At 69.7% G+C, this 57,671-nt stretch carries 38 protein-coding genes (1 of these 38 running past the window's edge); 27 read left to right on the forward strand and 11 right to left on the reverse strand.

Going from position 1 to position 57,671, the window contains the following annotated elements:
- Positions 1 to 235 precede the first annotated feature (235 nt).
- Together EAT49_RS14985 and EAT49_RS14990 are read left to right on the forward strand one after the other, a co-directional pair.
- Positions 236 to 1,240, forward strand: coding sequence for a YcjF family protein (locus tag EAT49_RS14985; RefSeq protein WP_123643294.1), 1,005 nt, complete (start codon positions 236 to 238; stop codon positions 1,238 to 1,240).
- Between the two features lie 4 nt (positions 1,241 to 1,244).
- On the forward strand, positions 1,245 to 2,858 hold the full coding sequence (locus EAT49_RS14990; RefSeq protein ID WP_123643113.1) for an FAD-dependent oxidoreductase: 1,614 nt from the start codon (positions 1,245 to 1,247) through the stop codon (positions 2,856 to 2,858).
- On the opposite strand, the gene EAT49_RS14995 is transcribed toward EAT49_RS14990, so the two are convergent.
- Entirely contained in the window at positions 2,821 to 4,032 is a 1,212-nt protein-coding gene (locus EAT49_RS14995) for an FAD-dependent oxidoreductase (RefSeq protein ID WP_123643114.1), read from the reverse strand. The genes EAT49_RS14990 and EAT49_RS14995 overlap by 38 nt on opposite strands.
- Before the next feature lie 256 nt (positions 4,033 to 4,288).
- Between EAT49_RS14995 and ileS the strand changes: the two genes are divergently transcribed.
- The 3 genes from ileS to EAT49_RS15010 all read left to right on the forward strand — a co-directional run bounded on the left by ileS (position 4,289) and on the right by EAT49_RS15010 (position 8,035).
- On the forward strand, positions 4,289 to 7,252 hold the full coding sequence (gene ileS / locus EAT49_RS15000; RefSeq protein WP_123643115.1) for an isoleucine--tRNA ligase: 2,964 nt from the start codon (positions 4,289 to 4,291) through the stop codon (positions 7,250 to 7,252).
- Between the two features lie 82 nt (positions 7,253 to 7,334).
- Positions 7,335 to 7,787 carry a hypothetical protein gene (locus tag EAT49_RS15005; protein WP_123643116.1) on the forward strand — a complete coding sequence of 151 codons (453 nt, stop codon included), beginning with the start codon at positions 7,335 to 7,337 and terminating at the stop codon, positions 7,785 to 7,787.
- A 2-nt stretch (positions 7,788 to 7,789) separates the two neighbouring features.
- A complete protein-coding gene (locus EAT49_RS15010; protein ID WP_123643295.1) occupies positions 7,790 to 8,035 on the forward strand; it encodes a DUF3253 domain-containing protein in 246 nt (81 codons plus the stop codon).
- On the opposite strand, the gene EAT49_RS15015 is transcribed toward EAT49_RS15010, so the two are convergent.
- From EAT49_RS15015 to EAT49_RS15025, 3 genes are read right to left on the reverse strand one after another with little or no spacing between them, the layout of a single operon-like run.
- A complete protein-coding gene (locus EAT49_RS15015) occupies positions 8,032 to 8,739 on the reverse strand; it encodes a CDP-alcohol phosphatidyltransferase family protein (RefSeq protein ID WP_123643117.1) in 708 nt (235 codons plus the stop codon). The two genes, EAT49_RS15010 and EAT49_RS15015, sit on opposite strands and share 4 nt — an antisense overlap.
- A 7-nt stretch (positions 8,740 to 8,746) precedes the next feature.
- Positions 8,747 to 9,691, reverse strand: coding sequence for a tyrosine recombinase XerC (locus EAT49_RS15020; RefSeq protein ID WP_123643296.1), 945 nt, complete (start codon positions 9,689 to 9,691; stop codon positions 8,747 to 8,749).
- Entirely contained in the window at positions 9,688 to 10,398 is a 711-nt protein-coding gene (locus EAT49_RS15025) for a DUF484 family protein (RefSeq protein WP_123643118.1), read from the reverse strand. Before EAT49_RS15025 ends, EAT49_RS15020 begins: the two co-directional genes overlap by 4 nt.
- Positions 10,399 to 10,737: 339 nt before the next feature.
- Here EAT49_RS15025 and EAT49_RS15030 point away from each other — a divergent pair, with 339 nt between their 5' ends.
- The 16 genes from EAT49_RS15030 (at position 10,738) to EAT49_RS15105 (ending at position 44,556) form a co-directional block, all read left to right on the forward strand.
- Entirely contained in the window at positions 10,738 to 11,193 is a 456-nt protein-coding gene (locus EAT49_RS15030; protein WP_185020773.1) for an invasion associated locus B family protein, read from the forward strand.
- Positions 11,190 to 12,698 carry a ShlB/FhaC/HecB family hemolysin secretion/activation protein gene (locus tag EAT49_RS15035; protein ID WP_123643120.1) on the forward strand — a complete coding sequence of 503 codons (1,509 nt, stop codon included), beginning with the start codon at positions 11,190 to 11,192 and terminating at the stop codon, positions 12,696 to 12,698. The genes EAT49_RS15030 and EAT49_RS15035 overlap by 4 nt, the downstream gene beginning before the upstream one ends.
- A 28-nt stretch (positions 12,699 to 12,726) precedes the next feature.
- Positions 12,727 to 13,305 (forward strand): invasion associated locus B family protein, encoded by a 579-nt coding sequence (locus EAT49_RS15040; RefSeq protein WP_185020774.1) that lies wholly within the window; start codon positions 12,727 to 12,729, stop codon positions 13,303 to 13,305.
- Between the two features lie 44 nt (positions 13,306 to 13,349).
- On the forward strand, positions 13,350 to 33,470 hold the full coding sequence (locus EAT49_RS15045) for a leukotoxin LktA family filamentous adhesin (protein WP_123643122.1): 20,121 nt from the start codon (positions 13,350 to 13,352) through the stop codon (positions 33,468 to 33,470).
- A gap of 255 nt (positions 33,471 to 33,725) precedes the next feature.
- Entirely contained in the window at positions 33,726 to 34,346 is a 621-nt protein-coding gene (locus EAT49_RS15050) for a hypothetical protein (protein ID WP_123643123.1), read from the forward strand.
- Entirely contained in the window at positions 34,343 to 34,756 is a 414-nt protein-coding gene (ybgC, locus tag EAT49_RS15055; protein WP_123643124.1) for a tol-pal system-associated acyl-CoA thioesterase, read from the forward strand. Before EAT49_RS15050 ends, ybgC begins: the two co-directional genes overlap by 4 nt.
- Positions 34,757 to 34,856: 100 nt before the next feature.
- Complete coding sequence (locus EAT49_RS15060; protein WP_123643125.1) at positions 34,857 to 35,240, forward strand: hypothetical protein; 384 nt, start codon at positions 34,857 to 34,859, stop codon at positions 35,238 to 35,240.
- 158 nt (positions 35,241 to 35,398) lie between these two features.
- Positions 35,399 to 36,064, forward strand: coding sequence for a protein TolQ (gene tolQ, locus EAT49_RS15065; RefSeq protein WP_246003869.1), 666 nt, complete (start codon positions 35,399 to 35,401; stop codon positions 36,062 to 36,064).
- A gap of 1 nt (position 36,065) precedes the next feature.
- Positions 36,066 to 36,542: an ExbD/TolR family protein gene (locus tag EAT49_RS15070; RefSeq protein WP_123643126.1), complete on the forward strand. Its 477-nt coding sequence runs from the start codon at positions 36,066 to 36,068 to the stop codon at positions 36,540 to 36,542.
- 6 nt (positions 36,543 to 36,548) lie between these two features.
- Positions 36,549 to 37,652: a cell envelope biogenesis protein TolA gene (locus tag EAT49_RS21260; protein ID WP_185020775.1), complete on the forward strand. Its 1,104-nt coding sequence runs from the start codon at positions 36,549 to 36,551 to the stop codon at positions 37,650 to 37,652.
- Between the two features lie 143 nt (positions 37,653 to 37,795).
- Entirely contained in the window at positions 37,796 to 39,166 is a 1,371-nt protein-coding gene (gene tolB, locus EAT49_RS15080) for a Tol-Pal system beta propeller repeat protein TolB (protein ID WP_123643127.1), read from the forward strand.
- 69 nt (positions 39,167 to 39,235) lie between these two features.
- Positions 39,236 to 39,745 carry a peptidoglycan-associated lipoprotein Pal gene (gene pal / locus EAT49_RS15085; protein WP_123643128.1) on the forward strand — a complete coding sequence of 170 codons (510 nt, stop codon included), beginning with the start codon at positions 39,236 to 39,238 and terminating at the stop codon, positions 39,743 to 39,745.
- Positions 39,745 to 40,566: a tol-pal system protein YbgF gene (ybgF, locus tag EAT49_RS15090; RefSeq protein ID WP_123643129.1), complete on the forward strand. Its 822-nt coding sequence runs from the start codon at positions 39,745 to 39,747 to the stop codon at positions 40,564 to 40,566. The genes pal and ybgF overlap by 1 nt, the downstream gene beginning before the upstream one ends.
- A gap of 13 nt (positions 40,567 to 40,579) precedes the next feature.
- Positions 40,580 to 41,836: a tRNA lysidine(34) synthetase TilS gene (gene tilS / locus EAT49_RS15095; RefSeq protein ID WP_246003870.1), complete on the forward strand. Its 1,257-nt coding sequence runs from the start codon at positions 40,580 to 40,582 to the stop codon at positions 41,834 to 41,836.
- A 73-nt stretch (positions 41,837 to 41,909) separates the two neighbouring features.
- The gene (gene ftsH / locus EAT49_RS15100; RefSeq protein ID WP_123643130.1) at positions 41,910 to 43,826 is read left to right on the forward strand and encodes an ATP-dependent zinc metalloprotease FtsH; all 1,917 of its coding nucleotides are present in this window, start codon (positions 41,910 to 41,912) and stop codon (positions 43,824 to 43,826) included.
- A 121-nt stretch (positions 43,827 to 43,947) separates the two neighbouring features.
- Positions 43,948 to 44,556 carry an MOSC domain-containing protein gene (locus EAT49_RS15105; RefSeq protein WP_123643131.1) on the forward strand — a complete coding sequence of 203 codons (609 nt, stop codon included), beginning with the start codon at positions 43,948 to 43,950 and terminating at the stop codon, positions 44,554 to 44,556.
- 66 nt (positions 44,557 to 44,622) lie between these two features.
- On the opposite strand, the gene EAT49_RS15110 is transcribed toward EAT49_RS15105, so the two are convergent.
- On the reverse strand, positions 44,623 to 45,426 hold the full coding sequence (locus EAT49_RS15110; RefSeq protein ID WP_185020776.1) for an EF-hand domain-containing protein: 804 nt from the start codon (positions 45,424 to 45,426) through the stop codon (positions 44,623 to 44,625).
- Between the two features lie 225 nt (positions 45,427 to 45,651).
- On the opposite strand from EAT49_RS15110, the gene EAT49_RS15115 reads away from it, so the two are divergent.
- The 3 genes from EAT49_RS15115 (at position 45,652) to folD (ending at position 48,585) form a co-directional block, all read left to right on the forward strand.
- Entirely contained in the window at positions 45,652 to 47,328 is a 1,677-nt protein-coding gene (locus EAT49_RS15115) for a formate--tetrahydrofolate ligase (RefSeq protein WP_123643133.1), read from the forward strand.
- A gap of 61 nt (positions 47,329 to 47,389) precedes the next feature.
- The gene (locus tag EAT49_RS15120; RefSeq protein WP_123643134.1) at positions 47,390 to 47,695 is read left to right on the forward strand and encodes a chorismate mutase; all 306 of its coding nucleotides are present in this window, start codon (positions 47,390 to 47,392) and stop codon (positions 47,693 to 47,695) included.
- Positions 47,692 to 48,585 carry a bifunctional methylenetetrahydrofolate dehydrogenase/methenyltetrahydrofolate cyclohydrolase FolD gene (gene folD, locus EAT49_RS15125; RefSeq protein WP_123643135.1) on the forward strand — a complete coding sequence of 298 codons (894 nt, stop codon included), beginning with the start codon at positions 47,692 to 47,694 and terminating at the stop codon, positions 48,583 to 48,585. The genes EAT49_RS15120 and folD overlap by 4 nt, the downstream gene beginning before the upstream one ends.
- A gap of 220 nt (positions 48,586 to 48,805) precedes the next feature.
- Here folD and pdeM read toward each other — a convergent pair whose 3' ends face one another.
- Positions 48,806 to 49,519, reverse strand: a complete 714-nt coding sequence (gene pdeM, locus EAT49_RS15130; RefSeq protein WP_123643136.1) for a ligase-associated DNA damage response endonuclease PdeM — start codon at positions 49,517 to 49,519, stop codon at positions 48,806 to 48,808.
- 153 nt (positions 49,520 to 49,672) lie between these two features.
- On the opposite strand from pdeM, the gene EAT49_RS15135 reads away from it, so the two are divergent.
- On the forward strand, positions 49,673 to 50,305 hold the full coding sequence (locus EAT49_RS15135; RefSeq protein WP_123643137.1) for a hypothetical protein: 633 nt from the start codon (positions 49,673 to 49,675) through the stop codon (positions 50,303 to 50,305).
- Here the strand turns inward: EAT49_RS15135 and EAT49_RS21460 are convergent.
- Complete coding sequence (locus tag EAT49_RS21460; protein WP_123643138.1) at positions 50,244 to 50,450, reverse strand: DUF6471 domain-containing protein; 207 nt, start codon at positions 50,448 to 50,450, stop codon at positions 50,244 to 50,246. The two genes, EAT49_RS15135 and EAT49_RS21460, sit on opposite strands and share 62 nt — an antisense overlap.
- Before the next feature lie 100 nt (positions 50,451 to 50,550).
- Here EAT49_RS21460 and EAT49_RS15145 point away from each other — a divergent pair, with 100 nt between their 5' ends.
- Entirely contained in the window at positions 50,551 to 51,513 is a 963-nt protein-coding gene (locus EAT49_RS15145) for an IS1595 family transposase (protein WP_123643139.1), read from the forward strand.
- A 15-nt stretch (positions 51,514 to 51,528) separates the two neighbouring features.
- Here the strand turns inward: EAT49_RS15145 and EAT49_RS21265 are convergent, their stop codons facing one another.
- From EAT49_RS21265 to EAT49_RS15165, 4 genes are all read right to left on the reverse strand, one after another.
- A complete protein-coding gene (locus EAT49_RS21265; protein WP_123643140.1) occupies positions 51,529 to 51,864 on the reverse strand; it encodes a hypothetical protein in 336 nt (111 codons plus the stop codon).
- Between the two features lie 187 nt (positions 51,865 to 52,051).
- A complete protein-coding gene (locus tag EAT49_RS15155) occupies positions 52,052 to 54,451 on the reverse strand; it encodes a ligase-associated DNA damage response DEXH box helicase (protein WP_123643141.1) in 2,400 nt (799 codons plus the stop codon).
- Between the two features lie 32 nt (positions 54,452 to 54,483).
- A complete protein-coding gene (locus EAT49_RS15160; RefSeq protein WP_123643142.1) occupies positions 54,484 to 55,284 on the reverse strand; it encodes an NAD(P)-dependent oxidoreductase in 801 nt (266 codons plus the stop codon).
- A gap of 55 nt (positions 55,285 to 55,339) precedes the next feature.
- Positions 55,340 to 56,653, reverse strand: coding sequence for a P-loop NTPase family protein (locus EAT49_RS15165; RefSeq protein WP_123643143.1), 1,314 nt, complete (start codon positions 56,651 to 56,653; stop codon positions 55,340 to 55,342).
- Between the two features lie 126 nt (positions 56,654 to 56,779).
- Between EAT49_RS15165 and EAT49_RS15170 the strand changes: the two genes are divergently transcribed.
- On the forward strand, positions 56,780 to 57,671 hold the 5' end (the start) of the coding sequence (locus EAT49_RS15170; protein ID WP_123643144.1) for a hypothetical protein. Its footprint extends 902 nt past the window's final position; 892 of the gene's 1,794 nt are visible here — the first part of the coding sequence; its start codon is at positions 56,780 to 56,782; its stop codon lies beyond the right edge, outside the window.

The raw sequence follows: 57,671 nt of genomic DNA on the forward strand, positions 1-57,671 counted from the left end.
CCCCCCCCCCCCCCCCCCCCCCCCCCCCCCCCCCCCCCCCCCCCCCCCCCCCCCCCCCCCCCCCCCCCCCCCCCCCCCCCCCCCCCCCCCCCCCCCCCCCCCCCCCCCCCCCCCCCCCCCCCCCCCCGCCCCCCCCCCCCCCCCCCCCCCCCCCCCCCCCCCCCCCCCCCCCCCCCCCCCCCCCCCCCCCCCCGGGTCGGCCCGCAGAGCGGGCCGAAACCCGAAGGAACCGCCCATGACAGCCCCCCGCCGCGGCCCGGTGCTCTTCGAGCTCGACGACGACACGCCCGGTCCCTCGCCCGCCGAGGCCGCGCCGGTCCCCGACCTCGACGCGCCCGGCCGGGACGCCGCCATGACCCAGGTCGCGGCGCTGGCCGCGCGGAAACCCTCGCCCCTCGGCCGGCTCTTCTGGTCGCTCCTCGCGGCGCTCCTGACCCTCGTGCTCTCGGTCGCGGCCTGGACCTTCATCGCAAGTCTCCTCGCCGCGGCCCCGCTCCTGGGCTGGATCGCCGGCGCGCTGATGCTGGCCTTCGCCCTCGTGCTCTGCGCCATGGCGCTGCGCGAGCTTGCCGCCTTCAACCGCCTGAAACGGCTCGACATGATCCAGGGCGAAGCCGCCCGCGCCCATGCCGAGGGCGACCTCGCGCTCGCGCGGGAGGTCACGCGCCAGCTCGACGCGCTCTATGCCGGCAGGCCCGAGACCGAATGGGGCCGCGCGCGGCTCAAGGACCATGCCCAGAGGATCATGGATGCCGACGGCCTTCTCGGCGCGGCCGAGACGGACCTTCTCGCCCCGCTCGACCGGCGCGCCGCGCGCGAGGTGGAGGCCGCGGCGCGGTCCGTCGCCACGGTGACCGCCGTGGTGCCCCTGGCGCTGGCCGACGTGGCGGCGGCGCTCGCGTCGAACCTGCGCATGATCCGCCGGATCGCCGAGGTCTACGGCGGCCGCTCCGGAGGGCTCTCGTCCTGGCGGCTCACCCGCACCGTCTTCACCCATCTCGTCGCCACCGGCGCCGTGGCGGTGGGCGACGACCTCATCCAGTCGGTGGCGGGCGGCGGTCTCCTCTCCCGTGTCTCCCGCCGCTTCGGCGAGGGCATCGTCAACGGCGCGCTCACCGCGCGGGTGGGCGTGGCGGCGATCGAGGTCTGCCGCCCCCTGCCGTTCCACGCCTCTCCCCGCCCCTCGGTCACCGCGCTGGTGCGGCGTTCGCTGACGGGTCTCTTCGGTCAGAAGGACTGAGCCCATGGAAAGCATTGCCGTCGATCTCGAAACCTGGACCCGGACGCCGCTCAGCGAGGCGCATGTCGAGATGATGCGCGCGGTCGGCGAGGAGGTCGCCTTTCCCGCGGGCCATGTCCTGCACGAGATCGGCGATCCCAACGACCTCTTCTACTTCGTCCTCGAGGGCGAGGTGGAGGCCGTCGATCCCATGACCGGCGGGAGGTTCGGCGGCGGGGCGACCCTCGGGCCGGGGCAGTTCTTCGGGGAGATCAGCTTTCTCCAGGGCGGTCGGATCGTCCTCGGCGCACGCTGCGTCCAGGACACGCGCCTGCTCTGCGTGCCGCGCGAGACCATGCTCGACCTGATGGCGCGGGTGCCCGAGATGTCGGACATCATCATCACCGTCCTCGCGGGTCGCCGCCGGCGCCTCCTGGAGCTGGGCCGCGGGAGCCTGATCCTGCTCGGCCCCGAACAGAGCCGGGAGCTGGCCCGGATCGCCGAGTTCGCCAGCCGCAACGGCCAGCCCTGGGCGGCCTACGACCTGGGCTCGCCCGAGGCGGCCGACCTGGCCCGGCGCGCGGGCGTCCCCGCCGATGCGCCGGCCGTGCTCTTCGGCGGGCGCCCGGTGGAGGATTGCAGCCCCCGCGGCATCGCGCGCCTCTTCGGCCTCGACCTGGCCATCGGCGACGCGCGGGCGGTCGACGTGCTGATCGTGGGCGGCGGCCCCGCGGGCGTGGCGGCGGCGGTCTATGCCGGGGCCGAGGGGCTGTCCGCCCTGGTGATCGAGGATCTGGCCGTGGGCGGGCAGGCCGGCACCTCGAGCCGGATCGAGAACTACATGGGCTTTCCCACCGGTATCTCCGGCGCGGCGCTCTGCTGGCGCGGCGAGGTGCAGGCGATGAAGTTCGGCACCCGCTTCGCCGTGCCGCGGCGGGCCGAGGCGATCGAGGCGCGGGGCGCGCGGTTCGCCGTCACGCTCGACGACGGCGCGGTGATCGACGCGGGCGCTGTGGTGGTGGCCACCGGCGTGCAGTACCGCCGCCTGCCGCTCGACCGGCTCGAGCAGTTCGAGGGGGCGGGCATCTACTATGCCGCGACCGAGCTCGAGACCCGGGTCTGCCGCGGCTCGGAGATCGCCATCGTCGGCGGCGGCAACTCGGCGGGGCAGGCGGCGATGTTCCTGTCGCGCACAGCGCGGCATGTGCATCTCCTGGTGCGCGGCGACAGCCTCGCGGCCTCGATGTCGGACTATCTCTCCGCCCGGCTCGCCGCCGATCCGCGCATCACCATCCACTACGGCGCCAGCATCCGCGAGCTCAAGGGCGAGGACCGGCTGACCGCGGTGCGTGTCGACGAGGACGGGCGGGACTGGTGGCTGGAGACGCCCGCCGTCTTCGTCATGGTGGGGGCCGCGCCCAACACGCGCTGGCTCTGCGGCATGGTCGCCCTCGACGACCGGGGCTTCGTGCAGACGGGAGCGGAGGCCGGCGCGCGGTCCGTCTACGAGACCTCCTGCCCCGGCATCTTCGCCGTGGGCGACGTGCGCGCGGGCTCGGTCAAGCGGGTGGCGAATGCCGTGGGCGAGGGCTCGGTGGTCATCAGCCGGGTGTGGGAGCATCTGGCACCGGTCGGCTGAGGGGCACGGCGGGGCCGGGGCCGAGCCCCGCGACCGGCGGCAGCAGCGTGCCGGACACGAGTCGGCTCAGGGCCGCGGGAATCGGCGGCACGCGGCTGAGGGGAAAGAGCACCCGGTCGCGCAGCACCGGCAGGACCCTGCTGTCCGACTGGTACTGCGGGGTGAAGAGCGCGGACATCCCCTGGTAGGCCCGGACATGCCAGCGCCGCGCCTTGGCATGGGCCACCAGCGCGTCGGGCAGGCAATGGGGATGCACCGCGAGCGCCCGCGCCAGCGCCAGCGCGTCGAGCAGCGCCATGTTCGCCCCCTGTCCCAGCTGCGGGCTCGCCCGGTGCGCGGCGTCGCCGATATGCACGAGCCGCGCGCCGTGGGGCCGGCGCAGGGTGCCGTGGCTGTAGCGCGCCATGGTCATCTGCGCGGGCTCGGCGATCTGTCCGAAGAAGGGCTCCGCCTCGGGCCAGAGCGCCCGCGTCTCCGCCAGCCAGGTTTCGAGCCCCGCCTCCCGCCAGGCGCCGTGGCCATCCGCGCGCAGGGACCAGAATATGGCGGCCTTGTCGCCGCGCTCCCCCGGCAGGCGGCCCACGGGCAGGATGCCCAGCATCCGGTCCGCCCGCCGGTAGCGCTGGGACAGGCGGTCCCGGGGCAGGGGGCTGTCCTCGGGCCAGTCCACCGTGCCCCAGATCGCGCCGTAGGGCAGGGGCCGCGACCGGAGAGGCGACAGGGGAGAGCCCGCGCCGAGGGCATCGACGATCAGCTCGGCGCGGGGGCTCTCCCCGTCCGCCAGCAGGAGCCGCCCCTCTGCGTGACCGGTGACCTCGGCCGAGGTCACGAGCGGAATGCCCCGCGCCCTGACCGTCGCCAGCAGCGCGTCGAACAGCGCCGCGCGGTGGATGCCTAGGCCCGGCTCCGCGCCGTAGGAGACGTCGAGCACCGGGCGCCCCGTCTCGCTCTCGCGGCCCAGAAGGCGCCTGAGCGGCGCGCCCGCCGCCCGCACTGCCGCGCCCGCGCCCAGCGCGTCGAGCACGGCCAGCCCCACGGGCTGGATCACGAGGCCGGAGCCCACGGGCGCGGGCGCCGCGAACTGATCGTAGAGCGTCACCCGGTGGCCCGCGTCATGGAACGCCGCCGCCGCCGCCAGCCCGCCGATCCCCGCCCCCGCGACTGCGATGTCCACGGTTCCCGCCCCTTCCGACCTCGGGGCAGAAAAGGCGATGGGCGCGTCCCGGGCAAGGGGCGGCGTGTCGCCGGTGGCTTGACCCCGCGTGGTCGGCCGGCCTATCCCGCGTCCATGTCGACGCACCGCTCCTTCGGACTTCCGCTGCGAATTACATCCCCGGCGCTCTGACGAGCCGCCGGGCCAAGCCGTTGCGACCCGCCGCAGCGCAGTCTATCCCCCACCCCGACAGAATTCCGCCGCAGGAGCCGCCCCGATGTGCGCCGACCAAGCGACCGTGCCCGACTACAAGGACACGCTGAACCTTCCCCGGACCGACTTTCCCATGCGCGCGGGCCTGCCCCAGCGCGAGCCCGCCTGGCTCTCCCGCTGGGAGGAGCTCGGCGTCTACGACCGCCTGCGCGGCAAGGCCGAGGGGCGTGAGCCCTTCACGCTCCATGACGGCCCGCCCTATGCCAACGGGAACCTCCATATCGGCCACGCGCTGAACAAGGTGCTGAAGGACATGGTGGTGCGCAGCCAGCAGATGATGGGCCGCGACGCGCGCTACATCCCCGGCTGGGACTGCCACGGCCTGCCCATCGAGTGGAAGATCGAGCAGGCCTACCGCGAGAAGGGTTTGGACAAGGACGCCGTGGACGTGGTGGAGTTCCGCCGCGAATGCCGCGATTTCGCAGCAGGCTGGATCGACGTGCAGCGCGAGGAGTTCAAGCGCCTGGGCGTCACGGGGACCTGGGAGAAGCCCTATCTGACGATGGACTACCGCGCCGAGCGGATCATCGCGGGCGAGTTCCTGAAGTTCCTGATGGCGGGGCTGGTCTACCAGGGCTCGAAGCCGGTGATGTGGTCGCCGGTGGAAAAGACCGCGCTGGCCGAGGCGGAGGTGGAATACCACGACCGCAAGACGGATGCGGTGTGGGTGCCGTTCCCGGTCCTGTCAGACAAGACGGTGGCCGGACCCGAGGCCGATGGCCCCACGATGGGCCGGATCGAGCCTCTCGGCGATCTTGACGGTGCGGCAGTGGTCATCTGGACCACCACCCCCTGGACCCTGCCGCAGAACCGGGCGATCTGCTTCGGGCCCGAGATCGCCTATGGCCTCTACGGGGTGACCGGAACGCCTGACGAATGCTGGGCAAAGGTCGGCGACCGCTACCTGATCGCGGATGCGCTGGCCGAGGAGGCGCTATCCGCGATGCGGCTGGAGGCCGGCCAATGGCAGCGCCTGCGCGACGTGACCGCGGATGAGCTCGCGGGCCTCGCCTGCGCCCATCCGCTGCGCGGCGCCGAGGGCGCCGGCGGCGAGTGGGACTATGACGTCCCCCTTCTCCCCGGCGACCATGTCACCGACGACGCGGGCACGGGCTTCGTCCATACCGCCCCCTCCCACGGCGACGACGACTACGCCATCGGCCGCAGGCACGACCTGCCGATGACGCACAACGTCCTCGACGATTCGTCCTACCGTGCGGACCTGCCGTTCTTCGCGGGCGAGCGGATCATCAGGGAGGACGGCACGCCCGGCGGCGCGAACAAGGCGGTGATCGACAAGCTGGTGGAGGTCGGCGGGCTCCTCGCGCGGCGGCGCATCACCATCTCGGACGCCCATTCCTGGCGCTCGAAGGCGCCGGTGATCCGCCTCAACCGGCCCCAGTGGTTCGCCGCCATCGACCGCGCGGTGGGCGACGGCCGCGACACCTACGGCACCACGATCCGCACCCGCGCCCTGCGCTCCATCGACGAGCTGGTGACCTGGACGCCGAAGACCGGGCGCAACCGGCTCCATTCCATGATCGAGGCGCGGCCGGACTGGGTGCTCTCGCGCCAGCGCGCCTGGGGCGTGCCGCTGACCTGTTTCGTGAAAGCGGGCGCCCGACCCGAGGACCCGGACTTCCTCCTGAGGTCGGAAAAGGTCAATCAGCGCATCCTCGAGGCCTTCGAGGCCGAGGGCGCGGACGCCTGGTACCGGCCCGGCGCCAAGGCGCGGTTCCTCGAGGGGATCGCGGACCCCGAGGCCTATGAGCAGGTGTTCGACATTCTCGACGTGTGGTTCGATTCGGGCTCGACCCATGCCTTCGTGCTGGCCGACCGGGAGGACGGATCGGCGGACGGGCTCGCCGATCTCTATCTCGAGGGGACCGACCAGCACCGGGGCTGGTTCCATTCGTCGATGCTCCAGGCCTGCGGCACCATCGGCCGCGCGCCCTACCGCGGCGTGCTGACCCACGGGTTCACGCTCGACGAGAAGGGCAACAAGATGTCCAAGTCGCTGGGCAACACCGTCGCCCCGCAACACGTCATCGACCAGTACGGCGCGGATATCCTGCGGCTCTGGGTGGCGCAGTCGGACTATACCGCCGACCTGCGCATCGGGCCGGAGATCCTGAAGGGCGTGGCCGACAGCTATCGGCGTCTCAGGAACACCATGCGGTTCCTCCTGGGCGCCGTCGCCCATTTTGACGAGGCCGAGCGGGTCGCTCCCGCCGACATGCCCGAACTCGAGCGCTGGGTGCTGCACCGGCTGGCGGAGCTGGACCGGATCGTGCGCGAGGGCTATGCGCGCTACGATTTCCAGGAGGTGATGCGGGAGGTCTTCAACTTCTGCACGGTGGAGCTCTCGGCCTTCTATTTCGACATCCGCAAGGATGCGCTCTATTGCGACGGCGACACGCCCCGCAGGCGGGCGGCGCGGACCGTGCTCGACCTCTTGTTCCACCGGCTGACCACCTGGCTTGCCCCGGTGCTTGTCTTCACGATGGAAGAGGTGTGGCTCGAGCGGTTCCCGGGCGCGGAGAGTTCCGTGCATCTCCAGGACATGCCCGAGACCCCAGAGGGCTGGCGCGACGAGGCGCTGGCGGCGAAATGGGCCGCCGTGCGCCGGGTGCGGCGCGTGGTGACGGCGGCGCTGGAGATCGAGCGGACGGCCAAGGTGATCGGCGCCTCGCTCGAGGCGGCGCCCGTGGTCCATGTGGAGGACCGGGAGGCGCTGGCGGCGCTGAAGACGGTGGCCTTCGAGGATATCTGCATCACCTCGGGCATCGTGCTGACCGCCGATCCGAGCCCCGACGAGGCGTTTCGCCTGCCGGAGGTGCCGGGCGTGGGCGTCGTCTTCGAGAAGGCCGAGGGGGAGAAGTGCCAGCGGTGCTGGAAGATCCTGCCGGACGTGGGGCAGCATGGCCACCCGGGCGTCTGCGAGCGCTGCGACGCGGCGCTGGGCTAGGCTCTCGTCCGCCCTCACAGGCGGCCTCGAGGCTTGCGCTCGGGGCCGCCGATGGACTTTGATCCGCTGAAGGAGGACCGCCATGGCCGAGATCGACAAGGAAGCCCTGCGCCGCGCGATGCTGGCGCTGGAAAAGGAAGAGCTGGACAGCGCCCGGGAGCACTACGCCGCCCATCTCGCCGATGCGCGGCTCGCCGAGAACGAGCCCCACGAGTCGGACGAGATGGCCGCCGCGCGCACCGCGGCCGACCTCGCCCATGGCTTCGACGGTCCGATCCACGACCACGAGGCCAAGATCGCCGCCCTCGACGCGCTCGACTTCCGCCCGCGCGAGGATGTGGGGCCGGGCGCCGTCGTCTGCCTCGGCGGGCGCTGGTTCGTGGTGGCCGTGGCGACGGGCAAGTTCGAGCAGGACGGCACCACCTACATGGGCCTCTCGCTCGACGCGCCGATCTACCGCGCGATGGAGGGGCTGACCGAGGGCGAGACCGTCAGCTTCGGCGGGCGGCGGATGCGGGTCGACGCGGTGCTGTGAGCCTGCCGTCCGAAGACGAGGTGGCCCGCGCGATCCTGACGCTGGCCCGTGAGAGGGGGGCGGGGCGCACGCTCTGCCCGTCGGAGGCGGCCCGTCGGCTCTCGGACGACTGGCGTCCGCTGATGGCCGAGGTCCGCCGGGTGGCGACGGGGCTTGCCGCCGAAGGACGGCTGAGCGTGACGCAGAAGGGCAGGGAGGTCTCGGCGGAGACCGCGCGCGGCCCGATCCGGCTCGGCCTGCCCGGCTAGGGCGCCCGCCGCCCGGGGATCACCTGCTGCAGCGCGCCCGCGCACAAGAGCCAGACCGAGGTCGCGATCAGCGCCCATTCCGCCCAGCCCGAAAGGGAAAAGCCGGTCACCGCCGCGATCGTGGCCGAGAGCACCCAGAGCCCCGCCGCGGGCAGGGTGACCAGGCGCCAGCGTTTCGTCCGCACGGGATGGACGAACTTCACCGGCAGGAACATCAGCACCGCAAGGACCACCACCACCGGCAGGATCACCATGGGCGGGGGCGTGAGGGCGAAGAACACGATCACCACCATGTTCCAGCAGCCCGGAAAGCCGGAGAAGGACTTGTCCTCCGTCTTCATCCGCGTGTCCGCGAAATAGACGACGCTGGCATAGGTGATCACGAGGATCGCCACCCAGCCGGTCCATCCCGGCAGGAGGTCCGTGGAAAAGAGCGCGTAGGCCGGGATGAAGACATAGGTGAGATAGTCGATGATGAGGTCCATCAGGACGCCGTCGAATTCCGGCGCGTTCCGGCCCACGTCGGTCTTGCGCGCGAGCGGCCCGTCGATGCCGTCCACCACGAAGGCCACCACGAGCCACAGGAACATCGTCTGCCACTGTTCCTGAACGGCGGCGAGCATCGCGAGCATGGCAAAGACCGCGCCGGTTGCGGTGAGCAGGTGAACCGACAGGGCGGCGGCGCGCAGGGAGCGGGGTGTCATGGACCCGTCATGGACGATTCCGCCGGGCGGTGAAACCCGCCGCGCGCGGATGGGCGGCCTCGTAGACCTCCATCAGCCGCGCCGTGTCGACCGCCGTGTAGGCCTGGGTGGTCGACAGCGACGCATGACCCAGTAGCTCCTGGATCGCCCGCAGGTCGCCGCCCGCGCCAAGCAGATGCGTGGCGAAGCTGTGGCGCAGGGCGTGGGGCGTCGCCGTGGCGGGCAGGCCCAGCTGCAGCCGCACCGCCTCCATGACGCGCTGCACCAGCCGCGGGTTGAGAGGCCCGCCCCGGACGCCGCGAAACAGCGGTCCGGCAGGCGCAAGGTCATGGGGACAAAGCCGCGCGTAGGTGGCGACGGCCTCTCGCGCGGGCGCGATCACCGGCACCAGCCGCTCCTTGCCGCCCTTGCCGCGGATCCTGAGGCCCGTCCCCAGCGGCAGCACCGCGCCGGTCAGCGACAGCGCCTCGGAAATCCGCAGCCCGCAGCCGTAGAGAAGCGTGATGACGGCCGTGTCCCGCGCCGCGACCCAGGGCTCGCGCGCCTGAAGGTCCACGGTCTCGATCAGGGTCCGCGCGGCCTCCTCGTCGAGCGGCCGCGGCAGCTTGCGCCGGAACTTCGGCGCGCGGGTGGCGAGGATCGCGGTGGGGTCGAAGCCCTCGCGCTCCGCGCCCCAGCGGGCGAAGCCCTTGACCGCCGACAGCGCCCGCGCCAGCGACCGCGCCGAGACGCCGCGCCCGCGCTCGTGGGCCATCCAGGCGCGCATGTCCGACACCGTGACCCGGCCCAGCGCGGCCACGCCCTCCGCCCCGCCCGTGTGCCGCGCGAGAAACGCAAGGAACCCGGCCACATCGGCGCGGTAGGCTGTGCAGGTCGTCTCCGCCGCGCCGTCGATGGCGCGCAGGTGGTCGATCCAGCGGACGAGCGCGTCGCGCTGGCCTGGGGAGATCAGCTCAGCCACCGCCGCATGGTCCGCTCGAAGACGCCGCCGAAGAAGGTCAGAAGGTCCGTGCCCTGCTGCGGCGTGAACTGGTGCGGGTCCTCGCAGCCCATGGCGAGCATCCCGGGCAGGCGCTTCTCGCCGAGATCGAGCCGGATGCAGGCCTCCGAGCGGATGTAATCCGCCGCCGGACCGTAGAAGCCCCGTTCCTCGGGCCGGACCTGACGCAGCACCACCTGCCGGGCGCCGGTGGCGCGGCCGTGGGTGATGTAGTCCTCGACGAAACCGCGAGGCGCCGGATGCAGCACCTCGCCGAGCTTCTTCAGCGCGGGATCGGCGGTGTCGGGCGTATCGCTTTCCAGCACGAGCACCATGGCGTCGACCCGCAGGATGTCGGCCACCTCGCCGCCCAGGACCGCCAGCAGGTCCTGGAACTTCGGCGCATCCAGGAGGCGCAGGACCGCTCGGTGAATCTGGTTCGTGCCGGCGAGGTTCTCGTAGGCCGCCGCGATGACGTTGCGGTGCGTGTCCTCGAGCCGGTCGAGCCGGGCTTCGAGGCGCTCCATCGCGATCCCGCGCAGGTCCACGATGTTCTTGCCCATGTTCTGCTCGTTCGCGGCGACGAGCGCGCGCATCACGTCGTGGTCCTCGAGCAGGATCTCGGGGTCGGAAATGATCCGCTCGCGCACACGCGCGTCGATCAGGGGCTTGCTGCTCATGCCTGTCTCTCTGTCTTTGTTTTGCGTCATGATAGCAAAGACAGGGGCGGGGCGAAGCCCGAAAAATCGAGCGCGGCCACAGCTGCGGCGCAAAGGACCCGCCGGCCGGACGCGGCCGCGGGGTCCGCCCGCCCTGGCCCGAGAGATGACCCAGGGGCAAGGTGCCGCGCGACGCAGTTTGCCTTTACGTCAGAAAAATCAGCGTGCTACAACTTTCGATAGCAAGCGTGGTTCCAGGATTCGTGCCGGTCCGCCTCCAAGAAATGAAAGGCAACGATGTCCTGTTGTGTCTTTCGCGCCAGGCAAAACATGTCGCGCGCCCTCGGGTGGGTGAGCGCCGTGGCCGTAGCGGGTCTCGCCGCGGGGCCGTCGTCGGCCTCCGTCGAGCGTTTTCAGGACTGGGAAGTCGCCTGCGTGGACGGCGGGGGCTGCGTCGCCGCGACCACGGCGGTCGCGGAAGACCGCACATGGCTCGGCACCGTCCGGGTCCGGGAGATGGACGATGCCGGCGGGCCAGTGATGCAGATACTTGCTCCCGCGGGCATCCACCTTGCATCGGGGCTCTTCGTGGAACTGCCGGGCCGGTCGGTCAAGCAGGCCACTTTCATAAGGTGCGACGCCGGCGTCTGCGAGGCGCAGCTGTCGCTGACCGATGCGGAATTCCAGACATGGCGGCGAGGGCTCGATGCGGAGATCCGCTACCGGCCGCATGTCGATGTCAGTCCGATCGTCTTCGAGGTGTCGCTCTTGGGAATCACCGCAGCGATGCGCCGCGCCAGGGAGCTTAGTGAATGAAATACGCCTTGGGCCTTGCGTCCGTTCTTGGCCTGATCGCGGGTGCGGCGACGGCGCAGTCCTTCTCGGTCGACCGCATCGTGTTCGACGACTCGGCCTATCTCGAGCCCGAGGTGCTGGACGGCATCGCCTCCGAATACGTCTCCCGGCCCATCACGCTCGACTCGCTGAACGAGCTCGTCGACCGCGTCCAGACGCTCTATGGCGAAGCGGGGATCGTGACGGCGCAGGCCCTGGTGCCGCCGCAGACCATCACCGACGGCACCCTGCGGATTTCCCTCGTCGAGGCGACGATCGGCGCGGTGGAGGTCGACGGCTTTCCCGATACCGATCCGACCTTCCTGACCGGGAACCTGACGCTGCCGGTCGGCGCGCGGCCCGACTACGAGGCGCTGGAGCGCGATCTGCGCATTTTCGACATTGCCCATGACATCGCCCCGCAGCTCGAATTCGCGCCGGGCGACATGCCCGAGACGACCCGTGTGGTGATCACGGGCGAGCCGCCGCCGCGGCTGAGCTTCACGCTGTCGGCGGACAACTACGGCCGCGAGGAGACCGGCATCGCGCGGCTGTCGGCCTTCGCGCGCTATCGCTCGGTGACGGGCGTGCGGGACACCCTGTCGGCGCAGGTCACGGCGAGCGAGGGATCGACCGCGGTCTCGCTGGGCTATTCGCGGCCGGTCGGGCCGGCCGGCGGACGGCTGATCGCCAGCGCCGGTTACACCGAGTCGCAGATCATCTCCGGGCCCTTCGCCCCGGTCGACATCCGGTCCGACAGCACCACCGCGCAGATCAGCTACCGCAGGCCCTTCCGGGTCGAGCCGTTCTCGCACTGGTTCTGGGAGGCGGGCGTCGCCTATGATCGCTCGGTGTCGGAGATCCTCGGCACGGAATTCTCGGATATCAGCCTCTGGGAAGTCTTCGCAGAGGTCAGTCGCGAATGGCGGACGGAACGGGCCGCCTGGGCGATTTCCGCCGGCGTGCAGATCGGCGAGGCCGAGGCGCAAGGCACGACCGAGACCGAAGGCCGCTACACCATCATCTATGGCGACGTGGGTTACGGCCGGCCGCTGGGGCAGGACTTCGTCTTCGAGGGCAACCTGCGGTTCCAGTACGCGCAGGACGAAAACCTGCCTGTCGCGCGTCTGATCACCGGGGGAGGGGTCGGCAACGTGCGCGGCTATCCCAACGATGCGCGCTCCGGCGACAGCGGCTTCGTGGCGAACCTTCAGGTCACGCGGACCACGCCCTGGCTGCTGTGGGAGGACCGGGTCGAGGTCAATCCGTTCGGCTTCGTCGATGTGGCGGCGATCGTGCCGTTCCGCGTCGATGGCAGCTTCGATCCCGATCAGGACTGGCTGGTCTCTGCAGGATTGGGCGCGACGGCCCGCTTCAACGACCGCGCCGCGGCGGTCCTGACGGTCGGTGTTCCGCTTCGGGAAACGCTCGGCTTCGAGGATACCGGGGAGGCCCAGGTCTACCTCGGCGTCGATTACAGGTTCTGACCAGATGTCCATAAGGGAGACGTCCGACATGACAGCCATCCGCAGCCTCGCCGCCACCCTGGCAGCCGTTCCGCTCGCCCTGACCCTTTCTGTCGCGCCGGTACTGGCCCAGGAGGAGGAGAGCGCCGCGGCCGGCGAGGTGCAGCCGGCCGACCTGCCCGAGGACGTCGCGAACGGCACGACCTTCGGCGACTGGGTCGTCGCCTGCGAGGCCACCTCGATCCGCAGGACGGTCTGCCGCCTCGTGCAGACGCTGACGCTGCAGGACAGCGACCAGCTCGTGGCGCAGTTCATCGCCGTGCCGGCGGAGGACGGCGCGGTGCTGATCGCGCAGGTGCCCATGGGGGTCTTCCTGCCCGGCGGCGCCGTCTACCGCTTTGCCGAGAACGAGGAAGTCGAGCAGCGCGAGATGGTCTGGCAGAGCTGCCAGGGCCAGATCTGCGAGGCCGCCTATCCGCTCGACGACGACGAGCTCGCCCTGATGGGAGAGCATGACGCGATGCTCTTCGGCTACCGCATGTCCGCCGACAGCGATCCGATCGTCATCGAGGTCGACATATCCGAATTCACGCGCGGGATCGGGGTCCTGCGCGACGCCCTGGGCTGACGGCACTCCGCCGTCCGTCCTTTCGTCCATCTGCGAGACACGCCATGAGCCAGACCATTCACTCCCAGCCCGCGTCCCGGAAGTCAGTGGTCTGGCGTCGTCTCGCATCCGGAGCCTCCGGTCTCGCGATCGCTCTCTCCGGGGCGATGCCGGCATTGGCGGACGTCCGGGCGGACGGGGCCACGGCGACGACGGTCAATGCCTTGGGCGGCGGCGACTTCGAGGTGACCACCGGCACGATCCGCAACAACACGGCGTTCAACACCTTCGAGGAGTTCAACGTCGACGCGGGCCAGCGCATCGACATGATCCAGCCGGGCTCGACGCAGGCGCTGGTGAACATCATCCGCCAGTCCAGCCCCTCGGCCATCGCGGGGACGGTGCGCGCTCTACAGGAGGGCGTGGTCGGCGGGAATTCGTACTTCGTCAATGCGGACGGGTTCATCGTTACGGGAACCGGCATGATTCAGGCCGGGCGGCTGACAATGTCCTCGCCCTCTCCGGTCTTCGTCGATGCCCTGCATGCCGAGGCAGCGCTCGGTGCTCCTTCGGGGATCGCTCCGACATCGCTGCTTTTCGCGGGTCAGGAGCCGCTCGATGGTGGCGGCGATATCGTCTTCCAGCCGGGCAGCCGGGTGGAGGCGAGCCGTCTCGACCTCCGCGCGGGCGCGCGGATGATCCTCGACGGCAGGATCACCGTCCGCGGCGACGACGCCATGGGAACGATCGCGCCGGCCGTGAACACGTCCGGCCGGCCGGCGGCGGCGGGGGTGTCGGTCAATGCCCAGACCGGCGTGATCCGGCTCTTCGCGCAGGGAGAGATGCGGGTCGGCGGCACGGTCCGCGCCCACCGCGGCGCCTCCACGGACCCGGACTATAGCGGCGGCCTGATCGAGGCGATCCAGGACGATCCCGCCTCGCGCCTCGACGTGGCCGCCGATTTCGACGTCTCGGGCGTGGGCAGCGGCAGTGCCGGCGCGATCACTCTCTTCTCCGAAGGGACCGCCGCGACCGTCGGCGCGATCATCGTCGATGCCAGCGCCACAGCAGGGGACGGCGGGTTCTTCTCCCTCGAAGCGGCGGAGGACATCACGCAATTCACTGGTACCTTCCGGATGGACTCGGCCTCCGGCGCGGCCGGTGTCGTGACGGCCGTCGGCCAGAACGTGACCATCGACGGGTCGATCGTGACCCGTGGTGGCGATCTGGGCATCGCCGCGGTCGAGGATCTGACCGTCGTGACGGGCAGCGGCATCTCCACCCGTGAGAACGGGACCGTCTTGGGAGCGGCCCCGACCGGCGCCGCGGGCGACATGGTGCTCGCCGGCGAGAACGTGACGGTGGACGGCGCGACCCTAAGGGCCGACAGCACCGGAGCCGACAACGGCGGCGTCATCGCCATCACCGCGCGCAACGTCTCGACGGGCATCCTGTGGAATTTCGTGCCCGAGGACGAGATCGCCACGGTCGAGATCACCGATGCCGACATCAAGGGCGGCTCGGTCGTCATCACGGCCCTCGCCCGGGCGCAGAACGTTCTGCAAAGCGATGACGAAGCCGTCGAAGAGCAGATGATCGTCGACAATCTCGAGGCGGTGGACAATGCGAACATCATCGAGGGAACGCTCGACAACACGACGCAGCTGATCGAGGACATCTTCGAACGCGGCGTGCAGACTGCAGTGGATCTTCTTCCAGTGCAGGTGCAGCCGCTGAACGCCGAGGCCACCGTCCGGATCAGCGGATCGACCATCGTCGCTGACGGCAACTGGACCGACCGCAACACCCCCGCCCTGACGCCCAACGACGATGTCGCGTTCGCCGAGAACCAGCAATTCGCGCCCACCGGCCTGCGCGAAGACACCTACCGGCTGATCGGTGGCCCGGATCGGGGGGCAAAGGTCTTCGACGTGGCGCTGCCCACGGCGGCGACTCTCTCCTCCGACAGCCTCGTGGTGCAGAGCCACGCCGCCACCGTGTTCAACATCGCGCCCCTGGCCTATGGCCTCGGGGTCGCGGTGGCGGTCACGGATACGACGTCGCGCACGATCATCGAGAACTCCTCGCTGACCACCACCGCTGGCGACATGCATCTGGCCAGCACGGCGTTCGAGAACCACACGGTCTCCATCGCCGCGAAGAAGGTGCAGGATGTCGCGGCGGCGCTGGTGGTGACGGTGCGCAATCTCGACAACCAGCTGCTGACGCTCGACAGCACCATCGACAGCGCGGGCGATCTGGATGCCGCCGCCTGGACGGGCAAGGCGCACAGCACCAACACCCTGGCCAACGGGGGCCAGGAAGGGCTGGTCGTCGGCGTGGTCAACGTGTCGGTCAGCAATTCGATGACCGAGGCCGCCATCGGCGGCACGATGACAGCCGGCGGCGATGCCGATTTCGACGCCGAGACGCTCTATTTCAATCTCGTGCGCAGCACTGCAGGAACCATGGGCGTGGGCAACCTGCAAAAGGCGGTGGAGCGGCAGGTCGCAAGCCAGCGGCTGGCCGCCTACAACACCGCGCTCGCTCAGCAGGTGGGCCAGACGCCCAAACCCCGGGCCGAACCGCATTTCGGCCTCGCCTTCGCCGTCGACGTGCAACTCGACGACGATCACACCTATGCCACCATCGGCGGACAGTATCGGGATCTGGACGCGGACGGCGCGCTGACGGACCTCGGGACCACGACAGTGACCGCCACGGGGACTGTCTCGCTCGATGCCACCACGCGCTTCGCCAGCCGGGCCGGCGAAGGCGGCGGGACGCTGTCGCGCAGCATCAGTGCCGCCTTCGGCAAGATCAGCAACAGGGCGGCCGAGGCGGCACGGCGGAGAGGGGTCGATCCCGATCAGTTGCTGGGCAGTTTCGACCAGGGCCTGATGTTCAATGCCTCGGTCGGGCTGATGCTGGGCGAGACGCGGGCCGAGATCGGGGCCGATGCCACGGTCACCGCGGACACGGTCGAGGTGCGTGCCCTGACGCGCTATCCGAACGCCGACCCGTTCGGCACGATCGCGGCCCAGTGGGACAATTTCACGACGGACCTGGCCAGTTACCAGGAAGTCGATCCGGACAATCCCGTACCGGATGTCACGACGTCGGCGCCGCAACTGCTCGCGCTGTTCGATCCACTGACTTACCTGACCACGGAGACGAAGGCCAAGGCGACCGCGCAAACCGGCGAGAACTCCACCAACGAGGAGCAGGCGCTGGCCTTTGCCGTCACGGTCGACGTGTTCAACACCGACAACGTGACCGAGGCGGTGATCGCAGACGGCGCCACGGTCAACGCGATTTCGGCGGTGACGGTCGAGGCGGACCAGGAATCCCTGTTCCTGCATCTGGCGAACCTTCCGAAGTCGAATGTCACATCCATCAAGGCGGGCGATTTCATCGGTGCGGCGATCATCGTCTCACGGACCGCCAGCCGGGTGTCGGCGGTGGTCGAGTCGGGCGCGACGGTGACCATCGCGGATGCGACCGACACGAACCGCGGCAACCTTCGTGTCGAGGCCAACACCCGCAACATCGGCGGGATGCTGCCCTTCTCCGGCGGGGGCGGGCGCCAGACCGCGATCAACGCCACCATCGGGGCGCGAATCTCCCAGATGGAGACCGAGGCGCGGATCGGCGACAACGCCCGGATCACGGCTGACGCGGTCGATGTGCTGGCCTCGGATTCGTCGGTCAACTGGGTCGTCGGCGGCGCTGTCTCCACCTCCGAGAACGTGGGCGTCGGCGCCTCGGGCGCGGTGAATTTCGTCACCCGGCGGGTCTATGCGGGGATCGCACCGGACGTGGACGCCGACGGCGTGCAGTTGGCCTCCACCGCGTCGGCGGGCGATACGGTTCTCGATGCGCGGACGCTGAACATCGCGGCGACGAACGACACGGTGGAGGTCACGGTCACGGTCGCGGGTGCCAAGGTCCAGGATGGCAATCCCACGGACGATCCGTCTCCGCCCCAGCAGGACCAGGACGACAAGATCATCCCGGACTGGCTCTTCGCGGATGACGAAGAGGACGCGCTGAACCAGCAGAACACCGTCGACACCCCCGAGGACCCTGACGGCAATCAGCAGCAGACCGGGTGGGCCGTCGCGGGCGCGGCCTCCGTGAACCTGATGCTGGGCAACGTGACCGCGGCGGAGATCGTCACCAACGGCGATATCGACCTGACAGACAGCCTCGACGTGACCGCGACCAACGACATGGTCGCCGTCAACCTCAGCGGCGCGGTCTCGGCGAGCCTGGCCAAGGGGCAGGACACCAACGCGCTGGCGGGCGCCTTCAGCGTCAACGTGGACACGCGCGAGCTGCGCGCCCGGATCCGCGACGCCAACGTGACGGTCTCGGCGGGGTCGGCCACTGTCACGGCGACCGATACGGCCACGGTGGCAAATATCGCCGTGGGCGGGGCGGGCACCTCGCGAGGCTCGATCGCCCTTGCCGGCTCCGTCGCCGTGTCGGTGCTGCTGGGCGGGACCGAGGCGGATGTCGACGGCGCGACGCTAACCTCGGAAGGGCTGACCCTGACCGCCACGGACCGGTCGACCACGGTGTCGGTCGGCGGTGCCGTCGGCGTCAACATGAAGGCCAACGAGGGCGCGGGCGTCGGCATCGGGATCGGCTGGAACCAGATCGACCGGGGTGCGACGGCGCAGGTGCGCGGCGCCAGCGTCATCACCACGAACCAGTTCAGCGCCACCGCCACGTCGGACCAGTCGATCTACGGCTTCGGCATGTCGGTGGGCGGGGGCAACACGGGCATCGCGGGCTCGGTCACCGTCAATGTCATCACCTCGAAGGCCCTGGCGGGCGTGTTCGACACCACCGGCCGGGTCACACTCAATGCCACCGGCGTCACCATCACGGCGACCGAGACGAACACCATCTTCGCGCTGAGCGGCGCGCTGGCAGGCGGGCAGACCACGGCGGTGGGCGCGGCGGTCTCCGTCAACGTCATCGTGGCGGAGGCCCGGACCAGCCTCGCCTCCGCCGATGTGGCGGCGCGCAGCGGCGACGACCTGGGCACGGTGCGTCTGCTGACGGACGCCGACAGCACGATCACCTCCATCGCGGTCGCGGGCGGCGTGTCGCTGAACGGGACCGCCGCCGGCGCGGGGATCAGCACGAACGTCATCACGGCGACCGCCGAGGTCGATGCGACGGACGCGGTCATCACCTACGCGGAGGCCTTCGACGCCGACGCGCAGGCGAACCGGACCATCGCCTCTCTTGCGGGCGCGGTCGCGGTGGCGAGCGGCAACGCCGGCGGCGCTGGCGCGACGCTGAACCTGATCCTCGGAAACACGACGAAGGTGATCCTTCAGGGGGCGACCGTCTCCACCCGGACCGGCGCGCTCACCGCCGATGCGATCTCGACGGACACGATCCGGTCCCTCGCAGCGGCCATCAGCGCCTCGGGCGGCAGCGCGATCAGCGGCGGCATCGCGGTCAACATCATCACCGGCATGGTCGGCGTCGATGCCGACCTGTCCACCCTCACGTCAGGTGCGGGCCTCACGCTGAACTCGACCTCGAACGCCACGATCCAGAGCCTGTCGGGCGGCGCGGCCATCGGAACGGGAGGCAACGCCGTCGGCGCGGCCGTCTCGGCGAACTTCATCAACCAGGACGTCACGATCAGCGCGTTCAGCGCCGACCTCACCGCCACCGACGAGGAATTGCGCGTCGCCACCACCTCGAACGCCACCATCGATGCGCTCGCGGTCGGCCTTTCGGGGGGCAGCGCGAACGCGGTCAGCGGCTCGGTAGCTGTCGGCGACATCGGGAACAACGCGCGGGTCAACCTGGACGGGGCAACGGTCGATGCCGGAACCGGCGGGATCGTCCTGACCGCGACCAAGACCGACCGGATCAGCATCCTGTCGGGCGCCGCCGCATTCAGCGGCAGCAACGCGGTGGGCGGCGCGATCACCGTCGCGCTGATCCACGGCGCGGCGACCGCCGATCTGGTCACGGACGGCGACGTCACCGGCAGCAGCGTCTTGCTTACCGCCTCTAACAGCTCGACCATCGACGCCATCGCCGTGGCGGGCTCGGGCAGCGGCAACGTCGCGGTGTCGGGGTCGGTGGTCTACACCCAGATCGGCCGTCCCTCGCCCTCGGGTCCCTCGATCGCCCCGCTGCCGGGGCCGTCGAGCGAGGATCCGATCACCGAGGCGCAATCGACGATCGAGGACGCGCGCGACGAGGCGGTGGAGACGATCGCCGACACCGTGATCGCCGAGTTCGGATCGCGCGATCCCGCCGTGAGCCGGCCCGTGCTGACGCTCGATACCGACGACATCACCCGCGCCAGGCTGGAACTGTTGGGAGGCGTGCGGACGATCCCGGCGCTGACCGTGAGCGCGACCGAGACGAGCACGATCCGGTCGCTGGCGGGCGGCGGCGCGGGCGGAGGCGTCGGCGGCTTCGGGGCGGGCTTCAGCATCAACCTGCTCTTCGGCAAGACCGAGGCCCAGCTGGCTGTCGCCTACGGATCGGCGGTGGAGGCGGCTTCGATCAACGTCGCCGCAAGCCAGATCGGCACGGTGGAGACCGCGGGCGTCGCCGCGGGCATCGGCGGATCGGCAGGCGGCGCGGGCTCCATCGCGCTGACGATCCTCGACCGCGGGGTGGACGCGGGGATCGTCAGCCGGGGATCGCAACGCACCCGCGACGACCGGGACGACACGCGGATCACGACCGCGGGCGACGCGGTCTCCGTCACAGCGACCCAGACCGGCAGCCTCAAGGCGCTGGCTGGCGCCGTGGCGATCAGCGGCGGCGGCAGCGGCGGCGGGGCCATCGTGGTCAACGTGCTGTCGGACGACGCGGAGGCCAAGGTGGAGGACGTGTCGCTCGACCTTCGTGCGGTGTCCTCGACCGCGCTTTCGGGCGCGGGCGCGGCGACGGTCGCCGCGACCCAGTCGATCAATCAGGAGGCCCTGTCGGCGGCGGCTGGCGGCGGCGCCACGGGCGCCTTTGCGGGCAGCTTTGCCGTCAACGTGGCCGACGGCGAGGTGCTCGCCACGGTCCGGCGCGCGGAAATCCTCGCGGGGTCGATCGGCGTCTCCGCGGTCTCGACCAACACGCTCATGGCGAACGCGGGCGCGGTCGCGGCCGATGGCGGCGCGTCGGTGGGTCTGAGCGTCTCGTCCAACACGACCGCGCAGACGGTGCGGACCTCCATTGCGTCGGGCACGCTGCTGTCGGACCGCAACATCGTGCTGTCCTCGAGATCCACGACCGGCCTCGCCGGAAACGCCGTCGCGGGCGCCTTCTCGGGCGGCGTCGCGGTGACCGGCAGCGGCGTCGGCAATGTCGCCCGCAACACGGTCGAGACGCTGATCACGGCACAGGGCAGCGCGGAGGAATCCGTCGTCGTGGCGCGCGGCAGCGTCGCGGCGTCGGCCAATGCGACGAACAATGTCAGCCTGCTCGGCGGCGCGAACGAGAAGCCTGAGGATGACGCGTCCGAGCCGGGGCTGAACCTGCAGCTCAGCGGCGGCGGGGTCGCCGGGATCGGCGCCTCGGCCAGCGTGAACCTGATCGAGAACACGATCGAGGTGCGGGTCGACGATGCCTCCATCGTCACCGGCCTCGGCTATGAAACGGTCGACGCCGGGCGGCTCGGCCGCGTTTCCGGCGTGGCGCTGGACGCTTACGGCACGACGGGCATGACGATGGTCTCCGCCAACGGCGCCGCCGGCGGCATCGCGGCGGTGACCGCGCTCTTCAGCTTCAACATCATCGACGACACGGCCCGAATCGTCATCGGCTCGGGGACCCGGCCGACCGGCGGCGCCATCAATGCGGTGCTGAGCGCCAGCGCGGATCCGGCAAACCCAGATATCGGCAACATCGTTGGCATCTCCACCGCCAGCGCGTCGCAGCGCGCCGTGCTCGACGCCCGGGTCTTCAACGACATCGAGAACTACTCCGTCGTGCTGGCCGTGGGCGGCACCGCCGGGGTCGGCGTCGCCGCGGGTACCACCCTCGTGTCGAGCACGGCGGAGATCGACGTCAACGTCGGGTCCGTCCAGGCCCGGGGCAATGTCGACATCGCGGCAGAAGTCGACTCGACCCTCGACAACTACGTCATCGGCGCCGGGGGCGGCTTTGTCGGCGTCGCGGGCAGCGCGGGCGTCAACATCATCCGGTCCGAGGCGCTGATCACGCTCACCATGGGCGAGGTCCGGTCGATCGGGGGGGACGTGTCGCTGGGGACGCTGGTCGACACCGAGACCAACAGCTTCGTCGGAAGCTTCGCGGGCGGTCTGGTGGCCGCGGGGGGCGCGGTGCAGGTGAACCTGCTCGACAGCACCTCCCGCATCCGGATCCGCCGCGCGGAAATCGGACCGCCGCCGGCAGGCGGCGACGACCGCGACAGCTTCGTCGAGGCGGGCCGCGACGTGACGATCTCGGCCGAAACCCGGATGACGGGCGGCGGCCAGGCCGTCTCCGGCTCGGGCGGAGGCGCGGCCGTGGCGCTGTCGGCGAACGTCACGCTGGCGGAGGCCACGACAGAGGTCCTGATCGGCGACGGGCAGAAGGTCCTGGCGGATCGCGACATCGACATCGGCGCCGAGGAAGCCCTGACGCTGAACAGCCTCGCGGGCGCGGTCGCCGTCGGCGCTGGCGCCGGCGTGGGCGCCTCGCTCGACTATGTGCGCGTCTCGGGCACCACGCGCGTCATGATCGGAGAGAACGGAACCCTCCGCGCGGGCCGCGATCTCGACCTGACGGCGGAGTCCGTCCGGCGGGTCGACTCGCTGGTCGCGGTGGGCACGGCCAGCATCCTCGCCTCGGTCTCCGCCGCCATCGGCGTGGTGGAGATGGGCGGCGCCGCCGACGACCCGGACGGAGAGACCGCCACGCTGCGCGGCGACGTGGACAGCGAGCTGAAATCCGACCAGTCGACGTCGGGCGGGCTCGAGAGCGGGGAGGACGAATCGAACACGCCCGAGGCCATCGTGAGCTACGCCGGGGGCGACGCCACGCGGACCCGGATCACGACCGAGCGCAGCGCCATCGACGTGCTGTCGGGTCCGGGCGAGGATGTCGTGCGGGTGGAGATCGGCGCCGGCACCAACGTGGAGGCCTCCGGGGACATCCTGATCGACGGCACAGCCCGGACACGGCTGGTGCAGAGAGGCGGCGGCGTCGCGGGCGGCTTCGTCGGGGTCGTCAGCGGCACCACCGTCGCCAACGTCCAGACCGGTGCTGTGGTCGACATCCGCGCCAACACCGATATCGAGGCCGGGGGCGACCTGAGCGTCCGCGCCCGGACGGGCGGCGCTCTCGACACGGTCGGGAACGAGCAGACCGCCATCGAGATGGACACACTGACCGTGGGCGGCGGCGCCGTCGCCGCGGGCGTCGGCGTTTCGGTCGCAAAGCTCCGCAGCCGGGCCGACGTTCTGATCGGCAGCAATGCGCGGCTGGCCGTGGACAGCGCGGCGGACGCGCTGACGATTTCCGCCGAGCGGTCCGAGCGGGTCCGCACCGAGGTGGACAACCTCGTCCTCTCCGGCATCGCGGGCATCGGAGCGGTGGTGGTGAACACCCGCAACGAGGGCCAGGCGCGGATCCTGCGGCAGGGCGGCGGTGTCGATCCGACGCTCCGCGGCGGGGACATCACCCTGTCGGTGCGCGACAGGACCTCGGTGACGGGCACCGGATGGAGCGCCGCGGGCGGCCTTTTCGGCAGCGGCAACGGCGTTGATGTCCGGGCGATCAACAGCGGCCGGGCGGAAATGAACCTGATCGGTCTGAATGTGCAGGGCCGGACCTTCACCCTCACCAACGTCGCCTCGGGCCGGGCCAGCGCGACGGCGTTCGGCGCGTCGGTCGCGGCCGGTCTTGCCGTGGGCGGATCCTATGCCGAAGGCCGGACGACCACGACCGTCAACACGGCGCTGTTCGGCACAATCGAGACCGACAGCGACATCGCGATCACGACGCGGTTCGACGACAGCCTGGGCACCTCTGCCTTTGCCAACGCCGAATCGAGCTCCGGCGCGCTGATCGGGGGCAACGGCGCCGAGGCGCGCGCGCTCCTCGATTACAGCGTGACCTCGACGATCGGCGGCCTGCTGCGCGCGGACCAGGCGGTGACGGTGCTGACGGAAGCGGACGGCGCGAGCGCCCGGGCGGTCGCCACGGGCCGGGTCTTTGGCGCCGTCGCGATCGGCGCCACCATCGCGGAGGCCGGGCAGACGGGGGCGCGGACGGGGGTCGTCACAGCCGACTTCGAGTTCATCAACATCTTCGCGGACCAGGTCGATCTCGGGATCGGAAACGGCCCCGACGTGAGGGCGGACGCCATCGCGGGTTCGGGCGGCCTGATCTCCGGCTCCGGCGCGGAGAATACCGTGCGGACCGGAACGGTCTCGGCGCTGTCGCTCGGAACGACGAGCGCCGCGCTGATCTCGACCGATCTGCTCACGCTGTCGGCCGTACACGACGCGGTTGCGGGCGGTCTCGTGGACACCACGTCCGCCTCCGCCATCGGGGTCTCCGGCGCCCGGTCCCGAAGCGACCATTTCAGCGACATGGACCTCACCATCGGCGGCGGCGCGACGCTGCTCTCGCGCGTTTTCAAGATCGACGTCAGCAACGAGGTCAGGCGCCCCGAGATCGCCGAGAACGAGGGCTTCAACGTCGAGTCGGGGTCGGGCGGGATCGTCGACGTCGCGGCGATGGAAAGCACCGTGGACGTCACCGCGACGACGGACCTGACGATCGTGTCGGGCGCGAGCCTGACACAGCTCGGCCTGCGCGAGGAACTGCTCGGCTTCGAGATGGGCGTGGCCACCAACATGGCGCTCACCGACCGGATGAAGCTCGATTCGGGCGGCGCCATCGCGGTTCCCGTCGGCAACAGCTTCGTGCGGGTGAACACCAACACGGCGAACGTGACCATCGGCGATGTCGACATCTTCGCCACCGGCATCCTGACGATCTACGCGGGCTCGAACAGCGATCTCTATTCCGAGGTGGACACCAAGACCTACGGTCTAGCAGGGGCCGGCGTCGCCAATACCGAGGCGACCTTCAACGCGGTCAACGAGATCACCGTCGGCAGCGGGGCCGAGATCGAGTCGCTCAACGACATCATCATCCAGGCCGGGCACGTCTCGGGCGCCACCCAGTCGGTCACCGTGACCGCCGAGAGCCGCGTGTTCAACAAGACGGCGATCCCGATCCCGACCGACCCCGCGGCCGATGCCACCGCGAACACCTCGTCGCTCGTGAACATCGACGCCGGCGCCCGCGTGATCGCGGTCCGTCATGTGAGCCTCTTTGCGGACGACGGCGGGCGGAACATCCGCGGCTACGGCCGGGGCAAGGACCTCTACCGCGAGGCGCTGGCGGAGATCGGGTCCGCGATCAGCAACGCCTTCGGCGGCGACGACGTGAGCCTCGACATCGAGAGCGGCACGAGCACCGACAACTCGACCGACGTGGTCACCGTGGACGGTTATGTCCGCGCGGGCTCGCGCAACAAGCAGGTGCTGATCCTCGACGAGAACAACCAGCTCGACAATCCGAGCCTCGGCGTATTCAGGCGCCAGTCTTTCACCAACGAGGACGCCGAGGGGATCGAGTTCGAGCTGCGTCTCAACCAGTCCGTCGTCCAGGACATCACCGACCGGATCGCGGAGCTCGAAGCGCTTATCGGCAACCTCGACCTCTCGAACAACGATCCGGTGGCGAAGGCCGCCTGGGAAGCGGAGCTGATCCAGCTCACCGAGCGGCTGCCCGACGTCGATCCGTTCCGCGACGAGATTCATCTCGGCCCGATCGTCGCCCAGGAGGGCAACATCTATCTCCGCGGCGATTCCGTCATCGGAGCGAGCACGGGGACGCTGGAGGCGCCGGGCGACTCGCTCGTTCTGATCCAGACCTATTCCGACGCGACCATCGTCACCGACAGCATCACGATCCCCGACAACGAGGGCGGGCGGATCTTCTTCAACGACAACATCGTCTCGACCCCTGCCCAGGTGGCGGCGCTGTCGCGGTCGCTGACCGGGCCGTTCGACTTCGAGATGATCTCGCGCGAGGACGCGGGGCAGGACGAGGCGCAGGAGCCGCTGATCCAGGTCGAGGCGCTGGGCACGCTTGGCAGCATCCCGAGTGGGTCGGTCGTCGTGGACGGACCGCTCACGAACTTCCGAGGCACGGTCCGGCTGCAATCGCGCGACGAGGACATCGACGTGCGCGCCGATATCGACGCGCTCACCGTTGATGCGACCGCCGGCCGCGACTTCCTGCAGGGCTTCACCCTTGGCTTCACCGAGGTCGACGGCAGCCCCGACGCGATCTATGCCTCGCGGTTCCGGGCGAACCAGGACGCGCGCCGCGCGCTGATCTTCAACGGAATCAACCAGGAATTCCGTCTGTCGACCGGCAACTTCACGCTCGCCCCGCGCGAGGGCCGCATCCGCGCCGGCCGCAACGTCTACATCTCGGCGGACAAGCTGAACATCAACGGCCTGATCCAGGCGGGCACCGGCCAGTTCGACGTGGAACTCGACGCCGGCCTCGGCGCCTTCGTCGATGGTCTGGCAAGCTCGAGAAACCGGATCCTGCTGCACGATCCGCTCGAGACCGACAGCGACCGGATCGTGAAGAACCCGGACATCCGGTCCGACGTGCCCGTCTACTACAACACCGAGACCGGCCGGATCGAGATCGACCCGATGATCGTCCAGGGGGGCCGGGTGATCCTGACCGGCAACATCCTGTCCACGGGTGCCGGCGTGATCCAGTCGCTCGACGGCTTCGGCGTGGTGAACGTGACGAACAATTCGGGCCGGGCGATCCAGCTCAACCGCGTCGATCTCGGCCCGCTCGGGGAGGCTGGCAACGGTGTCGAGGGCCTGATCCGGATCACCGACACGAGCCGGACGATCACCCGCGACGGTCAGAGCGTCTCGCTCACGACCGAATACCGCCGCATCGGCAATGAGGTCCGGGTCTTCGACAACCAGACCGTCAATGTGGAATTCCTCGATTACGGCGACATCCAGGTCAGGGTCGAGACCCCCAGCAACCTCATCCGGACCGTCAACGGCAGGACCGAATCGTTCCAGCCGACCCTGAACCGCGACTACGTCACGATCACCGCCGAGAACGTGTCGCGGACAACCGATTTCCTTCGCAAGGATCTCGTGATCATCGGGATCAGCGGCACCACCGAGGAGAGGGGCACGCCACAGGCGATCCGGTCCACCCCCATCGCCCGGACCGACCTCGGGCAGGGGCCGTATCTGGCGGATTCGCTCGGCGGCGGCGACTACGCCTATGCGTTCTCGGGCGTCGCGGTCACGGGGCCGACGAATGGACCGCAGGAGAATTTCCGCAAGACCCACGACAGTGTCGAATGGTGGAAGTTCGGCTCGGGCTGGCGCCATTTCGAATGGAGCGTCACGCGGACCGCGACCCATCTCTACACCCACCGCCTCAAGGCCGATTACCCCGTGGATATCGTCTTCGGCGGCTCGGACGTCGGCTCCTTCACGGTCAATTCGAACGCCTCGGTCTTCTTCGGCGACAACGTGACGAACTTCGTCGGCGACAGCACCATCACCGCGACCAGCGGCGACATAATGACCACCGGCAAGTCGGTGGTGCTTCAGACCGCGGAGCTGGAACTCAACGCGCCCAATGGCCGGATCGGCAGCCTCTTCGGCAGCTTCCGCATCGACCAGACCGAGGGTGCCACCCTCACGGCGCGCGCGGCCACTTCCATCGACATCCGAGAGATGAACGGCAACATGCTGATCGACGAGATCAGCACCTCGCAGCGCAGCTTCGATCCGAACCGCCGGGTTGTGGGCGGCGTGACGCTGCGGGCGGAGGGCTCCATTGCCCAGTCCACGCTGACCGGCGCGAACGGGATCCTCGCGAGCACGCTCGACATAACCTCCGATACCGGCGGGATCGGCCAGGCCTCGGTGACCGGTCCTTCGATCCTGAACGTGGGCCTCGACGGAACGCTCACCGCACGGGCGCTTGGACAGATCGACATCCGTGACAATATCGGCGACCTCGGCGTCAACACCGTCGCCTCCGCCCTCGGCGGCGTGACGCTGCGGGTGCCGAACGGCGCGCTTCTCGACCGCAACGATGTCGAGACCCGCGACATCCGGACGGAATCGGAGCTGACCGAACTCTACGTACAGGACCTCGCCCTCAACGGCAGCGGCCTCAGCGCCCGCCAGCAGACCCAGATCGACGCGCTGAAGGCAGAGCGAGAGCGGCTCTACGACAGCTACTGGCGGGACCGCGAGGCGGCCGGCGGCGGGCCTCTCGCCTTCACGCTCGATCCCGCGATCCAGCAAAGCCTTCTCGATCCGGATGACGACCCGAGCACGAACGACGGCTGGACCCAGGCCCAGCTCGACGCCTATATCGCCGAGCGCGAGGCGCTCTATGCGCTCTGGAACGCCGACGCCTCCCGCGATCCGGCCTATGTCTATACGCCGACGACCGAGGAAACCGCCCAGATCCTGCAAGGCAGCGAGTGGACGGCGGAGGAGCTGACGCGCTCGATCCGCGCCGGTCTCATCCGTGGCACCGCGGACACGATCAGCCGCGTCGAGGACCCGAACGTCGTCGCCGCCGGCGATATCCGACTCATCGTCTCCACCGAGGTGGGCGAGCTGACGACACCCTACGTCATCCCCGTCTCGCAGGTCGGCCTGACCGCCGAGGACCTGCGCGTGCTCAACAGCGCGGAACGGACCGACGTGATCCGGCTGCCAGACGGCAGCTACGAGATCCAGCAATCCGAGGATTTCGATTTCGCCTTCACCTCCTTCGACGGAGAGGGACGCTCCACCGGCAGGCTCTTCGTGACCGCCGACAACGAGGACATCTTCCTCGGGGGCGAATCCGCGGCCTCGGTCGCCGAGGTCAGGGGCACCCGCGAGGTCCAGCTCAAGATCGACGGCGCGATGACCGACGCCCGGACCGGCGCCACCGCGATCCGCGGCCAGCTCCTCGTGCTCGAGAGCGGCAACACCGCCGCCATCGGCGAGCCCACGAACCCGCTGACGGTCGAGATCCTGACCGGCGGCAGCCTCGTCGCCCGCGGCGGCACTGGCGTCTATATCGACGCGCCGCTCGGCGACATGCCCATCGGCGAGGTGTTCTCCAACGGTCCCGCGGTCGTCACCTCCGCGGGGGCGATCACCGACGTGGTGGGCAGCGGCGTGCCGCGGCTCCAGGCCGGCGACATCACGATGCGCGGCACCAGCGTCGGAACGGAGACGACGCCCTTCATCGTCAACCTGACGGACGTCATCAACGGCCGCATCGACCTCGAGACCACGGTCGGCGACATCTTCTTCACCGCCGCGAGCGGGATGCCTCTGGAGCGGGCGCGCATCGCGGGCGGCGGGCGGATCACCGCGACTGGCGCCGCGTCCTTCACGGGCACCGACACGATCGTCTTCGGCACCGGCGGCACGCTGACGCTGATCCTGCCCGAGGGGGTCGACACCACGACCTCGTCCGGCACGGACATCGAGGGCGGCGCACTCGTCGTCGAGAGCGGCGGCAGCTTCGGCACCGAGGTCAAGCCTATTCAGACCGCCCTCGTCTCGCTCGACTACACGGGGCAGGGGACCGATCCGACGCCGCTCGTCCTGCGCGAGCGTGACGATCTGCGGGTGGAGTCCGTCCTGCAGCCCCTGGGCACGTCTCTCACGGACATCCTCGCGCTCGGCGCGATTTCGGTCGGGATCATCGACTCGCAGGCCCTCGTCCGGCTGGACGGCGCGGCGATCACCGACGGCCGGATCATCGCCTCCGAACTCAGGATGCGGGCGACTGGCGATATCGGCGCGCTCGCGCGGATCGACATCACGACCGGCCGCCTCTTCACGCAGACCACGGACGGCGACGCCTTCCTCCTGATCCGCGACCGGGCGACGGATATCGAGGAAATCACCATCGGCGGCACCGGCGTGCTGTCGCTCACCAGCAGCGACGCGCCGGCCACGCTCCTCGCCGGCCCCGGCATCTCGACCCAGGGCGGCACGCTCGACGCGTCCTTCACGAGCCTGCTGTCCAATGCCGACATCCTCAGCAACGGCGGCGCGCTCACCCTCGGCGTCCTCGGCAACCTGACGCAATCCGCCTTCTCGGACATTCTCAGCGGCGGCGGCGCCCTGTCGGTGACGACGGGCGGCGACCATGTGGTGGGCGAGGACGCGGTGATCGGCAGCGCCGGCGGCGCGCTGGGCGTGACGACCACGGGCGATCTCACGCAGGAGGCGCGGTCGCAGATCCTTGGCGGGGCGGGCCCCGTGACCATCGTGACGGGCGGCAATCACCTGCTGAAGATGGAGGCGGGCGTCTCCGGACGAAGCGTCTCGCTCGACACGACCCTCGACCTCACGCAGGAGACCGACGCCGATATCGCAAGCACCGGCGGCCCGCTCCTCGTCATCACCGGCGGCGACCTGACCCAGGGCCCGCTCGCGGACCTTCTCAGCGGCGGCGGCAGCCTCACGACCGACACGACCGGCACCCACATCCTGGGCGCGGGCGGCCGGATCGCCAGCAGCGGCGGGCCGATCCTGATGACGACGGCGGGCGATCTTCTGCAGCGCGCCGATGGCGACATCCTCGCCGGCACGGGGCCGATCGCGATCGTCACCACCGGCCTTCACGACATGGGCGACGGCGCGGAGATCCTGAGCGAAGGCGGCGATGTGTCGGTCGACACGGGCGGCGACATCACCCGCGGCTCCGAGGCCGACATCGCCAGCGGCGGCGGAGACCTGACCATCACCGCGGGCGCGAACCACCTGATCGGCGAGAACTCGGACACGACCTCCGAAGGCGGCGCGCTGACGCTCCTGACGACGCTCGACCTCACCCAGGGCGCCTTCGCGGACATTCTCAGCGGGGGCGGAGCCCTGTCGGTCACGACCGGCGGCAACCATGTCGTGGGCGAGGACGCGGTGATCGGCAGCGCCGGCGGCGCGCTGGGCGTGACGACCACGGGCAGTCTGACGCAGGAGGCGCGGTCGCAGATCCTTGGCGGGGCGGGCCCCGTGACCATCGTCACGGGCGGCAGCCATCTCCTGAAGATGGAGGCGGGCGTCTCCGGCCTGAGTGTCTCGCTCGACACGACCCTCGACCTCACGCAGGAGACCGATGCCGATATCGAGAGCACCGGCGGCCCGCTGCTCGTGGTCACCGGCGGCAACCTGACCCAAGGCCCGCTCGCCGATCTTCTCAGCGGCGGCGGCAGCCTCACGACCGAAACGACCGGCACCCACATCCTGGGGGCTGGCGGGCGCATCGCCAGCAGCGGCGGGCCGATCCTGATGACGACGGCGGGCGATCTCCTGCAGCGCGAGGACGGCGACATCCTCGGCGGCGCGGGGTCCATCACGATCATCACCACCGACCTCCACGACATGGGCGACGGCGCGGAGATTCTGAGCGAGGGCGGCGAGGTCATCGTCGAGGCTGGCGGCGACATCACCCGCGGCTCCGAGGCCGACATCGCCAGCGGCGGCGGAGACCTGACCATCACCGCGGGCGCGAACCACCTGATCCGCGAGAACTCGGACACGACCTCCGGCGGCGGGACGCTGACGCTCCTGACGACGCTCGACCTGACGCAAGGCGTCTTCGCCGACATCCTCAGCGGCGGCGGCCTGCTCTCGGTCACGACCGGCGGCAACCATGTCGTGGGCGAGGACGCGGTGATCGGCAGCGCCGGCGGCGTTCTGCTCGTGGAGACGGCGGCCGACCTCACGCAGGACGCGCGGTCGCAGATCCTCGGCGGCAGCGGCCCGGTGAGCATCTTCACCGGCGGCGACCACCTGCTGAGGACCGAGGCGGACGTCTCCGGACGAAGCGTGTCGGTCGATACGGCCGGCAACCTCACGCAGCAGACCGACGCCGATATCGCAAGCACCGGCGGCCCGCTCCTCGTCATCACCGGCGGCAACCTGACCCAGGGCCCGCTCGCGGATCTTCTCAGCGGCGGCGGCAGCCTGACGACCGATACGGCCGGGACCCACATCCTGGGCGCGGGCGGCCGGATCGCCAGCAGCGGCGGGCCGATCCTGATGACGACGGCGGGCGATCTTCTGCAACGCGCCGATGGCGACATCCTCGCCGGCACTGGGCCGATCGCGATCGTCACAGACGGTCTCCACAGCATGGCGAACGGGGCCGAGATCATCAGCGAGGGCGGTGAGGTCGGCATCGTCGTCGGCACCGACCTTGTCCGCGGACGCGACGCCAACATCTTCAGCGGCGGCGGAGATCTGGGCATCATCGCGGGCGGCGATCATCTGATCGGTCCCGAAAGCGATACCGGATCCTCCGGCGGCGAGATCGTCATCGCCACGGCGGGCGAGCTGTCGCAGGGCGCGTTCTCGGACATCCGCAGCGGCGGGGGCGACATCACCCTCGCGACGGGCGGCGACCACACCCAGGGCGCCTCCGCCCTCATCCGGTCGGGCGGCGGCGACATCGCCATCCTGACGGACGGCACCCACCGTCAGCGCAGCGGCGCCACCATCGCGAGCGACGGCGGCAGCATCGAGATGCTGGTGAATGGCGCGCTCCGGCAGGCCGCCGGCAGCAGCATCACCGGCGGCACCGGGACGGTCGCGATCAACGTGGGCGGGGGCCTGACCCTGGCGCGGATCGCGACGCTGAACGCCACGCGCTCGGCTCTCGAGCTGGTCGTGGGCGGCCGCGTCGATCTCGCCGCCAACCAGCCCGGCAACCGGCTGATCGCCAACGCGCCGGGCTCCCTCGCCGTGCTCCGGTTCGGCTCGCTCCGCCCGCAGGGGCCGGACGGGCTCCGGACATCCATCGCCCGCCTCGACGCGGTCGTCGGCAGCGGTCCGATGCATATCCAGGAGGCCGACGGCATCCGGCTCGAGAACCTGCGCACCACCGACGGCCAGATCGACGTCTTCGCCCGCGGCGAGGTGCGCGTGGACCGCCTCGTCTCGCAGACGGGCGAGCCGATCACCGTCTCCGCCCTGGGCGACCTGACCTCAAACGGCGCGATCCTCGCGGGCGGCGACGTGCGGCTCTTCGCCTTCGACGGCGCGATCCGCGGCTCCGCCGGCCAGCGGTTCCGCAGCAACACCCAGCCGGGCACGACCGTCTACCTCTACGCCCGGAACGACATCGACTACCTCGAAACGCAAGGCAGCCTCCGCGCCGGCTTCGCGATCAGCGAGACCGGAAGCCTGCGTCTCGGCGCGGAAAGCGGCGGTCTCGATCTCGGCGTTCTCGGCGCCGGCGGCGAGCTGCGCCTGACCGCGACGGGCTCGCTCTCGATCAACACCATCGGGAACGCTGTCGTCGATCTCGCGCCCGAGGTGGAACTCGCCCTCGTGCGGCCCGAATACTACGGCCGCCGCGAGGCCGCGTCGCCGCTCGTGGCGATCCTCACCGCCTCCGGGCCAGGCTCGGCCATCGACGTCAACATGATCTCGGTCCGCGACAGGCTTGTGCTGCAGGCCGACCGGGTGACCGCGGACGTCTCCGACCGGACCCCGGAGGACGGTCTCGTCATGACCATCCGCGGCGGCTCGGAGGAATACGCGGTGACCGATGTCGATGTGTTCGACGCCGGCGTGCCGCTCTTCCTTGCAGATCCCTTCGCCCCGGTGACGCCGCGGCTCGATCCCACGGCGCAGTCCGACGGCGCGCTCACGCTCATCGCCAGCCGGATCGCCAGCGGGGAGGTGACGTTCCAGGGCCAGAGACTCTCCGTGGAGCAGGACAGCCGGATCGGGGGCGACGTATGGTTCCGCCAGCGGTCGTTCGACGTCCTCGCGACCATCGACTACCGCGACCTCGACACGACCGCCGACGCGCAGGTGTTCGATCCGTTCAACCAGACGCTGGAGCTGGTGCTGGAGAACGAGATCGACCTCACCGCCTCGGACACGCTCGTGCTGAACCGGCGGCTCGGCGGGACCGGGGTAAACGGGGGCCAGGGCTTCAACTTCGAGGTCGGCGTGGAAACGGACATCCAGGCGTCCGAATATGCCCGCGGAGAGGGAGAGGGCGGAACCGCGTACTTCATCGTGCCGGGCAACCCCGAAGAGGTCATCACCGTGCGCCTGCCGCTCATCCTGTCCTCGCTCTGACCGGCGATGGGGCGGCACACAGCCGCCCCCATGGTCCTCCACGGCGGGGTCCCACAGGGGGTCGCTCGCCTCGCCCCCGATAGACCGGGCGGTGCAGATGCCGGGGCCCGACGCGACGCCCGGGGACGCAAGGCGGGTGCTGGGGCGGTGCATCCGGGTTGACGCCGCGGCTTCGGGCGGGGAGGAACGGGCCATGGGACAGGTCCGACACGCTCCGCTTTCGCGAAACTGCGCGACGCCGCTGGGATGGCCGGTATGACGCCCGAGGAGGTCGCCGCGCTTTTTACCCGGTCGGACGGGCGCTATCTCTGCGCGCGGTGGGGGCGGCCTCTGGCGCCGGTGGTCTTCGGCGTGGAGGAGCCGACGCTCGAGGTGCTCAAGGGCGCCTTCGAGGCCGTCGTGACCCTGGCCGGTCACCGGATGGCGGAAACCGATCCCGAACTTGGCGCCAACCTCATGGTCTTCTTCTGTCGCGACTGGGCGGAGCTCGTCGCGGTGCCCGATCTCGACCGGCTGATCGACGGGCTGGACGGGCTCGTCGCCCGGCTTCGGGCGGCGGACGCCAACCAGTACCGGGTCTTCCGCTTCGACGAGGCCGGCGCGATCAGGGCCTGTTTCGTCTTCCTGCGGATGGATGCCGATCTCTCGCAGGTTCCCGCCGCGACCCTCGCGCTGAGCCAGGCGGTGCACTCCATCCTGCTGTGGTCCGACAGCGCCTTCACCGACCGCTCCCCCCTGGCGCTTGCCAACGGCGTGGCGGTCCTGCGCCCCGAGATCGGCGCGGTGATCCGGGCGGCCTACGACCCCGTCCTGCCCGCCATGGCGGACGATCCGAGCCATGCGCTCAGGCTTCATGCCCGGATGGGGGTGCAATGACCCACAGCTTCACCACCCGCGTCTACTACGAGGACACCGACCTCGCGGGCATCGTCTATTACGCCAACTACTTGAAATTCATCGAGCGGGCGCGCACCGAATGGGTGCGGGAGCTGGGCATCGACCAGGCGCGGATGAAGGCCGAGGCGGGGACCGTCTTTGCAGTGAGGCGGATCGAGGCGGACTATCTCAGGCCCGCCCTCTTCGACGATCTGCTCACGGTCCTGACGCGGGTCGAAAGCCTGCGCCCGGCGCGGCTCGGCCTCGTCCAGGACGTGCTGCGGGGCGAGACCCGGCTCTTCGCCGCCCGGGTGGAGCTCGTGGCGCTCGGGCCGACCGGCCGCCCGCAGCGCCTGCCGCAGGCGCTGGCGGAGCTTGCGGCGTCCGGCGCGGCGCGACCCGATCCTTGATCGGACCGGCCGGAGCGGGCAGGCTTGCCCCAGGGTCCGCGCGCCCCGGGCCCGGTCGTTTGTCCCCCTCAACCCGGGCGAGCCCCAGGAAGGAAGCCCGATGACCCGCAGCCGTCCCTCCGTCCTCCGCGTCGTCCTGCCGGTGCTGGCCCTCGCGGCCTGCAGCCCCGGCGTCCTTGTCGAGACCTCTCTCGGCGCCGTGCGCGTGACCGAGGACCCCGACCTCGCCCGTTTCAGCCCCGTCACGCTCGCCGGCGGAGAACGGATCGAGCCCTTTCCGGAATTCGGCGGTCTCGTCGTGACCGGTCCCGAGGGCGGGGCGCTGTCCTTCGAGGACCGCGCCCTTGCCAGTGCCGCGCTGGCCGCCTTCTGCGGCGGCGCGCTTCCTCCGGACCTGTCCTACCGCGGGGCGCTCGACGACGGTGCCAGCACCTGGTCGTCCGGCCCCTGCCCGGAGGCTCCGCCCGGCCCCGCGGCCTCCTGAGCCGCGCCGTCCGGCGAACTCCCGCGCATGTGGAGGCTGCAACGCAGCTGTGATGCTTCGCGCGTGGATTCCGTGCAGTTTGTGCTATAAGAGCGCCAAGGCCCCGGGACGCGCGCGCGTCCGAAGCAAACAAGGGGCGCGAGCAGACGGGCAGGCGCATGGAAGAATACACGATGTGGGCGCTTTTCGCCCGCTCCACGATCACGGTGAAGCTGGTGATGATCATGCTGATCGTCGCCTCCGTCTGGTGCTGGGCGATCTTCATCGACAAGTGGCTGCAGTTCCGCCGGGCCCGCAGCGAGGCCGCCAGGTTCGACGCCGCGTTCTGGTCGGGCGAACCGCTCGACGAGCTGTTCGACGAGATCGGCCCCGACCCGCGCGGCCCGAGCGAGAAGATATTCGTCTCCGGCATGATCGAATGGCGGCGCAGCCACCGCGAGGACGGCGCGCTGATCCCGGGGGCGGCGGCGCGGATCGAGCGCAGCATGGACGTGGCGATCTCCAAGGAATCCGAGCGCCTTCAGCGGAACCTGCTGATCCTCGCCACGATCGGCTCGACGGCGCCCTTCGTCGGCCTCTTCGGCACCGTCTGGGGCATCATGAATTCCTTCATCGAGATCGCCGAATCGCAGAACACCAGCCTTGCGGTCGTGGCGCCCGGCATCGCGGAGGCGCTTCTGGCAACGGGTCTCGGCCTGATCGCGGCGATCCCGGCGGTGGTCTTCTACAACAAGCTGTCGGGCGACGCGGACGCGATCGTGGCGAATTACGAGGCCTTTGCCGACGAGTTCTCGACCATCCTCAGCCGCCAGCTGGACGCCTGACATGGGCGCAGGCATGGCCAGACCCGAAAGCGGCGGGGGCAACCGCCGGCGCAAGCGGTCCAGGCGGTCCCGGCCGATGTCGGAGATCAACGTGACCCCCTTCGTCGACGTGATGATGGTGCTCCTGATCATCTTCATGGTCGCGGCGCCGCTGCTGACGGTGGGTGTGCCCGTGCAGCTTCCCGAGACCGCCGCCAACGCGCTGCCTTCCGAGGAGGAGGAGCCGCTGACCGTCACGCTCACCGCCGAGGGCGGGCTTCAGATCCAGACCACCGAGGTCGCGCGGGACGAGTTCATTGCCCGCCTGCGCGCCATCGCCGCGGAACGCGTGAGCGACCGGGTCTTCCTGCGCGCGGACGGCGCCAATTCCTGGGACGCCGTGGCCGAGGTCATGGGCGCACTCAACCGGGCGGGCTTCAACAACATCGGCCTCGTGACCGATATCGGCGGGCCGACGCTCGACGGGTCGGATGGGTAAGCCGCGATGTGGCGAGAGATCACTCCGGGCGGATGGGTCTCCGGCGGCGGCCACCTGTTCCTGTTCGTATGGCTGCTGGCGGGCTGGGGCCTCAGCTCCGATCCGTTCGAGTTCGACGTGATGGACGTGTCGGTCCTCTCCGCCGAGGAGTTCGAGGCCCTGACCGCGGCCACCGCGCCGGAAAGTGTGACCGAGGCCACCGCCGTGACCCCGCCCGAGCCCGCGTCCGCGCCGGAGCCAGCGCCCGAGCCGGAACCCGCTCCGGAGCCCGAACCAGCCCCGCAGCCGGACCCCGAGCCCGAGCCCGAGCCCGAGGTCGCCGAGGTGCCGCCCGCCCCCGCCGTTCCCGAGGTCGTCGAGGACCCGACCCTCGAGGTCAGCCCACGCCCTGTGCCGCGCCCCTCCGATCGCGTGGCCTCCGAGGTCGTCCCGCCGCCCCCCGAGGAGGTCGAGATCGCCGAGGAAGCGCAGGAGGCCGTGTCCGAGGAGCCGGCCGAGGCCGAGCCCGAGGTCGTCGCCGAGCCGCAGGAGGAGGCCGCCCCCGAGGAGGCGGCGAACCAGATCGTCACCGAGGCCGACACCCCGGCCGCCTCGGCCCCCCTCGCGTCGATCCGGCCCCAGGCCCGCCCGAACCGCCCCACGCCGCCCGAACCCGCGCCGGTCACCGAGGGCACAGTCACCGAGGCCCGCTCCGAACCGGAGCCGGACCCCGAGCCCGAGGAGCCCGCGCCCGACCCGGTCGACGCGGCCGTCGCCGCCGCCCTCGAGGCCGCGCAGAGCACGCCGCCCGCCCCCGAAGGTCCGCCGCTCTCGGGCGCGGAACAGGAGGGCTTCCGCATCGCCGTGCAGGGCTGCTGGAACGTGGACGCCGGCTCCGAGGCCGCGCGCATCGCCGTGACCGTGGGCTTCTCGCTCACTCCAGACGGCCGGGTCGACGGCGACACGCGCCTCGTCTCCGCCTCCGACGGACCCGAGCAGGCCCAGCGCGCCGCCTACGAGGCCGCCCGCCGCGCCGTGCTGCGCTGCCAGAGAGAGGGCTACAGCCTGCCGCCCGAGAAATACGACCAGTGGCGCGAGGTCGAGATGACCTTCGACCCGAGCAGGAGATGAGCCGATGGAGGCCACACCCGGTCACGTCCTGAAGAGCGCGCCCTCAGAGAGATTGCCCGGAGCCCGTTGCCCCGGCAGAAACAGACCGAGAAGCTGGACAGCATTGTCCGCCACTGCCACGGTCGGTCAGAATGGAGCCTGACATGTCTTCCCTTTCCATCCCCCACCGCCCGGCGGCGGCAGGCTGGCCGCAGCGCGTGCTGCAGGTCGCCGCGGCCCTCCTCTTCGTCCTCGCGGGCGCTCTCGCCGCCTCCGCCCAGGGCGGCCCCCTTCGGCTGACCATCACCGACCCCAACATCGAGCCCTTGCCCTTCGCCATCGCGCCCTTCGAGGCCGAGACCGCGGGCGCCGAGGGCCTCGCGTCCGAGATCACCGAGGTGATCGCCGCGGATCTGACCGGGACCGGCGTCTTCCGCCGCATCCCGTCCTCGGCCTTCGTGTCGACGCCCGCGAGCTTCGCCCAGCCCGTCTCCTACGTGGACTGGCGCACCATCAATGCTCAGGCGCTGATCACCGGGGCGGTCGCGGTCAACGGCGAGCAGGTGACGGTGAAGTTCCGGCTCTACGACGTCTTCTCCGGCCAGGAACTGGGCTCGGGCCAGCAGCTCGTCGGCACGACGGCGGGCTGGCGGCGCATGGCGCACAAGGTCGCCGACCAGGTCTATTCCCGGATCACCGGCGAGGGCGGTTATTTCGACAGCCGCGTGGTCTTCGTCGCCGAGACCGGCCCGAAGGACGACCGCCGCAAGCGGCTCGCCATCATGGATTACGACGGCGCCAACGTGCAGTACCTGACCGACAGCGCCTCCATCGTTCTGGCGCCGCGCTTCTCGCCCAACGGCGACCGGGTGATCTACACGAGCTGGGACACCGGATTCCCGCGCATCCAGGCCATCGACGTGGGCACCGTCAGCCGCCAGACCCTGCCCGTGCAGGATGGCGAGATGGCCTTCTCCCCGCGCTTCAGCAGCGACGGACGGAGCGTGATCTACTCCATCTCCACGGGGGGCAATACCGACATCTGGCGCACCGACCTGCCCACGGGCCAGCACATCCGCCTGACCTCCGCTCCCTCGATCGAGACGGCGCCCTCGCTGTCGCCCGACGGGTCGCGCATGGTCTTCGAAAGCGACCGGTCCGGGAACCAGCAGCTCTACGTCATGCCCGTGGGCGGCGGCGAGCCGCAGCGCATCAGCTTCGGCGAAGGGCGCTACGGCAGCCCGGTCTGGAGTCCGCGCGGCGACATGATCGCCTTCACCAAACAGCACGCCGGGCGCTTTCACATCGGCGTGATGCGGACGGACGGAAGCGAGGAGCGGCTGCTCACTGCCTCCTTCCTCGACGAGAGCCCGACCTGGTCGCCGAACGGCCGCGTGCTGATGTTCACCCGTGAAACGCAAGGGGCCGACGGTGCGCCGGCGATCTTCTCGGTGGATGTCTCGGGCCGCAATCTGCGCCGCGTGCCCACGCCGGGCCCGGCGTCCGATCCCTCCTGGGGACCGCTGCAACCCTAGGTGCGGGGCGGAAAACTCCGTGATAGGGTGCCCTCAACGCCGATCTTCAAGAGAGACAGGAAGTATCAGATGATGAAGTTTCGTTCCGTGGTCCTGCTCGTCGTCGCCCTGGCCGTCGCGGGCTGCGCGAACCGCAACGCCGCCAATACCGGCGCGGGGACGGATTTCGCGGTGCCGCCGCCGGCCAACGCGGCGGGCAGCTTCGATCCGTCGAGCCCGCAGTATTTCAGCCAGACCATCGGCGACCGCGTCCTGTTCGAGGTGGACCAGTTCACCCTGACCGGCACGGCGCGGCAGGTGCTCGACGGTCAGGCCCAGTGGCTGATGACCAACGGCAACTACACCGCCGTCATCGAGGGCCATGCCGACGAGCAGGGCACGCGGGAGTACAACCTCGCGCTCGGCTCGCGCCGGGCCAACGCGGTGCGCGAATACCTCGTGAGCCAGGGCGTGCCCGCCGGACGGCTGCAGACCGTGACCTTCGGCAAGGAGCGGCCCATCGCCGTCTGCTCCGACGAAAGCTGCTACCGGCAGAACCGCCGCGCCGTGACCGTGATCGCGTCGGGGGCGCTGTCCTGATGCGGCACCTGCGGCTTGCGGCGGTTCTGGCGCTCGCGCTGGCGGCCTCTCCGGTCGCGGCGCAGGACGAGACCCTTGCCGATATCCGGCAGGAGCTGACGATTCTCTGGCAGGAGGTGCAGGGCCTCAGGCGCGAACTTTCGACCACCGGCTTTCCGGACGTGAACGTCGGCGGCGCGTCGGTCCTCGACCGGGTCTCGGCAATGGAGGCGGAGCTGCAGCGCCTGACCTCCAAGACCGAGGAACTGGAGTTCCGCATCAACCGCATCACCCGCGACGGCACGAACCGGATCGGCGATCTGGAGTTCCGGCTCTGCGAGCTGGAGGAGGGCTGCGACATCGGCTCGCTCGGGGATACGCCCACGCTGGGCGGCGTCGATGCCGCAGAGAACCTGCCCGCGCCCGAACCCGCGCCGCCCGCCAGCACCGGCCCGGCCCTGGCCGTCGGCGAGCAGGCCGAGTTCGACGCGGCCCTGGCCGCCTTCGAGGCGGGCGAGTTCCCGCGCGCGGCGGAGCTTTTCGGCGCCCATACCGAGGCCTATCCCGGCGGCCCCCTGAGCCAGCGTGCCCATTACCTGCGCGGCGAGGCGCTGGAAGCGCAGAACCAGATGGCCGAGGCCGCGCGGTCCTATCTCGCGGCCTTCTCGGGCAATCCCTCGGGCGAGCGCGCGGCCGACGCGCTCTTCAAGCTCGGCACCACGCTCGGCGCGCTGGGTCAGACCCAGGAGGCCTGCGTCACCCTCTCCGAGGTGGGCAACCGCTTCCCGTCCTCCGAGGCGGCGCTCGACGCCTTCGACGCGCGGACCCGGCTGGGCTGCTGAGCCCGGCGGCCCGGTGAGCCTCGATCGCCGCTTCGCCGGGGCGATGGGCGCCCTCGTCGGGCCGGACTTTCCCGCGGATCTCGGCCTCGCCGTCTCGGGCGGCGGCGACAGCATGGCCATGCTGCACCTCGCCGCGCCCTGGGCGCGCGTCATGGGCATCCGCCTGCGCGTCGCCACGGTGGACCATGGGCTTCGGGCGGAGGCCGCGGCGGAGGCGGCGCTGGTGGCGGACGAGGCACGGGGCCTCGGCCTGCCCCATGACGTGCTGCGCTGGACCTGGGACGGGCAGGGCAACCTGATGGACGCCGCGCGCCGGGCGCGGCTGGGCCTTCTGGGGCGCTGGATCGGCCCCGGCGGGCATCTCGCCTTTGCCCATACCGGGGACGATCTGGCGGAGACCTTTCTTCTGCGGCTGAAACGCGGGTCAGGGGTGGAGGGGCTGTCGGCCATGGCCGGGCGGCAGCCGGTGGGCGACTGGGTGCAGCTGCGCCCGCTGCTCGACGTCTCCCGCGCCGACCTGCGCCATTACCTGCGCAACCTGCGCATCCCCTTCGCCGAGGACCCGACCAACGAGGACCCGGCCTTTGACCGCGCCCGCATCCGCCGCCTTCTGGACGCGCTGGACGCGGAGGGCCTGACCCGCGATACCCTCGCCGCCACCGCGCGCAGGCTCTCCCGCGCGCGGGAGGCGCTCGAGGCGCGGGCCGAGGACGTGGCGCGGCGCGCGGTCCTGCGGGACATGCCCGAGGGCACCGTCGCCCTCGACCGCGACGCCTTCGCCGCCGGCGAGCCCGACACCCGGCTCCGCCTCTTCGCCGCCGCGCTGCAATTTGTCGCGCGCGCCGACTACCGCCCCCGCGCCACAGCACTGGAGGATGCTCTGGACCGGCTTCTGGCGGGCGGAACGGTGACGCTGCACGGCTGCATGGCCGTGGCGCGGGGCGCCCGGCTGACCCTGTTCCGCGAGCTTGAGGCGGTGGCCGGAGAGGCCGCGCCCGCCGACGGAAACGCCCTCTGGGACGACCAGTGGACCCACGGGCCCAGCGGAAACAGGCACTTGCAGGTCCGCGCCCTCGGCCCCCGCGGCCTCGCCCTGATCCCCGATGCCGACCGCCGGGGCCTGCCCGCCGCGCTCTGGCATGGCCGCCCCGCGCTCTGGGACGAAGGCCGCCTTGTCGCCGCGCCCGACCTCGGACACGGCCCGGCCATCCGCCGGGCGCGTCGGCCACCTGCCGCCGGAACCCTCGCCGCCCGGCTCTTCTCACATTGAACCTTGCGTCCGTATGCCTATCTTGGAGCACAGCCGGTCCCCCATGGGTCCGCATGACTGACGGGAGTTTTCCTTGGGCAACGCGCGAAACCTGGCCTTCTGGGTCGTCCTCTTCCTGCTGATCCTCGCCCTGTTCAACCTGTTCTCCGGCGGACAGAACACGATGCAGTCCACCACGCGGTCCTATTCGGACTTCGTGGAGGCGGTGCAGACCGGCGGGGTCTCCTCGGCGACCATCGACGGCGAGCAGATCCGCTACCGCGGCACCGACGGCCGCGACTACGTGACGATCAAGCCCGAGGATGCGGCGGTCACCGACCTCCTGATCGCGAACGACATCCCGGTTTCGGCCCGCCCGCAGGAGCAGTCGGGCTTCACGACCTTCCTCGTGGGCCTTTTGCCGTTCCTGCTGCTTATCGGCGTCTGGATCTACTTCATGAACCGGATGCAGGGCGGCGGTCGCGGCGGCGCCATGGGATTCGGCAAGTCCCGCGCCAAGCTGCTGACGGAAAAGCACGGCCGCGTCACCTTCGACGACGTGGCGGGCATCGACGAGGCAAAGGACGAGCTCGAGGAGATCGTCGAGTTCCTGCGCAACCCGCAGAAGTTCTCCCGCCTCGGCGGCAAGATCCCGAAGGGCGCCCTTCTGGTCGGCCCCCCCGGCACCGGCAAGACGCTCCTGGCGCGCGCCATCGCGGGCGAGGCCGGCGTGCCCTTCTTCACCATCTCGGGCTCCGACTTCGTCGAGATGTTCGTCGGCGTCGGCGCCAGCCGCGTGCGCGACATGTTCGAACAGGCCAAGAAGAACGCGCCCTGCATCGTCTTCATCGACGAGATCGACGCCGTGGGCCGGAGCCGCGGCGTGGGCTACGGCGGCGGCAACGACGAGCGCGAGCAGACGCTGAACCAGCTGCTGGTCGAGATGGACGGCTTCGAGGCCAACGAGGGCATCATCATCGTCGCCGCCACCAACCGGCCCGACGTGCTCGATCCCGCGCTCCTGCGTCCCGGCCGCTTCGACCGCCAGGTGCAGGTGCCGAACCCCGACATCAAGGGCCGCGAGAAGATCCTCGGCGTGCATGCCCGCAAGGTGCCGCTGGGGCCGGATGTGGACCTGCGGATCATCGCCCGCGGCACGCCCGGCTTTTCCGGGGCCGACCTCGCCAACCTCGTGAACGAAGCGGCCCTGATGGCAGCCCGCGTCGGCCGGCGCTTCGTGACGATGATCGATTTCGAGAACGCCAAGGACAAGGTGATGATGGGCGCGGAACGCCGCTCCATGGTCATGTCCGACGAGGAAAAGGCGCTGACCGCCTATCACGAGGCGGGCCATGCCGTCGTCGGCCTGAACGTCCCGCAGCATGACCCGGTCCACAAGGCCACGATCATCCCGCGCGGCCGCGCCCTCGGCCTCGTCCTGTCGCTGCCCGAGCGGGATCAGCTCTCGGTCAGCCTGACCAAGTACAAGTCGAAGATCGCCATGGCGATGGGCGGCCGCGTGGCCGAGGAGCTGAAGTTCGGCAAGGACAACGTTACCTCCGGCGCCGCCTCCGACATCCAGCAGGCCTCCAAGATCGCCCGCGCCATGGTCACCCAGTTCGGCTTCTTCGAGGAGCTGGGAATGGTCGACTACGCCAACGAGCAGCAGAGCTACCTTGGCGCCTACGGCGGCGGCACCAACCATTCCGAGGAGATGCAGAAGCGCATCGACGCGAAGGTGAAGGAGATCATCGACGAGGGCTACGAGACCGCCCGCCGCATCCTGACGGAAAAGCGCGACGAGTGGGAGCGTCTGTCCCAGGGCCTTCTGGAATACGAGACCCTCACCGGCAACGAGATCCGCAAGGTGATGAATGGAGAGCCCCTGGACCGCTCCGACGACGCCGACGACGCGCCGCCCTCCTCGGGCAGCTCCGTCACCGCGATCCCGAAGACGCTGAAGCCGAAGAAACCGCGCGGCGGCGGCGAGATGGAGCCCGAGCCGACCTGAGGATCGGCGGTCCGGACGGACATCCGGGGGCCCGGCGGGAACGCCGGCCCCCTTGCTGTTCCGGGTGCTCTTGCGGGGCGCGCCGCACTGCGGAATGATGAAGGGGAAAGGATCCCCGCCCATGCCCGCCCTGATCGAGACCGATTTCACCGCCCATATCGTCTGGCTCGGCCGGGTCCCCGACCGCGAGACGCAGGCGATCCGCAGCGAGGCGCTGGAGGAGATGCCTCTGACCCTCGCCGGATACGAGGCGGAGTTCCATGCCGGGCTGACGCGGCCTTCCTGCAGCCGGGTCCTGAACCTCTACAAGCGGAACACCGAGATCCGGAACACGCGGCAGCTCTCCATCGTCTCGGCCGAGGAGCTGGCGGGGATCGCCGCGACGCTGGACCTCGAGACGCTCGATCCCCTGTGGCTCGGCGCCTCGGTGGTGGTCGAAGGCATCCCCGATTTCTCCCACGTTCCGCCGTCGTCCCGGCTCCAGACGCCGGAGGGCACGACCCTGACCATCGACCTTCAGAACGGCCCCTGTCAGTATCCCGCCATGACGATCGAGGCTGCGCGCCCCGGACATGGCAAGGGCTTCAAGCCCGCCGCAGAGGGACGGCGCGGCGTCACGGCCTGGGTGGAACGGGCGGGGGTGCTGCGCCTGGGCGACCCGCTGCGGCTGTTCGTGCCGGAACAGCGGGCCTGGGCGGCCTCCGGTGCGGCGGTGGCCGCGGCCGAATGACCCGAGACGGAAGAAGGCCCGCCACGGCATCGCCGGGCGGGCCCCTGTCTTCTCTCCGGCGGGCGGTCAGCCGCGCTGGTAGAAGAAGTAGTAGATCACCGGAACGCCCTCGGCCATGTCGGCCCCGCTGTCGGTGCGCAGGCGGTCCATGCCGGTGAACTCCTCCTGGGAGAGGCTGTCGTCGGCATTGGTGTCCATCCGGTCGAAGCGGTCGTTGATCGCCTCGATATCGGGCGTCAGTCGCTCGCCGCGCTCGATGAACTCCTCGCGGCTGAGGTAGTCGTCGCCGTCGGCATCGGTCAGCTCGAACGTGTAGGCGGACCGCGCGGCGAATTCCTCCGTCGACATCTCGTCGAGGCTCTCGCCTTCGCCGAGGTAGACGAAGGGCTGGCCGAAGGCGACCGGCTCGGCCCCTTCCGCCTCGAGCGTCATGGTGGGCCGCATCTCGAAGGCGTCTGCGGCGGCGCCGAGGAAATCCTCGCGGCTCATGCCCTGGGTCTCGATGTCCGGATTGTTCCCGGCGGCGGTGGCCCAGGCCTCGTCAAGTGAGCCGGCCTCCATGTCGCCATAGGTCCGGCTGAACGCCTCCTGCGCCGCCTCGAGCCCGCGCTCCTCGCAGGCGGTGAACTCCTCGCGGCTGATCGCACCGTCCGTATCGGCGTCGATCTCCTCGAAGATCGCGCGGCTGCCCGCCTCGATCTCCTCCTCGGTCAGCATTCCGTCGCCGTCGGTGTCGAGGGCCATGAAGCCCGTGTTGCAGTAGGACGCGCGGATCTCCCCGGCAGCGTCGGTCCCGGTCTCCTGGGCAAGCGCGGGCGCGGACAGGCCGGCAGCGGCAAGGGCGAAAACGGAAAGTGTCGTGCGTCGCATGGATATCCTCCAGCGGTTCGGTTTTCCCGGGGGCCGGACGCGGCCCCCTCTCTGCGCTGAACCGCTGCCGCCCCCCGGTGTTCCCCGTGTCCCGCCCGGGTTTCCCATCCGAAACGCGTTTTCCCGCCCTCCGCCGATTCCGGAGAGGAAAACGTCGCAAATCCCCCTCGTGCCCTCCCCGCCGCCGTCCTATCCCTCTCGACGAGGCGAGGGGGCAGGACGGACATGGCACCGAAGACCGATATCGAGATCGCCCGGGCGGCGCGGAAACTGCCGATCCAGGAGATCGGCGCGAGACTGGGCATCGGCGCCGAGGACCTCGTCCCCTACGGCCACGACAAGGCCAAGGTCAGCCAGCGCTTCATCGACAGCGTCCAAGGTCGCCCGAACGGCCGGCTGATCCTTGTCACCGCGATCAATCCCACCCCCGCCGGCGAGGGCAAGACCACCACCACCGTGGGCCTCGGCGACGGCCTCGCCCGCATCGGCAAGAACGCCGCCATCTGCATCCGCGAGGCCTCCCTCGGCCCCAACTTCGGCATGAAGGGCGGCGCGGCCGGCGGCGGCCATGCGCAGGTCGTGCCGATGGAGGACATGAACCTCCATTTCACCGGCGATTTCCACGCGATCACCAGCGCGCACAACCTGCTCGCCGCCATGATCGACAACCACATCTACTGGGGCAACGCGCTGGACATCGACCAGCGCCGCGTGGTCTGGCGCCGCGTCATGGACATGAACGACCGCGCGCTGCGCGATGTCGTCACCTCCCTCGGCGGCGTGGCCAACGGCTTTCCGGCCCAGGCCGGCTTCGACATCACCGTGGCCTCCGAGGTCATGGCGATCCTCTGCCTTGCCACCTCGCTGACGGACCTCGAGCGCCGCCTCGGCGACATGATCGTGGCCTACCGCCGCGACCGCACGCCCGTCTACGCCCGCGACCTCAAGGCCCACGGCGCCATGACCGTGCTCCTCAAGGACGCGCTGCAGCCCAATCTCGTGCAGACGCTGGAGAACACGCCCGCCTTCGTTCACGGCGGTCCCTTCGCCAACATCGCCCACGGCTGCAATTCCGTCACCGCCACCACCACCGCGCTGAAGCTCGCGGACTACGTGGTGACCGAGGCCGGCTTCGGCGCGGATCTCGGGGCCGAGAAGTTCATGAACATCAAGTGCCGCAAGGCGGGCCTCGCTCCCGACGCGGTGGTCCTCGTCGCCACGGTGCGCGCGCTGAAGGCCAACGGCGGCATCCCGAAGGAGGACCTGGGCGCCGAGAATGTCGAGGCCCTGCGCACCGGCTGCGCCAACCTCGGGCGTCACATCGCCAACCTCAAGGCCTTCGGCGTGCCCGTCGTCGTGGCGGTCAACCATTTCGTCACCGACACCGAGGCCGAGGTCGAGGCGATCCGCGCCTATGCCGCGGACCAGGGCGCCGAGGCGATCCTCTGCCGCCACTGGGCGCAGGGCTCCGCCGGGATCGAGGACCTTGCCCGCAGGGTGGCCGACCTCGCCGACTCCGGTGCCTCCGCCTTCACCCCCCTCTACCCCGACGAGATGCCGCTCTTCGAGAAGATCGAGACCATCGCCCGCCGCATCTACCACGCGGGCGAGGTGACCGCCGACAAGGCCGTGCGCGACCAGCTCGCCGCCTGGGAGGCGCAGGGCTACGGCCATCTGCCGGTCTGCATGGCGAAGACGCAGTATTCCTTTTCCACCGATCCCGCACTGCGCGGCGCGCCCTCGGGCCATGTGGTGCCCGTGCGCGAGGTGCGGCTCTCGGCGGGGGCGGGCTTCGTCGTCGCGATCTGCGGGCAGATCATGACCATGCCGGGCCTGCCGCGGGTGCCCTCGGCGGAAAGCATCCGGCTGAACGCCGCGGGCCTCGTCGAAGGGCTGTTTTGACGTCTTGCCCTCGGCGGCGCATCGGTCCACCTCCGGGGGCGCAAGACCCGGAGGTGCGGTGATGCGGGAACCCGGCGAGATCGGAACGATGGCGGAGCTCAGGCGCGAGATCGACGCGCTCGACAGGGAGCTCGTGGCGCGGCTCGCGGCCCGCGCCCGCCTGATCGACCGCGCGACGGAGCTGAAACCGGGCGAGGGGATGCCCGCCCGCATCACCTCGCGGGTGGAGGAGGTCGTGGCCAACGTCCGTGCCGAGGCCGCGGCGACAGGCTGGGACCCGGCTCTCGCCGAGGCGATGTGGCGGCAGATGATCGAGTGGTCCATCGCCCGCGAAGAGGCGGTGCTGGGACCGGGAGAAGAGCAATGACGGCGGTGCTGATCGACGGAAAGGCCTTCGCGGAGCGGGTGCGCGCGCGCGTCGCGGGCCATGTCACGCGGCTGGTGGAGGAGCAGGGGATCACCCCGGGCCTCGCCGTCGTGCTGGTCGGAGAGGATCCGGCGAGCCAGGTCTACGTCCGCAACAAGGGCCGCCAGACGCGGGAGGTCGGCATGGCCTCCTTCGAGCATCGCCTTCCCGTCGACGCGCCCGAGGCGGAGCTTCTGGCGCTGGTGGAGCGGCTCAACGCCGACCCGTCGGTGCATGGCATCCTCGTGCAGCTTCCCTTGCCGCCGCAGATGAACGCGGAGCTGGTGATCAATGCCATCGACCCGGCCAAGGACGTGGACGGCTTTCACATTTCCAACGTGGGGCGGCTTGGGACCGGGCAGAAATCCATGGTGCCTTGCACTCCTCTGGGATGCCTCATGATGCTCCGCGATCATCTGGGATCGCTCGCGGGGCTGGAGGCCGTGGTGATCGGGCGCTCCAACATCGTTGGAAAGCCGATGGCGATGCTGCTCCTCGGGGACAGCTGCACGGTGACCGTGGCCCATTCCCGCACCCGCGATCTGGCGCAGGTGGTCCGCCGCGCGGATATCGTCGTGGCGGCCGTGGGCCGGGCGGAGATGGTGCCGGGCGACTGGATCAGGCCGGGCGCCACGGTGATCGACGTGGGCATCAACCGCGTGGAGGGGGAGGGGGGCAAGACCCGTCTCGTGGGCGACGTCCATTTCGAGAGCGCGGCGGAACGGGCGGGGGCGATCACGCCGGTGCCGGGCGGCGTCGGCCCCATGACCATCGCCTGCCTTCTGGCGAACACGGTAACCGCCTGCTGCCGCGCGAACGGTCTGGCGGAGGCCGAGGGGCTGACGGCCTGAGCACAAGCCGCGCCATCGACGGGCGAATGCGCCAAAGGAACGCCTGAAGTTCAGCACACGTCGCGCCATCGACGGGCCGAGGGGGCGGTCGCCATTGGGGCGACATTGGAGCGCCATTGGTCCGAGCGACAATGGCGACGCGATGGCGCGGCGGCCTGCGGCCCTTGTTCCGCGCCGGGACGGAGATCTGAGGTTGAGCAGGGAGCGCCGGATGCGCGCCCTACCGCATCCCCGGAAGCCGCGCCCTCGATCCCGGCGGTCCATGCGCCGGAACGGCCCCCCTTGGCATCGGCGCCGCCACCGGCCTCGGCCCGGTCAGCACCGCCACCGAGGGATGCGGCATCAGCCGCTGCAGCACCGGGTCGGTGCAGGCGAGCCCCCCGGTATAGGCCCCGAACGCCGGCAGGATCAGCCGGTCCCGATTGGCGAGAAAACACGGCCTGCCCCCGCCCGAGCCGGGCAGACGGCACTTCGGATGGTAATGGCCGGAGATTTCCCCCGACGCCCCCTCCGCCGCGATATGGCGGAAGGTCAGCGCGCCGAGCCGCACCTCCGCCCGGTGCGTCCCGTCAAGGGTCAGCGGTCCCGGATCGTGGTTCCCCTCGATCCAGATCCACTCGCGCCCCGCCTGGAGCGCCGTGATCGTGTCCCGGTCCTCGTCATCCAGCGCGTCCTGCCCGGCGAGATCGTCGAAACTGTCGCCCAGGCAGATCACGGTGCGCGCGTCCGCCCCTGCCACGGCGTCGGTGAGCCGCGCCAGCGTCGCCCGCGTCTCGTAGGGCGGCAGCATCCGCCCCTCCCGCCGCGCGATCCGGTCGGACTTGCCCAAGTGCAGGTCAGATACGCAGACCAGCGCCCGGTCGGGCCAGATCAGCGCGCCGGAGCCGGTCAGGTGCAGTGTCTCTCCGGCGAGGGTGAGGGGAAGCGTGTTCATGGTCCGTTCCAGATGCCAGAGCGCCGCGCGGCGGGCAAGCGGCGGATGCCTCCGGCGGGGATACTTGCGGCCTTATGTATCAAACGCACCAAGCCTTCGTGGCGGGGTGCGAAATGACTCCACTGGTCGCTGCTGTTCATCTATGCGTGAAGGATGACAGTCCTAAAGCGCTTTGCTGCGTGGCTTGTTTCGACTGCCCTGCTTTTGTGGGCGGGCGTGAGCGCCGCCCTCGATCTTGTGGGGCGCTCAACCGTGACTGATGATGCAGCGCTCCTGATCGAGAGAATTTTCAGCGCCCCGCTTTGGGCGCAGATTACCGTGTCAGTTTTCGCCCTAGCTTGGATGGCCTGGGTGTTTTCCCCTGACTTTCTCCAATACAACGAAATCAAGAAATTACGTAAGGAAGCAAAGGCAGCCCAAGACCGTGCGTGGGCTTTCAGCGCAGACCATCATGCGGTTATCGACACCCTAGCTAGACTAGAAGGCCGTCTGGAAGAAATACAAAACTCCCTTGTAGGGCTTGAGACAAGGCTAGGACGCGTTGAAGATCATATTCGGGGACTGCCAGACGGCGAAGCTTATTCGCTAAGTATAAGCTCTCTTCGCGAGTCGTTTTTGAGTTCCAGTGCGCTGCACCCTATCGAACAGCAGATCAACTATGTAAGCGGTAGCGTTATTGGCCTAGAAGAGGCACTTCCAGAACTAGAGCGCCAAATCTCCATGATTAAAGACGAAGTTCGCGAACTTGGATCGCGCTCAAGCAATGAAGGAGAAACGCCGCGCTAAACTTGCCTCGCGACAGCTTGTTCCTGACGTTGGCTTCCTTGTCGCCGATCCGGTCGGCTAACTTGGCATAAGTCACCCCCTGCCGCTTCAACTCTGCCTTTAGGAGGTTCGCGGCTCTCGTTTCCCACTCCGTCTGGTCTGGCATCTGCGCCTCCGCTGCAAAGGTATTGTTTTCGATACTTATGCCCTTGCGCACAGTACGTCAAGTCACTATATTCGATACATAGGCATCGGATACAGTGACAATGGCCCAACATTTCCTCCTCAGCGCAGCCGCCCGCACCCTCAGCCTTCGCACGATCTACAGGGCCGGTGAGGCAGCCGCCTATCAGACGTTCTGCCAGATGCGCTGGCCCGAGACGGACGGCGCGCCGGTTTGCCCGCGCTGCCAGCATGACGAGGCTTACAGCATTGCCACCCGTCGCAAGTTCAAGTGCAAGGCCTGCCACCACCAATTCAGCGTCACCAGCGGCACGATCTTCGCCAGCCGCAAGATGGACTTTGTGGACCTGCTGGCGGCGATCTGCATCCTCGTGAACGCCTCCAAGGGCGTATCCATGATCCAGCTGAGCCGGGACCTGGATTGCCAGTACAAGACGGCTTTCGTGCTCGCCCACAAGCTGCGCGAGGCAATGGCCCTTGAGGTGCAGACCGGCGAAGTCATGTCCGGTCACGTCGAAGTCGATGGCGCCTATTTCGGCGGTCACGTTCGGCCTGAGAACCGCAAGGAGGATCGGAAGGACCGCCGCCTGTCGGAGAACAAATCTGATCGTCGCCGGGTCGTCGTCGCCTTCCGCTCGCGCAAGGGCCGCACCCTGCCGTTCATTGTCCGCAGCGAAGCCCAAGGCGTCGAACTAGCGAAGATCCACGTTGACCGTCTCGCCACCATGTCAGCGGACGAGGCTTCCCACTGGGACCTTCTGCATCTTGGCTGGCCCGTTGAGCGGGTGAACCACTCGTTGGCCTACAGCGACCACGGCAAGCACACCAACTGGGTCGAAAGCTATTTCTCCCGTCTGCGCCGCATGGTGCAGGGTCAACACCATCACGTCAGCCCGCAATACCTGCACCAGTATGCGAACCACGCCGCATGGCTGGAGGACAACCGCCGCACCGACAACGGCTCTCTGGCGCACCAGTTGGTGGCGAACACGATGACCGCGCCGGTCAGCCGCCGGTGGAAAGGCTATTGGCAGCGAGCCGCGTAATCTACGGCTTGCCACTCAATGGGCCAGCATCCACCGACGACCATCCCGACACACCAATCCCTTTACCTCTAGCCGCAGCAGCCCCTGATGCGCTCTATTTGCTGCGCTTCTGGGCGTGATGTCTGGCCGCAGACCTCGGATCAAGTCGCCGATCTGCCCTGTCGTCTTTGGCCCACTATTCAGAGCCCCCAGTATCAGCCGCTTGGTGCCGCCGCGCTTTAGCGGCGTGGTTTCGCGATACAGACGAGGTGCCACGCCCCTCATATCCAGCAGAACCTCTGCCAGCTTGCCTTGGTGTCCGCCTCGTTTGCGCAGCGCCTGTAGCGCATTGTCTATGGTCTTGTCCTGCATGGGGACAGGTTAGCAACTCAGCACCGCGAGGGATGCTCTTTGCTTGGTGCGCTTGATACATAAGGCCGGATACTTGAAGCCCAAAGATTTGATGACCGAGGCGAGCGGAGGCGTTGCACGAGGGGGTGTCCACAGGAAAAATAGAGATTTCTTAGTGGCTTGCGGGAGCGTCCACGTGTGGACACTCTCAGCCCCCGCTCAGCCCCGCCGCCTCCATCAGCCGCGCGGCCTCCTCCTCCATCAGCCGCTGCGCCCCCGAGGCCGCCACCGGGATCCGCCCCGGCTCGAGGAAGAGCGGCGCGGCGAGGGGCGTGACTCTCTCAAGGTCCACATGATCGATCCGCCCCGCCGTGCGCCGCAGCATCTCCTCGATCCGCCCGAAATCCACGAGGCCCCTGAGCGCCTCCTCCCGCGTGATCCGCAGGAGCAGGTGATCCGGATCGTATTTCGACAGCGTGTCGTAGAGGATATCCGACGAGAAGGTCGCCTGCCGCCCGGTCTTTCTCGCCTGCGGCGTGTTCCGCTCGATCAGCCCCGCGATGGTCGCCGAGGCCCTGAACGTCCGCTTCATCACCGCGTTTCCGGCGAGCCAGGTCTCGAAATCCTCCCGCAGCGCATCGGGCGCGAAAAGCGGCGCAGGATCCGTCACCCGGTCGAGCCCCCAGATCAGCGTCGCGTAATCCGTCGCCACGAACCCGAGCGCCCCGAGCCCCCGCTGCTCCATCCGCTGGGTCAGCAGGAGCCCCAGCGTCGCCTGCGCGTTCCGCCCGGCGAAGCCGTAGGCACAGAGATGCTGGCGCCCGTCATGAGGGAAGGTCTCCACCAGGATGCGGTCGGCCTCGGGCAGTTTCGAGACATCCCTCTGAAGCGCCAGCCAGTCCGCGGTGTGGCCGGGAAGCTCCGGCCAGTTCTCCTGCCGGAACATTCTCAGGATGCGCTGGCTCAGCTGGGTCGAGGTGGCGAACTTGGTGCCCATGAAGGTGGCCACCTTCGGCTCCCGTCCCGGATCGCGGGAGACCTCGACGGTCATCTCGCGCAGGCCCTCGTAGCGCACGATCTGCCCGCCCATCAGGAAGGTGTCCCCCGGCGTCAGCGTGGCGGCGAAGCCCTCCTCGATCTCGCCCAGCGGCTTGCCCCGGCCCCGCATCCGGACCTTCAGCACGTCGGTGTCCTGGATCGTGCCGAGGTTCATCCGGATGCGCTGCGCCGCGCGCGGGTCGCGCAGGTGCCAGAGCCCGTCCGTCTGCTTCAGCCTCTGCCAGCGGTCGTAGGCCCGGAGCGCGTAGCCGCCGGTCGCGCAGAACTCGAGACAGTCGTCGAACTCCGCCCGCGTGAGCCCGGCATAAGCGCCGACCGTCGTGACTTCGGCGAAGAGATCGTCCGCGGCGAAAGGCCCGGCGCAGGCGCGGATCAGGATGTGCTGGCAGAGCACGTCCCGCGGCCCCGGCCCCTTGGGATCGCCGTCGAGGTCGTGATCGCGCGCGGCCTCGAGGGCCGCCACGCATTCGACGATCTCGAAGCGGTTGGCGGGGACAAGGATGGCCTTCGAGGGCGCGTTGTATCGGTGGTTGGCGCGGCCGATGCGCTGCACGAGGCGCTTGACGTTCTTCGGCGCGCCGATCTGGATGATGAGGTCCACGTCGCCCCAGTCGATGCCGAGATCGAGCGTGCCGGTGCAAACGATGGCCCGGAGGCGCCCCGCGACCATGGCCGCCTCCACCGCCTCGCGCTGCTGGCGGTCGAGGCTGCCGTGATGGATGCCGATGGGCAGGTCCTCGTCATTGGCGAGCCAGAGATTGTGAAAGAAGATCTCCGCCTGGGCGCGGGTGTTGTGGAAGATGAGCGTCGTCCTGTGGCGCTTCACCTCCTCGAGAACGGCGGGAATGGCGTATTTCGCGCCGCCCCCGGCCCAGGGCGGGCGCTCCTCGGTGACCAGCATGGAGATGTCGGGCTCGGGGCCGGGATCGGCCTCGAGGATCGGGCAGGGGTCCGGGTGGCGGGCGAGTTCCCGGGCGAGGGCGGCGGGGTTCTCGACGGTGGCTGAGAGGCCCACGCGGCGCAGGCCGGGGGCCACGGCGTCGAGCCGCGACAGGGCGAGGAAGAGCTGATCGCCGCGCTTGCTTTCCGAAAGCGCGTGGATCTCGTCCACGATGACCCGTTTCAGCCCCGCGAACATGCGCGGCGCATCCTCGTAGGAGGTCAGGAGCGCGAGGCTTTCGGGCGTGGTCAGGAGGATATGGGGCGGATCGGCGCGTTGGCGCTTCTTCTGGGTGGCAGAGGTGTCGCCGGTGCGGTCCTCGACGCGGATCGGCAAGGCCATCTCGGCGATGGGGGTGGAGAGGTTGCGGCGGATGTCGGCGGCGAGCGCCTTCAAGGGGGAGACGTAGATCGTGTGAAGGCCCGCCTGCGGGGCCTCGGCGAGCTCGGTCAGCGTGGGCAGAAACCCCGCTAGCGTCTTGCCGCCGCCGGTGGGCGCGATGAGCAGGAGCGCAGGCTCCGCGGCGCGGGCGAGCATCTGAAGCTGGTGCGGATGGGGCGACCAGCCACGGGAGGCGAACCAGTCGGCGAAGCGGAGGGGCAGGTCCATGGGTGTGGAGGTCGCGCGGAGGGGGGCGGTCGTCAAGCCCGCGGCGCGGCCCGCGGCGTCAGGGCGCGCAGGCTGGCGCGGAGGGTCTCGGCAAGCTGGCGGTCGGCGTCCCCTGGCGCGGCATCGAGGGCGCAGCGCACGTCCTTTTCGAGGATCCCGATCGTGTTTCCGGGGGCGAAGCCGTCGCGGAAGAACTCGATGTCGTCGCGGCCCGAGGCGAACCAGTTGCGGCCGGTGGAGGCCTCGATGAGGTCGAGCAGCGCCGCCTCGGGCAGGTCGGCGGCATCGGCCCAGTCGAGCGCGGTGCGGGTGGCGGCCACGGAGGCGGAGAGCACGAAGTTGTTCAGCACCTTGGCGAGGATGCCCATGCCGAAGGCGCCCATGGGATGCACGCTGCGGCCCATTGCGCGGAAGAGCGGCATGAGGCGCGCGACGGTGGCGGGATCGCCGCCGGGCATGAAGGAGAGCGTGCGCTCGACGGCACCGATCTCGGCCCCCGACATGGGCGCGTCGACGAGATCGAGATGTGGCAGGCGGGGCGCGAGGCCGCGGACATAGGACGGGGGCAGGGTGGAGCAGATCACCAGCGTCCTGAGGTCGGGCGCGCTCCCGAGGGCCTGGTCGGTGAAGAGTAACGCCTCGGTTTCGGCCTCGTCCCGGACCACGGTCAGGCAGGTCGCGAGACCGCGGGCGAAGGCCGCGACGTCGGTGGTCACGGCGGGATGACCGATCTTGCGGATGTCGAAGCCGCGTGCGTCGACGCCCGCATCGAGGAGCGCCTCGAGCATGGGCCGCCCCATGGTGCCGCAGCCCGCTATTCCGACCGGTTCCATCGCCGCCTCCATGATCCCGGGACAGGCTAGCCCGAGGCGCGGGGCGGCGGAAGGCTCAGCGCACGATCGCCTCGTCGCGGACGAACATGTTGGCCCAGGCGCGGTCGATCAGTTCAGGGGTCATCTGGTATGGAATGCCCTCGAATTCGCAGATCGAGATCATCTGGTCGATCAGGAACACCGGCTGATAGTTGGCATAGATGTTGTTGATGGTCGGGTACTTGTTCTTCAGCAGGTGCAGCAGCGCGCGCTCGTCCAGGGGCATCTTCTTCTTGCGGGCGATCAGGGCGAAGATCTTCAGGAAATCCTCCTGGCTGGGGCCGTCGATCTTGATCTTGAAGAAGATCCGGCGCAGCGCCGCCTTGTCGAAGATCTCGTTGGGATGGAAGTTGGTGGAGAAGATCACCAGCGTGTCGAAGGGCACCTCGAATTTCTCGCCCGATTGCAGAGCGAGGATATCCTTCGATTCCTCGAGCGGCACGATCCAGCGGTTCACGAGCGCCTGGGGCGGCTCCGCCTGGCGGCCGAGGTCGTCGACGATGAAGACCCCGCCCGAGGATTTCAGCTGCAGCGGCGCCTGGTAGGTGCGCGCCGTCGGGTTGTAGACGAGATCGAGCATCGAGAGGGACAGTTCGCCGCCCGTGATGACGGTGGGACGCTCGCAGAGGACATAGCGGCTGTCGTAGCGGCCCGAGGTGCGGCGCAGGCTGTTGGGATCGTCGACCTCCTCCTCTGCGGAGGAATGCACGATGGGATCGTAGACGGTGATGACCTGGCCCGCGTATTCGATGGCGCGGGGGACATAGATCTTGTCCCCGAGCGCGTCGCGGATGCCGTTGGAGATGGACGACTTCCCGTTGCCGGGGGGGCCGTACATCAGGATGGAGCGGCCCGAGCCCACGGCCGGGCCGAGCTGGTCGATCAGCGTGGGCGGCAGGATCAGGTGACCCATGGCCCCGGTCAGCTGTTCGCGGGTGAGCTGTATGTTGCGGATCGACTGACGGCGGACCTGTTCGGAATAGACCTCGAGCGGTACGGGCATGGCGCCGTAATACTCGGATTGCATCAGCGCATCGAGTGCGCGGGATTTCCCGCTTTCGGTGAGCTGGTATTCCATTTCGTTGGTGACGGCATTGGCCTTGAGCGTGCCCATGGCCTCCATCAGGCCTTGGGAGCGGGCCATGTCGATCAGTTCTTGGGTCACCACCTGGGGCAGACAGACCGCCCGCGCGAGGTCGCTTACCAGACTGACATTCTTGCGGAACATCGTCTTCAGGACAATGTCGCGCATCATCACGAGGGGAATACGCATGCTGTCGAGCGTTTTCGGCGCCGGCGGCGACATCACCGCTGTCGTCTGCATGTTCATCGGTCTTCCTTGCCCCTGCTCCGGACCCGTGATCACCGCCGGCCTTGTTTTTCCGGCGCACTTCCAACTGCATCAGTGGACGGGTAATGTGGCGGAAAAATGGATGGGCAGGCACAAGAGGCGGGCATGTTTCGGCCGAATTCGATCCTACTGGCGGGGGCCGTCCTTGCCATGCTTGCCCTTCTCGGCGGTGCCGCCCTGCTCAAGGGCGGTCTCTATATCGGCATGCATGAGGGCGACACGATCCACCTGATGGACATCGTGCTGCGCACGGCGGGGGGCCAGTGGCCCCATCTCGATTTCTCCACGCCGATCGGACCGCTCGCCTTCGCACCGATCGCGCTGTTCTCGGCCGCGGGGCTCGGGATCGGCATGTCGATCCTCTGGGGCCAGGTGTTGATGGCGGCGGCGCTGGCGCCGGCGGTCTGGTGGGTGGCCGCGACGCGGATGGACCGGGGGCCCGCGTTCCTGTTCGTTGTCTACGTCATGATCCTCGTTCTTGCGCTGATCCATGGCGAGGATGAGGCCTCGGTCTCGATCTCGATGCACTACAACCGCTGGTCCTGGGCTCTGGCCTACCTCGCCATCGCCGCAGCGGTGCTGCCGCCGATGGACAAAGGGACGGGAACGGTCGACGGGCTGATCGTGGGCCTCGCCATGGCGGCGCTGGCGCTGATGAAGGTCAGCTATTTCGTGGCCTTCGCCATTCCGGTGGCGCTCGGCTTGATCCTGACCGGCCAGAGGCGGGCGCTCGTCGTGGCGCTGATCGCGGGGCTTGCGGCGGCCGCGCTGCTGACGGTTCTGGCCGGGCCGGGTTACTGGCTTGCCTACATGGCCGACCTGCGCGAGGTCGCGGGCTCCACGACCCGGCCGCAGCCCGGCCTGCCGCTGCGCGATGTGATCAGCGGGCCGCTCTATCTCGGCGCGTCGCTGACGGCGCTGGCGGCCGTGGTCTTTCTCCGCCAGGCGGGGGCGGAGACCGGCGGGCTCATGGTCCTGCTCTTGCTGCCGGGATTCT

The organism is Histidinibacterium lentulum (genome assembly GCF_003789055.1).
Taxonomy (GTDB): domain Bacteria; phylum Pseudomonadota; class Alphaproteobacteria; order Rhodobacterales; family Rhodobacteraceae; genus Oceanicola; species Oceanicola lentulus.

Bases quoted from the DNA above. Each gene is read 5' to 3' on its own strand.
- EAT49_RS14985 (WP_123643294.1), top strand. From the start codon at position 236: ATGACAGCCCCCCGCCGCGGCCCGGTGCTCTTCGAGCTCGACGACGAC.
- EAT49_RS14990 (WP_123643113.1), top strand. From the start codon at position 1,245: ATGGAAAGCATTGCCGTCGATCTCGAAACCTGGACCCGGACGCCGCTC.
- ileS (WP_123643115.1), top strand. From the start codon at position 4,289: ATGTGCGCCGACCAAGCGACCGTGCCCGACTACAAGGACACGCTGAAC.
- EAT49_RS15005 (WP_123643116.1), top strand. From the start codon at position 7,335: ATGGCCGAGATCGACAAGGAAGCCCTGCGCCGCGCGATGCTGGCGCTG.
- EAT49_RS15015 (WP_123643117.1), bottom strand. From the start codon at position 8,739: ATGACACCCCGCTCCCTGCGCGCCGCCGCCCTGTCGGTTCACCTGCTC.
- EAT49_RS15025 (WP_123643118.1), bottom strand. From the start codon at position 10,398: ATGAGCAGCAAGCCCCTGATCGACGCGCGTGTGCGCGAGCGGATCATT.
- EAT49_RS15035 (WP_123643120.1), top strand. From the start codon at position 11,190: ATGAAATACGCCTTGGGCCTTGCGTCCGTTCTTGGCCTGATCGCGGGT.
- EAT49_RS15040 (WP_185020774.1), top strand. From the start codon at position 12,727: ATGACAGCCATCCGCAGCCTCGCCGCCACCCTGGCAGCCGTTCCGCTC.
- EAT49_RS15045 (WP_123643122.1), top strand. From the start codon at position 13,350: ATGAGCCAGACCATTCACTCCCAGCCCGCGTCCCGGAAGTCAGTGGTC.
- EAT49_RS15050 (WP_123643123.1), top strand. From the start codon at position 33,726: ATGACGCCCGAGGAGGTCGCCGCGCTTTTTACCCGGTCGGACGGGCGC.
- ybgC (WP_123643124.1), top strand. From the start codon at position 34,343: ATGACCCACAGCTTCACCACCCGCGTCTACTACGAGGACACCGACCTC.
- EAT49_RS15060 (WP_123643125.1), top strand. From the start codon at position 34,857: ATGACCCGCAGCCGTCCCTCCGTCCTCCGCGTCGTCCTGCCGGTGCTG.
- tolQ (WP_246003869.1), top strand. From the start codon at position 35,399: ATGGAAGAATACACGATGTGGGCGCTTTTCGCCCGCTCCACGATCACG.
- EAT49_RS15070 (WP_123643126.1), top strand. From the start codon at position 36,066: ATGGGCGCAGGCATGGCCAGACCCGAAAGCGGCGGGGGCAACCGCCGG.
- EAT49_RS21260 (WP_185020775.1), top strand. From the start codon at position 36,549: ATGTGGCGAGAGATCACTCCGGGCGGATGGGTCTCCGGCGGCGGCCAC.
- tolB (WP_123643127.1), top strand. From the start codon at position 37,796: ATGTCTTCCCTTTCCATCCCCCACCGCCCGGCGGCGGCAGGCTGGCCG.
- pal (WP_123643128.1), top strand. From the start codon at position 39,236: ATGATGAAGTTTCGTTCCGTGGTCCTGCTCGTCGTCGCCCTGGCCGTC.
- ybgF (WP_123643129.1), top strand. From the start codon at position 39,745: ATGCGGCACCTGCGGCTTGCGGCGGTTCTGGCGCTCGCGCTGGCGGCC.
- EAT49_RS15105 (WP_123643131.1), top strand. From the start codon at position 43,948: ATGCCCGCCCTGATCGAGACCGATTTCACCGCCCATATCGTCTGGCTC.
- EAT49_RS15110 (WP_185020776.1), bottom strand. From the start codon at position 45,426: ATGCGACGCACGACACTTTCCGTTTTCGCCCTTGCCGCTGCCGGCCTG.
- EAT49_RS15115 (WP_123643133.1), top strand. From the start codon at position 45,652: ATGGCACCGAAGACCGATATCGAGATCGCCCGGGCGGCGCGGAAACTG.
- EAT49_RS15120 (WP_123643134.1), top strand. From the start codon at position 47,390: ATGCGGGAACCCGGCGAGATCGGAACGATGGCGGAGCTCAGGCGCGAG.
- folD (WP_123643135.1), top strand. From the start codon at position 47,692: ATGACGGCGGTGCTGATCGACGGAAAGGCCTTCGCGGAGCGGGTGCGC.
- pdeM (WP_123643136.1), bottom strand. From the start codon at position 49,519: ATGAACACGCTTCCCCTCACCCTCGCCGGAGAGACACTGCACCTGACC.
- EAT49_RS15135 (WP_123643137.1), top strand. From the start codon at position 49,673: ATGACAGTCCTAAAGCGCTTTGCTGCGTGGCTTGTTTCGACTGCCCTG.
- EAT49_RS21460 (WP_123643138.1), bottom strand. From the start codon at position 50,450: ATGCCAGACCAGACGGAGTGGGAAACGAGAGCCGCGAACCTCCTAAAG.
- EAT49_RS15145 (WP_123643139.1), top strand. From the start codon at position 50,551: ATGGCCCAACATTTCCTCCTCAGCGCAGCCGCCCGCACCCTCAGCCTT.
- EAT49_RS21265 (WP_123643140.1), bottom strand. From the start codon at position 51,864: ATGCAGGACAAGACCATAGACAATGCGCTACAGGCGCTGCGCAAACGA.
- EAT49_RS15155 (WP_123643141.1), bottom strand. From the start codon at position 54,451: ATGGACCTGCCCCTCCGCTTCGCCGACTGGTTCGCCTCCCGTGGCTGG.
- EAT49_RS15160 (WP_123643142.1), bottom strand. From the start codon at position 55,284: ATGGAACCGGTCGGAATAGCGGGCTGCGGCACCATGGGGCGGCCCATG.
- EAT49_RS15165 (WP_123643143.1), bottom strand. From the start codon at position 56,653: ATGAACATGCAGACGACAGCGGTGATGTCGCCGCCGGCGCCGAAAACG.